Origin of the sequence: Streptomyces sp. NPDC058812 (assembly GCF_042744565.1) — a bacterium.
Lineage (GTDB): Bacteria > Actinomycetota > Actinomycetes > Streptomycetales > Streptomycetaceae > Streptomyces > Streptomyces thinghirensis.
The window spans coordinates 786,468-844,138 of sequence record NZ_JBHYOB010000001.1 but is presented as its reverse complement, the minus strand read 5'-3'; the positions used below and the strand labels follow the sequence as shown (position 1 = coordinate 844,138).

The following is a 57,671-nucleotide window of genomic DNA, read 5'->3' as shown; positions in this document are numbered from 1 at the left end:
GATCGAGTCCGCCGCACTCGAGCAGGGACTCGGCGACCAGAACCGCCATCTGCGTGTCGTCCGTGGCCTCGCCCGGGTCCCAGCCGCCGCCCCCGCACATCTCGCCGCCCTGCCCGGGGCGGGGGAAGCGGTCGGAGAAGGCGCCCTCCGGGCCGAACTCGAAGGGCGCGCCCAGGGCGTCACCGACGGCCGACCCGATGACGGTGCCCAAGGCGCGGTCGGAGGCCGGGGCGTGAGTCACCGGTCAGTCCCGCGCCGCCCCCGGATGCAGCCGTACCCAGCCCGCCCATGCCGACGTGATCATGTCCTCGACGTCGTACTTGGCCTTCCAGCCCAGTTCCGCGGCGGCGCGGTCGGCCGAGGCGACCACGCGGGCCGGGTCGCCGGGGCGGCGGGGAGTGACCGTCGGGGGGTGGTCGTGGCCGGTGAGGGAGTTGATGCGGTCGATCATCTCGCGGACGGACACGCCCTCGCCCCGGCCGATGTTGAGGGTGAGGGCGCTTCCGGGGGAGGCCCGGAGTGCGCGGGCCGCAGCGACGTGGGCCTCGGCCAGGTCGACGACGTGGATGTAGTCGCGGACGCAGGTGCCGTCCGGCGTCGCGTAGTCGTCGCCGAAGACGCGCGGGGCGGCGCCCTCCGTCAGCTTCTCGAAGACCATCGGGACGAGGTTGTAGACGCCGGTGTCGGCCAGCTCCGGGCTCGCCGCGCCCGCCACGTTGAAGTAGCGGAGGGAGGCCGTGGACAGGCCTGACGCCCGGCCGGTGGCGCGGACCAGCCACTCACCGGCCAGCTTGGTCTCGCCGTACGGCGACATGGGCAGGCACGGCGTCTCCTCCGTCACCAGGTCGACGTCGGGCATGCCGTACACGGCCGCGGAGGAGGAGAAGACGAAGGACGGGACACCGGCCGCGGTGACCGCATCCAGCAGGACGCGCAGGCCCTCGACGTTCTCCCGGTAGTAGTGCAGCGGCAGGTCGACCGACTCGCCGACCTGCTTCTTGGCGGCCAGGTGTACGACGCCGGTGACCGAGTGGTCGGCCAGGGCGCGCGCGACGCGTTCGCCGTCCAGGACCGAGCCCACGACCAGGGGGACGCCGTCGGGCACGCGCTCGGCGATTCCGCTGGACAGGTCGTCGTACACGACCGCCTGCTCGCCCGCCTCGGTCATCGCCCGTACGACGTGCGCCCCGATGTATCCGGCGCCGCCGGTGATCAGCCAGGTCATTGCGGCCGTCCCCTCGTCAGTGGTCCTCGGTGCTTGGTGGTCATGATCCGTCATCGCGGCGCCCGGTGGGCGCCGCACCCTTCAGGACGAGGCGGAGGCCGGCTCGGTGCCGTACGCGTCGATGGCCGCCGTGAGCCGGTCGAGACGGGCCCGCAGGTCCTGGACCTCGGCCAGGTCCAGGCCGGTCGCCGCGGCGATCCGGCGCGGCACCTCCACGGCCCGCTCGCGCAGCGCCACGCCCTCCCCGGTCAGCCGCACCTCCACCGACCGCTCGTCGCGCGCGCTGCGCTCCCGGTGGACCAGGCCGGCCGTCTCCAGCCGCTTGAGCAGGGGTGAGAGGGTGCCGGAGTCGAGGCGCAGGTGTTCGCCGAGCTTCTTGACCGGCAGCTCCCCGTGCTCCCACAGCACCAGCATCACCAGGTACTGCGGGTAGGTGAGCCCGAGGTCCTTGAGGACCACGCGGTAGACGCCGTTGAAGGCGCGCGAGGCGGCGTTCAGGGAGAAGCAGATCTGCTGGTCCAGGCGGAGCCAGTCCGTTGCGGGCGTGGTCATGTGATTCAGGGTAGCCGACAGCCCTTGTCCCCCATTTAGTTGTGCACAATTGAGTTGTGTGCTCTACTTATCGTCGTCAGGCGTCGCCACGACGCTTCTCCTCGCATCGAGAGGGACGGTTTCCCATGGACGCGCTCTACACCGCCGCCGCCACCGCCACCCACGGCCGCGACGGCCGCACCGTCAGCTCCGACGGCACGCTCGACCTCGCGCTCGGCGTCCCCGTCGAGATGGGCGGGAACGGGCAGGGCACCAACCCCGAGCAGCTGTTCGCCGCCGGGTACGCCGCCTGCTTCGGCAGCGCCCTCGGCCTCGTCGGCCGGCAGGCGAAGGTCGACGTCAGTGACGCCGCGGTGACCGCCGAGGTCGGCATCGGCAAGCAGGGCGAGGGCTTCGCGCTCGCCGTCACCCTCCGGGTCGAGCTGCCCGAGGGCGTGGACGCGGAGACCGGCCGCAAGCTGGTCGAGCAGGCCCACCAGGTCTGCCCCTACTCCAACGCGACCCGCGGCAACATCCCGGTCGACCTCGTCATCGAGTAGGCCAGGTGGTCAGCGGCCCGCCCCGACCCGCGCCAGCACCTCCCCGGTCCGCTCGCTCCACGCCACCACCACCGCCTCCTCGGGCACCGGCCGCCAGCGGGTCAGCAGCAGCCAGCGGACGTGGTAGCGGCGGACGACGGTGGCGCGCTCGGCGCGGGTCGAGCCGGGCGCGAGATACGCCTCGACGTCGGCCACCCGCCGCCCGCGTTCCCGCTCGTCCAGCGACGGGTCCGGCCAGGCGGGCGCCGCGAGGTTCGGCCCGTACCCGGCGATGGCGTGACCGGCGTAGTAGCCGTCGGTGATCACGACCTCGCCGGGGCCGATGTGCCGGGCCGCCCAGTCGTACGTCGGCCAGTTCGGCGGCTGATCGAAGCCGACCGGGTCGAGCGGGCGCGGCACCACCGCCCCGGCGTGGACCGCGAGGAACCCCAGCAGGGCCCCCGCCGTGGCGGTCCGGCCCAGCGCCCTGCGCCACCGCCCCCACGGCCGGGGCGCCGCCAGCTCCACCGCCAGGGCGAACTGCAACGGCACCAGCGTGAGTCCGAGGATCCGGCCGTAGGTGTAGTGGCCGCTGAACCAGCCGTACGCCACCACCGCGCAGTCCAGCGCGAACATCAGCACCAGCGGATCCCGCGCCGACCGGCGTCCGCGCAGCCAGAGCGCCGGGAGCCCGAGCAGCGCCAGCCAGAACTCCCCGGGCAGGTCCAGGTACAGGACCCGGTGCATCCCGTCCACGCTGTCGTCCCCGGCCAGCGCGAACACGTCGAAGTACGGCCACACCGCCGCCGACGCCACCGCGACGCCGCCCGTCAGCGCCCACCGTCCGGCGACCGCTGTGCGCCACCCGCGCTGCCATCCGGCCACCAGCGCCACCGCGCCGAGCGCCGCCGCCACCGCCGTGATCGGGTGGACGAGGAGGATCAGGCCGTAGAGCAGGCCGAGTCCCGCGTACCCGGGCAGGCCGCGCAGCCCGCTCGGACCCACGTACCGCACCCGGCGCGGGTCCCGGCCCCGCGCCCCGGTCAGCGCCCAGGCCCAGAAGGTGAGCCCGATCGCGAAGGCCGACGGATAGCCCAGGTTGCCCGTCATCGACATCAGCCCGAGATAGCCGCTCCACCAGGCGCGCTCGGTCCCCCACAGCAGCGTCATCGCGCCCAGCGCCAGCACCGGTGCCCACGGCCGCGGGGACAGCACCCGCACGAAGCGGCCGAGGCCCGTCAGCAGCACCAGGAGGTTCACCGGCCCGGCGAGCCGCACCACCTCCCAGCCGCCCAGCCCGGTCAGCCGGGCGAACAGGCCCTGCGCCAGCGCGTACGGCGAGTAGTACGCGCTGCCCGCACCCGGCAGGTCGGCCATCGGGTGGCGGGGGTGGAGGAGGTCGGCCTTCAGGCGCTCCACGACGGCCGCGTGCTGGCCGGCGTCACAGCACAGCGGCACCGCCCAGTACGCCAGCGTCATCAGGAGGAAGAAGAGGAAACCCGCACTCTGGTACGGGGTGGGACGCCAGACGCGGCCGCCGCGCAGCGCCGTCGCGCCGCGCACGGAACGCCGGACGAGGACGCCGGCGCTCACGGGACAGTCGAAGGGTGGGGCATTCGGGACATTTGGCGTATGTTCCCGATGAACCCGCCGGGGTCAACGGCATGACCTCACGTCACCCCATCGAGTGCGGGTCAGCTGGTCGCGCGCGCCCGGTCCGCGTGCCCCTGCGACGGCAGCGCCACCTGCCCCCGCGCCACCGGCTCCAGCAGCAGAGGCACCCCCACCACCGGCAGCAGCCACGCCAGCACGATCAGCCGCCCGCCCCAGATGTCGATGTCCGGATGCCCGGCCTGGGTGAGGATCCCGGTGAACGCCGCCGCGACCAGGAAACCGCCGACCGCGCCACCGCGCCGCAGCGCGCCCCACGCCCCGGCCGCCAGGGCCGCGACGAACAGCGGCTCCCACGCCTGCCGACGCAGCCACTCCACCCAGAAGTTGCCCTGCAACTGCCAGAACTCCGGCCATGGATCCGCCCGGTCGGGCCGGGCGAAGTGGCCGGTGAGCAGGTCCTGGAGGCTGTCGGACACCGACGGGTAGTGCAGCAGCCGGGCCAGGGCCATCGTCAGGACGGCGCCGGCGAGACCGACCGCCGCGAGCGCCAGCACGTCCCGGCCGGGCGGCCGGCCCCGCCGGTGCCGGCGCAGGGCGATCAGCGCGCCCGCCGCCGCCAGGCACACCCCGAGGAACAGCGCCTGCGAGTGCTTGACGGTGAACAGCGCGAGCAGCGCCACGGCGACCACGGCGAGCCCCGCCCGCCCGCGCCCCGCCCGCAGCACCAGCGCACAGCCCCACACCGCCGCGAGGGTCAGCGCCATCAGCAGCCCCTCGGTCATCGGGCGCATGGCCGTCGTCCCGCACGGCAGCACGTAGTACAGGCCCTGCCCGGCCAGCGCGAGCGGCACCGGCACGGACAGGGTGCGCAGGATAAGGAAGGCGAGGATGCCGCCCGCGCACGCGATGACGACGCTCGCCGCCCACAGCCCCCACGTCGCCCCGAAGGCCAGGACGAACGGCACCAGGAACACCGGGTAACCGGGCCGCGCCTCGAAGATCCGCATGAAGCGTTCCTCCATGTACGGCACGGTGTGCCCGCCGGTCTGCCCGGCCGCCAGCCGCGGCTCCACGTGCCGCCACTCCCGCTCCCGGCACTCGTCCATGACCCGGTCGGTGGGGTCGGGGCGGTGGAAGTGGACCACGTGCACGCTCTGGTTCCGCCGGGCCGTCGACGCCTGGCTCGTGCACACGTAGTCGATGGTGGCCGCCGCCACCCCGCGCTTGCTCCCGCCGCCGAGGCTCAGGGCGTACGACAGGTAGTTCTTGGTGTCGGGGGTGTCCCGGCCGGTGACGTTCGCGAGCTGGAGCAGGGCGAACACCGCGGCCAGCAGCAGCACCCAGGTGCGCGGCCTCACGACGAGGCCAGCAGGGAGCGGCCGGTGGACGGGACGGTCCGGGCACCGGGCACGCCGACGGGCTCCGGCATCGGCTCGCCCAGCATCAGCGTCCGGACGACCCGCTCGGCGGCCAGGCCGTCGTCGTACTCGCAGAACCGGACCCGGAACGCGGACCGCAGCCGCGCCGCCTCCTCGTCCCGCCACGCGCCCGACGCCAGCAGCCACGCCAGCTCCCGGTAGGAGCGCGACACATGGCCCGGTGCCTCGGCGGTGATGTCGAAGTAGGCGCCGCGGCTCGCCGTGTAGGCGCCCCAGTCGTCGGCGTGGATCACGATCGGCCGGTCCAGGAGCGCGTAGTCGAACATCAGGGCGGAGTAGTCGGTGATCAGCAGGTCGGAGGCGAGCATCAGGTCCTCCACGTGCGGCTCGTCCGTCGCGTCGATCAGGACGCCCCGCCGGTGCAGCTCCGAGAGGCCCATGCCGCGCGCCGGGCCGGTGGCGAGGGACGGGTGCAGCCGGACCACCAGGGTGTGGCCGTCGCCGAGGTCGGCGGCGAGCCGGGCCAGGTCGAACCGCTCCACGTGCCCGCCCCGCCGGTACTCGCGGCGGGTCGGCGCGTACAGCACGACGGTGTGCCCCTCGGGGACACCGAGCCGCTCGCGCACCCGCCGGCCGTCCTCCGGGCCGGCGCCCACCAGTACGTCGTTGCGCGGACTGCCGGTGCGCACGGACGTGAAGTGGCACGGGTACGCCCGCTCCCACACCCGCTCCGCGTACCGGCCCGCGACCAGGCTGTAGTCCCAGCGGTCGGCCCGGCGCAGCATCTGCGGCACGTCGACGCCGTGCCGGGCGCCGGGCCGGCCCAGCAGATCGGCGCCCATGTACTTGAGCGGGGTGCCCTGGTGGGTGTGGATGTGGACGCTGCCGGGGCGCTTGGCCACGGCGCCGGGCCAGTTGACGTTGTTGACGAAGAACGTGGCCCGCTCGGTCACCCGGCGGTAGGCGGCGCTGCCCAGGATCACGTGTTCCGTGTCCGGCGGCAGCGCGGCCGTGTCCGCCGCGTACTCCTCGTCGCGCACCACCCACACCCCGCGCAGGTGCGGGGCGATCTCGCGGGCCTTGCGGTAGACCGCCGCGGGGTCGCCCAGCACGCCCCGGTGGGAGAAGGCCGAGTACACGGCGAGGCCGGCGTCCAGCGGGCGGCGGCTGTTCACCGCGGTCCGCACCCGCCCCGCACGTCCGGCGACCACCCCGCGCGCCTGCCGTGCCCGCCGCTCCAGCTCCCGGCCGGCCCGCCCGGACTGCCGCCGCAGCAGGTAGGTGGCGTACCCGCCGTTCAGTACCCGCAACTCGGGCGGGATCTCGGCGCCCTCCGGCCGGTACGCGCGGAACATCTCGGCGGTGCGGCGGAAGAACTCGGCCTTGTCGGCGGGCGGCAGCCGGTCCGGCTTGGACAGGATGTCCAGGCAGTGCTCACCCATCTTGGCGTGCAGGAACGGCCGCCAGCGGGCCAGCTCCGGGCGGGCGTCGAGGAAGGCGAAGACCCGCTCGTACTGCGCGTGGACGTCGAAGTGCTTGCGGCTGGTGGTGGACAGGATGTTGCCCTGGCGGCGCTGCCGGTAGTTCAGGCAGATGCGGTCCAGCGTGGCGATGCGCCCGGCGGCGAGCATGACCGGGAAGGTCCAGGGCGTGTCCTCGTAGTAGCCCGGCGGGAAGGTGAAGCCCTCCCGCTCCACGAAGTCGCGCCGGTAGACCTTGTTCCAGACCACCATCAGCAGGTCGAGGATCCCGGGTTGCTCGGCGGCCGTGAAGGTGCCGTCGCCCGCCTCCGCCAGCACCTTGGCCAGGACGTTGCGCCGCGTGCCGCCCCACCAGTAGGTGCGCGCGTAGTCGAATACCAAGACGTCCGGGTCGTCCGTCTCCGCGAGCCGGTCGGCCATCGCGCGCAGGGCGCCCGGGGTGAGGGTGTCGTCGCTGTCGAGGAAGAACAGGTAGTCGCCGGTGGCGTGCGGCAGCCCGGCGTTGCGGGCCCGCCCGAGGCCCACGTTCTCCTCCAGGTGCAGCACCCGCACCCGCTCGTCGCGGGCGGCGTACTCGTCGAGGATCGCGCCGCAGCCGTCCGGCGAGCAGTCGTTCACGGCGATGACCTCGATGTCCCGGTAGGACTGGTCCAGGACGGAGTCGAGGCACTCGCGCAGGAAGCCCTGCACCTTGAAGCAGGGGATGATGACGCTGAAGCGGGGCACGGCGGGGTCAGCTCCTTACGAAGGTGGCGGCGGCGGGGGCCGGGACGCGCTCCGCGAGCGGGATCACGGGCGGCAGCGCCTCGGGCGGCTCGCCGAGCAGCACCCGGCGCACGACGCGCTCGGCGGCCCGGCCGTCGTCGAACTCGCAGAACCGCTCCCGGAAGGCCGCCCGCAGCGCCGCCGACTCCGGACCCGCGTACGAGCCGTCGCGGAACACGCGGGCCAGCTCCTCCGGCGTCCGCGTCACCGGCCCCGGCGGCGCCGCCATCAGGTCGAAGTAGACGCCGCGGGTCTCCCGGTAGACGTCCCAGTCGTCGGCGTACACGACGATCGGCCGGTCCAGGTTGGCGTAGTCGAACATGATCGACGAGTAATCGGTGACCAGCGCGTCGGCGGCCAGGCACACGTCCTCGGAGGAGCGGTGCGAGGTCACGTCGATGATCCGGCCGCTGCCCCGCCTGCCGCCCCGGTCGTAGAAGTAGTGGGCGCGCAGCAGCACCACCACGTCCTCGCCCGCCGCCTCGCAGAACGCCTCCAGGTCCGGGCCGCCCGCGCCGAAGCCGCTCTCGTAGTCCCGGTGCGTGGGCGCGTACAGGACGGCTGTCTTCCCCTCCGGGACGCCCAGTTCGCGCCGGACGCGGGCGACGTCGTCGGCGGTCGCCGTGCAGTAGACGTCGTTGCGCGGATAGCCGTACTCCAGGTGCTCGTAGGAACCCGGGAAGGCGCGCTCCCACATCTGGGTGGAGTGGCGGTTGGACGAGATGTTGTGGTCCCAGCGGTCCACGCGGCCCAGCAGCTTGGCGAAACTGCCGGTCGCCGCGGCCACCACCGGGTACGTCGACTGGTCGACGCCCATGGTCTTCAGCGGGGTGCCGTGCTGCGTCTGGAGGTGCACGCTGCCGGGGCGCTTGACGACGCCCTCGGCGAAGTTGGCGTTGTTGACCAGGTACTTGGCGCGGGCCAGCACCTCCCAGTAGCGCCGGCTGCCGATGACGGCGTGGTCGACGTCGCCCGGGATCGTGTGCGCCTGGTCGGGCTCGACCAGGAACACCGAGCGCAGGTGCGGGGCGAGTTCGCGGGCCTTGGCGTGGATGGCGGCCGGGTTGCAGGCGTAGCCGCGGCCCCAGTACGCGCAGTACACGACGAGGTCGGGATCCAGCGGGCGGCGCAGCGCGCGCCGGTAGCGCAGGCGGGTGCGCAGCCCGTGCGGGCGCGGCAGGCGCCGCAGGACGCCGGTCGCCAGCCGGTTGGCGGCGCGCAGGGCGCGGAAGCCCGCGTACGACCCGGACGCCAGCAGCCGGTGCTGCACGCCGAGCCGGCCGCCCGGGGGCCGGAAACCCGCGGGGCGGTGGCACCGGTAGAGGCGGCTCGCGCGACGGAAGAAGGCGCGGCGCTCCCGGCGGGTCAGGCGCCGCGGATGGGTCGCCGTCTTCAGGATCGCGGCGAAGAGCTGCTCGAACAGCGGCCCGCGCCGCTCGTCCGGCAGCCCCCGCTCGGCGGCGTGCGCGAGCGCCAGTTCGGCCTGGTCGAGGAGGGCCGCGTGGTGCTCACCGGGCAGGTTCAGCCGGTTGCCCTGCCGCCGCACCAGATGCCGTACGACGACGGAGCGCAGCACCGCCACGCGCTCGGCACGCGCCGCGACCAGGGCGCCGAAGCCGACGTCGGTGAAGTGCCCGTCGGGGAAGTCCAGTCGCCGCTCGGTGAGGAAGGTACGGCGGTACGCCGCGCTCCAGGCGGGCAGCCGCACGCCGGTGAGGTGCGGGGCGCGGTCGGGGGCGAAGGCGCCGTCCGGGGCCTTGGCCAGCAGTGGGGCGGCCGGGTTGGTCGGCTCGCCCTCCCACCAGGGCACCCGTTCGTGCTCGAAGTACAGGACATCGACGCAGGGGCCGCCGCCGGTGTCCGCCAGCCGCGCGTCCAGCACCGCCAGCGCGCCCGGCGCGAGGACGTCGTCGCCGTCGAGGAACAGCAGGTACGCGCCGGTCGCCGCCCGCATCCCGGCGTTGCGCGCTCCGGCCAGCCCGGCCGACGGCGGCGAGTGCACGGGCGCCACCCGGGAGTCCCGCTCGGCGCGCTCCACGGCGACGTCCGCCGCGACGAGGTCCGGGGCGTCGTGGACCGGGATCAGCTCGAAGTCGCCGAAGGACTGGGCGAGGACCGAGTCCAGCGACTGGGACAGCCGCCCCGCGACCCCATGGGACGGGACGATGATGCTGAAGCGGGGCATACTGCTCTTTCTCTCGTTCCACTGGTCCGGCGGGAGGCCCTCGTCCGACGGGAGCCCCCCGTCCGACGGAAGCCGCCCCCCGCCGCTCGTGCCGTCCGGCGGCCCGGTCGTCCCGGTCGTCCCGTCGGCCGCCAGGTGGGCGGCCGGGTCGGAGTGGGCCGCGACGAACTGCGGGGCATGCGAACTCCCAGTGGGCAAACGGCGATCAGAGGCTGTCGGTGACGGTGCGGGGGCCGGCGGGTTGCGGCACCGTGGCCAGCGGAGTGCGGGCCAGGGCCGCGGCGGCCGAGGGCGCGGGGTGCCGTTCGGTGAGCGGCACGACCCGCGGGAGGTCCCTCTCGCCCAGCACCACGCGGCGTACGACGCGTTCTGCGGCGCGGCCGTCGTCGTGCGGGCAGAAGCGCTCCCGGAAAGCGGCCCTGAGCTGGGCGGACCGTGAGCCGCGCCAGTGCCCGCCGGCGAAGATGTCGATCAGCTCGTCCTCGTCCCGGGCGATCGCGCCCGGCGGGAAGGCGCGCAGGTCGAAGTAGGTGCCGCGGGCCGCCTCGTAGGCCTCCGGCTCGTCGGCGTGGATCACGATCGGCCGGTCCAGACCCGCGTAGTCGAACATCAGTGCCGAGTAGTCGGTGACGAGGGCATCCGAGGCCAGGCACAGCGACTGGACGCTCGGGTGGTCGCTGACGTCGAGGATCCGGCCGCCGGGCTCGGCGAGCGGACCGCCGTGGCGGGGGTGCGCGCGGGCCAGCACCATGAAGCGGGGGCCGAGGCGGGTGAGGACGCGCTCCAGGTCCAGGGCGGCGCGCTGGGTGCGCCGGTAGTCGCGGTGGGTGGGCGCGTAGAGGATCGCGACCGTGCCCTCGGGGATGCCGAGCGTCTCGCGCAGCCGGGCCACGTCCGCGGGCGTCGCCCGCTGGAGGACGTCGGTGCGGGGCTGGCCGTACTCCAGCGTGGTGTAGCCGCCGGGGTGGACGCGTTCCCAGGTCAGGGTGGAGTGGCGGTTGGCGGAGACGACGTAGTCCCAGGAGTCGACGTCGCGCAGCAGCCGGGCGAAGTCGGTGCCGACCGCGGCGGCCGGGCGTTCCTGGAGGTCCAAGCCCATGTGCTTGAGGGGCGTCCCGGCCTGCGTCTGGATCAGGACCTGCCCTTTCCGCTTGACCAGGCCGGCGTCGAAGGCGGTGTTGTGCACCAGGTAGCGGGAGCGGGCCAGCGCCGTCCAGTAGGCGGCCGTGCCGGGCGTCAGGCGGCGCGTGCCGGTCGGGACGGTGTGGTGGTGCGCGGGGGCGGCGGCCCACGCCGTGCGGATGTGCGGCGCGAGGTCGCGGAACGCCTCCTCCAGCGCGCCCGGGTTGCAGCCGTGCCCCCGGTCCCCGTCGGCGGCGAAGACGGCACGGTCGGCGCGCAGCGGGAGGCGGCGCTGGACCCGGTAGTGCAGGCGCAGGGCGGCGGTCCGCGCGGTGCGCAGCAGCTTGGCGGTGCCCTTCACCGTCCGGCGGCGCAGGGCCGACGCCAGCCGCAGGGCCTCGTAGGTGCGGCGCAGGCCCAGCCGGAGCAGGGCGTGGCGCAGGCGCACCGGCAGCGGGGCGGGGGCGCCGGGGACCCGGTAGCGGCGGCAGTGGACGCGGGCCCGGCGCAGGAACTCGCCGCGCAGGGAGCGCGGGAGGCGGTCGGGGCGGGTGAACACCGTCGTCAGGTGGTCGGCCATGCGGCGGTAGAGCACCGGCCGCCAGCGGGCGGGCTCCGGGTGCGACTCCAGGAACGCGAAGACGCGGTCGTACTGCTCGAAGACGTCCAGGTGGCGCTCGCTCGGCGTGCCCAGGATGCTGCCCCGCCGGCGCTGCCGGTAGCGGACGCAGACCCGGTCCAGGGTGGCGATGGAGTCCGCCGTCATCAGGACCGGGTAGGTCCACGGCGTGTCCTCGTAGTAGCCGGGCGGGAAGGTGAAGCCCTCGCGCTCGGCGAACTCCCGCCGCACCGTCTTGTTCCAGGCCACCATCAGCAGCTTCAGCAGTCCCGGCCGGTCGGTGAGCCGGAACGGCGCCGGGCCCCGCTCGGTGAGGTGCCGGGCGGCCTGGTTGCGGACCGCCTCGCCCGACCAGTACGTGCGCGCGTAGTCGTAGACCAGGACGTCCGGCTCCCCGGTCTCCTTCACCCGGTCGGCGATGGCCCGCAGGGCGTCCGGCGCGAGGGTGTCGTCGCCGTCGAGGAAGACCAGGTAGTCGCCCCTCGCCCGCTCCATCCCGGCGTTGCGGGCGGGGCCGAGGCCCTGGTTCTCGGGCAGGTGCACGGCGCGTACGCGCGGGTCGCGGGCCGCGAACTCGTCGACGATCGCGCCGCAGGCGTCCGGCGAGCAGTCGTCGACCGCGATCAGTTCGAGGTCCGGATACGACTGGGACAGCACCGACTCCAGGCACTCGTGCAGATACGCCTGAACCTGGTATGCGGGGACGATGACACTGAACCGGGGCACGGGAACATCCATGGGTCGGCGCGGGCGTTCGGCCCGGGAACGGCCAATGGAGTGACTTGGTTACGGCCCCTGCGGCATTCGGGGGACCCCGTGCCCATGGGAAGCCCTCGAACGAAGGAGGGAGCGAGCCGGTGTTCGGCCCGCTCCCTCAAGAGTGCTGCTGTGGCGATTACTTGACGGCGCCCGCCATCACGCCGGAGACGAACTGCCGCTGGAACGCGAAGAACACGGCCAGCGGGATCACCATGGAGATAAACGCTCCCGGCGCCAGTACGTCGATGTTGTTGCCGAACTGCCGTACCTGCGTCTGTAGGGCGACCGTGATCGGCTGGCTCCCGGAGTCCGAGAAGATCAGCGCGACCAGCATGTCGTTCCACACCCACAGGAACTGGAAGATGCCCAGACTCGCGATCGCGGGCCCGCCCAGCGGCATCACGACCCGGAGGAACAGCCGCAGTTCACCCGCGCCGTCCAGCCGGGCCGCCTCCAGCAGCTCTCTCGGGATCTCCGCGAAGAAGTTCCGCAGCAGGAAGACGGCGAAGGGCAGGCCGAAGCCGACGTGGAACAGGATCACGCCGATGACCGACCCGAACAGGCCGATCTTCCCGAAGAGTTCGGCGATCGGGATCAGGGCGACCTGGACGGGGACGACGAGCAGCCCGACCACGGCAAGGAACCACCAGTCGCGGCCCGGGAAGTCCATCCACGCGAAGGCGTAGCCCGCCAGCGACCCGATGACCACGACCAGGACCGTCGCCGGGACCGTGATCATCACGGTGTTGAGGAGGGAGGAGGTGATGTCGCCGTTCTTCAGCAGCTCCTCGTAGCTCTGGAAGGTGAGCTGGGACGGCTTGGTGAAGACCTCCCACCAGCCGCTCGCCGCCATGTCCCGGGGCGTGCGCAGGGAGGACAGCAGCAGGCCGATCGTCGGGACCAGCCAGAACAGGCCCACGACGATCAGGAACACCCGGACCAGCCCGCCGCTGACCCCCTCGGCGAGCCGCGACCCCAGCGACTGCTTCGCCTTGACGGCCGTCCCGGGTGGCGTCGGCGCCGTCTTCGTGAGGGAGCCCGCGTCCGTGGTCATCGCCGCACCTCCCGCCGCAGCCGCCGTACGTTGAACCACATCACCGGGATGACCAGGAGCAGCAGGAACACCGCGATGGCGCTGGCGATGCCCGGCTGGTCCGAGGCGAAGCCCTTGCGGTACAGCTCCAGCGCGAGCACGTTCGCGTCGTCCTGGGAGGAGCCGGGGGCGATGATGAACACCAGGTCGAAGACCTTCAGGACGTTGATCATCAAGGTGACGGCCACGACCGCCAGGACCGGCGCCAGGAGCGGGACCGTGACCCGTCTGAAGACCTGCCACTCGTTGGCGCCGTCGACCCGGGCGGCTTCGAGCAGCTCGCGCGGGACTCCGGCCAGCCCCGCCGCGATCAGCACCATCGCGAAGCCCGCCCACATCCACACGTACGACCCGATGATGGCCGGCGTGACGAGCGAGGGGCCGAGCCAGTTCAGGCCGTTGTAGGGCTCCTTGAAGTTGTCGGCGGGGAGTCTGAGCCGCGCTCCGTCGGCCGCGGCGGGCAGTGTGAAGGTGCCGTCGCCGGACGCCGTGGCCGACGCGACGACCTCGCCGTCCTTGACGGCCTCGATCTTCATCCCGGCATAGCCCAGCTCGGTGGCGTCGACGCCGTTGAGTGTCCCGACGCCCTTGCCGCGGGTGAAGTCCTGCCAGGTGGTGCCGGTGATCTTCCCGTCCTCGGGCCGGGCGGGTACGGCCTTCTCCGCGCCGTCCGGCATCAGGTCGGGGGCGACACCGACGAGGGGAAGGACGACCGTCCGGCCCGCGCTCACCGGCTGCTTGGTGATGAACGCGCCGCCGCCGGCCGGCTCCAGCGGCGACTCACGGCCCGGGTGTGCCTTCGGGAACGCGGACGACTCGGCGAACGTGTCGTGCACCCCGACCCACACCGCGTTCGCGACGCCCTTGTCCGGGTCCTGGTCGTACACCAGGCGGAAGATGATGCCGGCCGCCAGCATCGAGATCGCCATCGGCATGAAGACGACCAGCTTGAACGCCGTGCCCCAGCGCACCCGTTCGGTCAGCACCGCGAAGATCAGCCCGAGCGCGGTGGCGACCGTCGGCGCGAACACCACCCAGATGATGTTGTTCTTCAGGGCGGTGCGGATGCCGTCGTCGGTGAACAGCGCCTGGTAGTTGTCGAATCCGGCGAAGCCGTCGCCGGACTGGTCGTAGAAGCTGCGGATCAGCGAGTACCCGATCGGGTAGACCACGAGCGCGCCGAGCAGCACCAGGGCGGGCAGCAGGAACAGGGCCGCCACGGCTTTGCGGGTGCCGGTCACGCTCTTGCGCGACTTGGGAGCGGCAGGGCCCGGTGAGGTCCCCGCCGCCGTGGCCGACGTCATCGCGTCAGCCTCCGTAGGCGGCGGCCGCGTCCGCCTCCAGCCGCTGCTGCGCGCCCTCGACGTCCTTCGGGTTCTTCAGGAAGTCCTGGAGGGCCTTCCACTCGCCCTTGCCGGGCGTGCCGCCGAAGGCCTGCGGGGCCTGGTCCGACATGTCGAAGCGGAAGTCGTCGCCGGCCGCGACCAGCGCCTCGGCGATCTTCCTCTGCACGTCGTTCGGGTACGCCGACGCGTCCACGTTCTTGTTCGGCGAGAGGTAGCCGCCGAGCTTCGCCTGGATCGTCGCCGCGTCCGGCGAGGCCAGCCAGGTGGCCAGTGCCTGCGCCGCCTTCGAGTCCTCCAGGACCACGGCCGCGTCGCCGCCGGAGACCACCGGTGCGGTGTCGCCGACGGCCGGGAACGGGAACACCTTCGCGTCCGTGCCGACCTTCGCGTCCGTCTCGGCGATGTTGACCTGCACGAAGTCGCCCTCGTAGACCATGCCCGCCTTGGGCTGGTCGCCGCCGGTGAAGGTCTGCGTCACCGAGGCCGGGAACTCGGTCTGCAGCGCGCCGGACGCGCCGCCCGCGACGTAGTCCTTCTTGCCCCAGATCTCGGCGAGGGTGGTCAGCGCCTCCTTGACGGACGGGTCCGTCCACTTGATCTCGTGCTTGGCCAGCTGGTCGTACTTCTCCGGGCCCGCCTGCGAGAGGTAGACGTTCTCGAACCAGTCGGTGAGGGTCCAGCCGTCCGCGCCGCCGACGGAGAACGGTGTGACGCCCGAGTCGTAGATCGTCTGGGCCGTGGTGAGCAACTCGTCCCAGGTCTTGGGCTCGGAGGCGCCCGCGTTCTCGAAGACCTGGGCGTTGTACCAGATCAGGGACTTGTTGGCGGCCTTGTAGTAGACGCCGTACTGCTTGCCGCCGACCTTGCCGATCTCCTGCCAGCCCGGCGAGTAGTTCTCCGACAGCTCCTTGGTGGCCTCCGCGCCCAGCGGCTTGGCCCAGCCCTTGTCGACGGCCTGCTTGATGGCGCCGGGCTGCGGGAGCATCGCCACGTCCGGCGGGGCGCCGCCCGCGATCTTCGAGCCGAGGAAGTTGATGATCGGGTCCTGGGCGGGCACGAAGGTCACCTTGGCGCCGGTGCGCTTCTCGAACTCGGCGAGGACCTTCTTGAAGTTCTCCTGCTCGGCACCGGTCCAGACGGCGGCTACCTCCAGGCTCTCGCCGTCCAACTTGGGGAGGGTGACGGTGGCGGCCGGCTTCTTGTCGCCGCCCCCCTGACCGCCGTTGTCGCCGCCGCCGTTGTCGTCGTCGCCACCGCACGCGGTGAGCGAGAACGCGAGCGCTCCCGCGGCGAAGGCGGCGGCGGCCCGAGTGGTCCTCTTGGCGGTCCTGCGTGATCGGATGGTGCTGCTCGTGCGCATCACTGCCCCGTTCTTCGTTCCTCGTCGAACGTTCGGCGCTGTCCCGTGCGCTCTGGTGTACGCCAGGGGGGTGAGGGCGGCAAGAGCGCGTCCGCTGTCAAGCGGGGGATCGTGACCGCGTCGTGACCAGGTGGGCACGCCGGGCGGGGCACGTCGAGGAGGCGGTGTTCCGCCCGGCGTCACAGCAGCGACGGCACCTCCGCCGCCGACACCTCGCGCGCGGTCCGCTCCAACGCGCTGGCCAGCAACGCCAGATCCGTCGGACCGTTGCCCAACTCGCGTACCGGGCGCCGGGTGGGCGGGTCGCCCATGCGGTGCCACTCCAGGGGGACCACGGTGGGCCGCAGGGTCGCCGTCCGCGGGATGCGCCCGGTGACCCGGCCGCCCTGGAACACCAGGGACCGCCCCTCCGCGGAGGCCAGCCGCCCACGCCCCGGCGCCGGTTCGTCCGGTCCCGGCACCGGCGCCTCCAGGGTGACCCGCAGCGCAGCCCGGCGGGCCGGCTCCGTCTGTTCCGTACGGCCCCCGGGGCCGGTGGCGGCCACCAGGTGCACCCCGAGCCGCTCGCCCTCCCGCGCGACGGCCTCCAGCGCGCGCATCACCGACCCCGCCGCGGGCCGCCCGGGTGAGCCGAGCGGGGGAGTGACGAGCGCGTCGAGGTCGTCCACGACCACGACCAGCCGGGGCAGTGGTGGCACGGCCCCCGCCCGGCGCCGGGCTCCACCGGGACGCAGCCGCAGGGTGGAGCTGGGCGGGGAGTCGATGTCCCCGGCACCCGATATCGACCCGGGGCCGGCCGCGCCCGCCGCCGTGCGCTGGGTGACCATCCGGCCCGACACCTCCCGCCCGGTGTGCCACTCGGCGAAGTCCGACCGTCCGAGCAGCTCGGCGCGCCGCTTCAGCTCGGCGCTCAGGGACTGGGCGAACTCCCGCATGCGGACGGGGTCGTTGGCGGTGAGGTGGGTGGTGACGTGCGGTACGTCCGTACAGACACGCAGTCCTTCGCCGTGCCCGCCGCCCGAGCTGACGCTGTCCCGGCCGTCGATCAGGACGATCCCGAGGCGGTCGGGGCGTTCGGCGGAGGCGAGCGAGGCGACCAGTGCCCGCAGCAACTCGGTGCGTCCACTGCCGGGCGGGCCCTCGATCAGCAGGTGCGGTCCCTCGGCCGCGAGGTCGACGGTGACCGGGCCGCGCGGCCCGGCGCCCAGTACGGCCTGCGCTCGTCCGCCGAGGGCCTCCGTGTCGTCGGCCGCGGCCGCCCACCGGGCCATCAGGGAGGCGGGGGTGGCCCGGGCGAGGCCCAGCTCGTCGAGGAGCCGGGCCGCCTGGGGCAGCGGCGCGGACACGCGCGCCTGGCGTTCGCCGGTCGCGCCGTCGGTGCGCAGCGGTGCCAGCGCGCGCGCGAACCGCTCGGCCCAGGCGAGGGAGACGGCGTCGACCGTGCCGAGGGTGCCGTGCCCGACCGGGCCGGCGGGGGCGGCCGGAGCGCCCTGGGCGCCCGGGGAGGTGCCCGCGCGCGCGATGCGCAGCAGTCGCAGTGCCGTCGCCACGTCGCCGCTGAGCAACGCCACGGCACCGCACTGCCGGAACACCGGCGACACCGCGCAGGCCGCCTCGTAGGTCTCCGTCACCGGGGAGGTCGGGGAGGCCGCGGCCGTCTCGGCGAGGCACACGACGTGGATGCCGGCCCGCGGGCCCTCCAGGGCCAGCCGCGCCACGGCCTCGCGCACGTCGGCGCCGCCGGGGTCCCCGTCCACGACGACCACGGTGTACGGCCCGGCGAAGCCGCCGGACGGGTCGGTCCCGTCATCGGGCCGCGCCCAGGACGGCTGCCGGGCGCCGCCCGCGGCCGCTGTCGGGCGGGAGGCGGGGGGATTGACTGCGGGGTCGGCCCGGTGTGCGGCCTGTGTGGGGGTCGTCGCCGGGGTGGTGCCTGGGGCGGCTGTCCGCCCGGCTGCGGGGGCGGGGGCGGTTGTGGGGTCGGCCCGGTGTGCGGCCTGTGTGGGGGTCGCTGCCGGGGTGGTGCCTGGGGCTGCTGTCCGCCCGGCTGCGGGGGCGGATGCGAAACCGGTCCCGTGTGCGGCCTGCGTGGGAGCCGCCGGCTGGGCCGGGATCGTGCCGGCGGGGGTCGTCGGCCGTGCTCCGGTCCGGGTGTCCGTCAGATGGTCCTCCAGGCGGCGGAGGAGTTCGTGAGCGCGGGCCGTGGCCTGTTCGCGGTCGTAGGCGAGCAGCAGGCGGCAGTCCTGGCCGTGTCCCGGGCGCAGCTGCGGCAGCCAGCCCAGCCAGGACCACTCGGCGGCCCGCTCGTCGAGCGCACGGGAGCGGTCCGCGCTGATCAGGACGATCTCCAGGACGTCGGGGGAGTGCAGCGCGGCGAGCTGGGCCAGCACCGCGCGGGCCAGCCCGGCGAGCCGCGCGCGCGGGCCCGCCAGCCCGAGCGCCCCGACCTCGCGCAGCCCGGCGGTCACCGGGACCGCGGGCAGCGGCGCGTCGCCGCCGGGCGCCACCCGGTCGGCCGTGCCGAGCCGCACGGTGAGCGCCTCCGGGTGGCCCGGGCCGCGCTCCCACAGCCGCGGCCCCGGTCCGAGCGCCGTCAGCAGCAACGAGGCGGGGTCCGGCCAGGTCTCCGGCGCGCGGGAGGTGCCCGCGGGGGCCGTCGGCGCCGGTCCGGCGGGCTCCTCGTCGTACGCGTACGTGCCGGACCCGGTGGTGTCCTGGGTGGAGCCGCGCCCGCCGGCCAGCCGCCGCGCCCACGCGCCGAGCCCGCCGCGCCTGCGCACGCCCTGGGGCACGTCGGTGCCCCGCAGGGGCGTTCCCTTGCGTCCGGTGCCGGCGTCCGGGCCGGGGGCGCCCGCGGGGCCGGAGGCCTCGCCGAAGGGGGCGGTTCCGGCGGCGTCCGCGCCGAGGACGTCCGCGCCGGGGGCGGCTGCTTCGTAGCCGTCCGTTCCGTACGCGCCCGCTCCGTACGCGCCGCCGTGCGTGTCGCCTCCGGCGGGGGCCGGGCGGGGCGTGCCCGCCGTGGGGCCGGTGCCGTGGCTCTCGATGCGGGGCGCGCCGCCCTGACCGGGCACCTGGGGCGGCTCGGCCGGCGCCGCGCCGGTGCCGTGGTCCGCCGTGCCGTAGGCGTGGTGCGTCCGCGCGGCGGGGCCGCCCCACTCGTCGGTCCCGGCTCCGCGGGCCGGGCCGTCCGGCCCGCCGGCCCTGTTCGCGAAGCCGTCCGGCGTGCCTGCCGTGTGCGGGAAAACGTCCGTCCCGCCCGCCGTGCGTGGGCGCGTGCCCGCCCTCCCGGTCGTGCGTGCGGGGCCGTCCGTCGCACCGCTCGGGAGCGGGGAATCGACCGTGCCGCCCGCCGTACGCGCGGAACCGTCCGCCGTGCCCGCGCCCCCCACGGGCGCGTGTCCCTGTGCCCCGTCGGCCACGCGCGCGTGGACCACCTCGTCGCCGTCGCCCGTCCCGGCGGCGGACGGGAGTGCCCGTGCACCGGACAGCCGTACGTGCCCCTCGCCGTCCGGGGTCGTCGCCACCCGCGCCTGCGCCCCCTCGCGGACCGGCACGAGCCGCAGGGCCGACTCGCCGATCCGCAGCAGCGCCCCCGGCACGAAGCGGACCGGGCGGGTGCCCACGCGGGTGCCGTCCAGAGTGGTGCCGTTGGTGGAGCCGAGGTCGGCGACCGAGACGTGGCCGTCGGAGGCGACGGTCACGGCGCAGTGCATCCGGGAGACGTCCGGGTCGTCGAGCGCGACGTCGGCGTCGGCGGAGCGGCCGAGCTGGATCTGGCCGCCGTGCAGCAGGTGGACGCCCCCGGCGTCGGGGCCGGCGACCACGTGGAGCTGGGCCGGGGCGTCGGCCGGCTCGGCGTGCGGGTCGGGCTCGCCCGGGGCGCCCAGGCAGAGCACGGCGCCGTCGGTCAGCGGGGGCTCGCCCAGGGTGCTGCGCTGGGCGTCGAGCCGCTGCGCGCCGGCGTAGAGCACCACCTGGCCGGTGCCCGGGCCCTCACCACCGGGGAGCGCCGCGGCCAGTGCGGAGGCGACCGCGGCCAGGGCCGTGCCGGCCGGTGCGGTGACCAGCACGTCGCAGCTCGCGGCGCGGCCCCCCACCGAAGCATGCGGGCCCAGCGGGTCTACGACGGTCAGCCGGATCTGCATCGCCGTCAGCGGTCCCTTCGCGCGGGCGCCCGCGCGCCGGGGACAGAAGCCGTCTACCACGGTCCCCCACCGCGGACTTCCCCCACCGCCACACGAGCACGTCGGCCAGTACTGCACGCATCCTCGCACCTGCCACTGACAACGCGCCCGCCACCCGCCGTCAAATGATCTTGATTGGTCGCCTCTGCCCGCAAAAGTGCCTGACAGGTGGTGCCCCGATGATCGAACGGCGTCCGCTTGAGATCGGTCACGTCCGGGCCCGGCAACCAAGGGACCGGGTCGAGCGTCTTTCCCTCGAACCTGCACCTGAACGGGTACGGACACGGAACGTAAGACGTACCTGCGGACCAATGGGAACCCCACAGAACGACGACAACCCGGTGCCGGGACCACGGCACTACAGTGGGTCGGAACAGCCAGCAAGCAACAGGGAGCGCATGACGTGCGGCCGGTAGGCAGCAAGTACCTCCTCGAGGAGCCCCTCGGCCGCGGCGCGACGGGCACCGTCTGGCGGGCCCGCCAGCGGGAGACCGCGGGTGCCGAGGCGGCCGTGGCCGGACAGCCCGGCGAGACCGTCGCGATCAAGGTCCTCAAGGAGGAGCTCGCGAGCGATCCCGACATCGTGATGCGCTTCCTGCGGGAGCGCTCCGTCCTGCTCCGGCTGACCCACCCCAACATCGTCCGCGTCCGCGACCTGGTCGTCGAGGGCGAGCTGCTGGCGCTCGTCATGGACCTCGTCGACGGTCCCGACCTGCACCGCTACCTGCGCGAGAACGGGCCGTTCACCCCGGTCGCCGCGGCGCTGCTCACCGCCCAGATCGCCGACGCCCTCGCCGCCAGCCACACCGACGGCGTCGTCCACCGCGACCTGAAGCCGGCCAACGTCCTGCTGAAGCAGACCGGTGGCGAGATGCACCCGATGCTCACCGACTTCGGCATCGCCCGCCTCGCCGACTCGCCCGGCCTCACCCGCACCCATGAGTTCGTCGGCACGCCCGCGTACGTGGCGCCGGAGTCCGCCGAGGGCCGCCCGCAGACCTCCGCCGTCGACGTGTACGGCGCCGGCATCCTGCTGTACGAGCTGGTCACCGGCCGGCCCCCGTTCGGCGGGGGCTCCGCCCTGGAGGTCCTGCACCAGCACCTGAGCGCCGAACCCCGCCGCCCCTCCACCGTCCCCGACCCGCTGTGGACGGTCATCGAGCGCTGCCTGCGCAAGAACCCCGACGAGCGCCCCAGCGCCGAGAACCTCGCCCGCGGCCTGCGCGTCGTCGCCGAGGGCATCGGCGTGCACTCGAGCAGCGCGCAGATCGGCGCCGCCGAGAACGTCGGCGTGCTCCTCGCACCCGACCCGGCCCCCGCGCAGGTACCGGGCGCCCCCGGCGCCGCGGACCCGACCCAGGTCCTGCCCCAGAACCCGAACGGCGCCTACGACCCGAACGGCGCGACCAGCGTCCTGCCGCACACCGGCAACGCCTCGGGCGCCGCCGACCCCACCGCCGTACTCCCGAACCGCGGCGCGGCCGACCCGACCGCCGTCATGCCACCGGTGCCGCCGGGACAGCCGGGCGGGCCGGGGCAGGGCCAGGACGGGCAGCCCGGCGGACCCGACGACCCGCACCCCTGGCAGAACCAGCTGCGCGCCGCACGCGACCGCAACGAGCAGACGCAGGTCCAGTACCTCGACCCGAACGAGGACCCGCTGCGCCGCCGCCCCCAGCGGCAGGTCTCCCGCCCGCAGCAGCCGCCACGCCAGGCCCCGCAGGGCCCGCCTCCCCAGCAGCCCGGCTACGGCTATCCGCAGCAGCAACAGCCGCAGCGGTACGCCACCCAGCAGCCCCAGCAGCCGCCCCGGCCCCAGCCGCAGCGGTACGCCCCGCCGCACACGCCCGAGCCCCAGCCGCCCCGGCGTGAGCCCAGGCCGCCGCGGCAGCGCAGCGCCAACCCGATGCGGATCCCCGGGCTGGGCTGCCTCAAGGGATGCCTGTTCACGCTCGTCATCCTGTTCGTGGCCGGCTGGCTCATCTGGGAGCTGAGCCCCCTGCAGGACTGGATCGGCACGGGCAAGGGCTACTGGGAGCAGCTCAGTGACTGGTTCACCACCGTGACGGACTGGATCGGCGACCTGGGCGGCGGCTCGGGCGGCGGGACTTCGACCGGTAACTGAGCCGCCGGCGGACCGCGTTCTCGCCGAATCCGACGACGAGTCTGGAGATTTGTCGACACCCGGCGGGTGATTTCCGCCTCCGCTGTGAAGGTTGGCTCCCCGGACGCGTACTTTTAGCGCAACACGCGTCGGTAGGAGCAGCCTTGGCACGGAAGATCGGCAGCCGGTACACCGCCCACCAGGTCCTCGGTCGGGGCAGTGCCGGCACGGTGTGGCTGGGCGAGGGTCCCGAGGGACCCGTCGCGATCAAGCTGCTGCGCGAGGACCTGGCGTCCGACCAGGAGCTCGTCTCGCGCTTCGTGCAGGAGCGCACCGCCCTGCTCGGCCTGGAGCACCCCCACGTCGTCTCCGTGCGCGACCTGGTGGTCGACGGCAACGACCTCGCCCTGGTCATGGACCTGGTCCGCGGCACGGATCTGCGCACCCGCCTCGACCGGGAGCGGCGCCTGGCGCCCGAGGCCGCGGTGGCCGTCGTCGCCGACGTCGCCGACGGCCTGGCCGCCGCGCACGCCGCCGGGGTCGTGCACCGCGACGTCAAGCCCGAGAACGTGCTGCTCGACATGCAGGGCCCGCTCGGCCCCGGCGGCTCGCACCCGGCCCTCCTGACGGACTTCGGGGTGGCCAAGCTCATCGACACCCCGCGGCGCACCCGCGCCACGAAGATCATCGGCACGCCGGACTACCTGGCGCCGGAGATCGTCGAGGGCCTGCCCCCGCGCGCGGCGGTGGACATCTACGCGCTGGCCACGGTCCTGTACGAGCTGCTCGCGGGCTTCACGCCGTTCGGCGGCGGCCACCCCGGCGCGGTGCTGCGCCGCCATGTGACCGAGCGGGTCGTCCCCCTCCCCGGCATCCCGGACGAGCTGTGGCAGCTGCTCGTGCAGTGCATGGCCAAGGCGCCGGCCTCCCGGCTGCGCGCCTCCGAGCTGGGCGCCCGGCTGCGCGAGCTGCTGCCGATGCTGGCCGGGATGGGCCCGCTGGACGTGGACGAGCCCGACGCGGAGCAGGAGGAGGACGCGCCCGAGGAGCCGCCGGCGCCGGCCGCGCCCGCGGGGGAGCCGGTGCGGCGCCGGGGAGCGGTGCCCCTGGTGCCGGGGGCGAAGCCGGCCGACTCCAACCGCGACACGCACACCTCCATGCGCGTACCGGCCCCCGACGAGCTGGCCGGCGGCGCCCGCGGCACCGCCCGGGCCCCGCGCGCGTCCGGCGCCCCGCGCCCCGGTTCGGCCCGCAACCGCGCCACCGCGCGGCGCCGCCGGCTGGCGCTGGGCGCGGGCGGGGTCGCCCTGGTGGCGGCGATCGGTGTCGGTACGTGGCTGGCCACGGGCGGTGACGAGGGTGGCGCGGGGCCCCAGGACACGCGGAACTCGGCGCCGGCCTCTCCATGAGGCTCTCCGCCGGGCCGGGAGCGCCGTGGCCACCGTCACCCGTTACGGTCCGGCGAATACCGGTGGACGGAGCCGTTACGCTGGATGCGTGGCAGTCGTCGATGTATCCGAAGAGCTGAAGTCCCTCTCCTCGACCATGGAGTCGATCGAGGCCGTCCTGGACCTCGACAGGATGAGGGCAGACATCGCCGTGCTCGAGGAGCAGGCGGCCGCGCCGTCCCTCTGGGACGACCCGGAAGCGGCGCAGAAGATCACCAGCAAGCTCTCCCACCTCCAGGCCGAGGTGCGGAAGGCCGAGGCCCTGCGCGGCCGGATCGACGATCTCGGCGTGCTCTTCGAGATGGCCGAGGAGGAGGATGACCCGGACACCCGTGCCGAGGCCGAGTCCGAGCTCACGGCCGTCAAGAAGGCGCTGGACGAGATGGAGGTCCGCACGCTGCTCTCGGGTGAGTACGACGCCCGTGAGGCGCTCGTCAACATCCGCGCCGAGGCCGGTGGCGTGGACGCCGCCGACTTCGCCGAGAAGCTTCAGCGCATGTACCTGCGCTGGGCCGAGCAGCGCGGCTACAAGACCGAGATCTACGAGACGTCCTACGCGGAGGAGGCCGGCATCAAGTCGACCACCTTCGCCGTGCAGTCGCCGTACGCCTACGGCACCCTCTCCGTCGAGCAGGGCACGCACCGCCTGGTGCGCATCTCGCCCTTCGACAACCAGGGGCGCCGCCAGACCTCCTTCGCCGGTGTCGAGATCCTCCCCGTGGTCGAGCAGACCGACCACATCGAGATCGACGAGTCCGAGCTGCGGGTGGACGTGTACCGCTCGTCCGGTCCCGGCGGCCAGGGCGTGAACACCACCGACTCCGCGGTGCGGCTCACCCACCTCCCCACCGGCATCGTGGTCTCCTGCCAGAACGAGCGCTCCCAGATCCAGAACAAGGCCACCGCCATGAACGTCCTCCAGGCCAAGCTCCTGGAGCGGCGCCGCCAGGAGGAGCAGGCCAAGATGGACGCCCTCAAGGGCGACGGCGGCAACTCCTGGGGCAACCAGATGCGTTCGTACGTGCTGCACCCGTACCAGATGGTCAAGGACCTGCGCACCGAGCACGAAGTGGGCAACCCCGAGGCCGTGTTCAACGGCGAGATCGACGGCTTCCTGGAGGCCGGAATTCGCTGGCGCAAGCAGCAGGAGAAGTAGCGCGAAGCGGAGACGCCGCTTTGTCGACAAGGCAACTGCCGCCCTTCGGGCGGCGGTTGCCTTTTGTCTGGCCCCTTGTTCGCCGGTGATGTCTGGGTTTTACATCACACTCACACCCTTTGCTTCCGGCATACGTCCCTTACCTGGACATCGCGTACGCAACGGCCTTGACGTTGCTTTGAACATTCGTAAGGGTGAGGCGCGGCATGCGTATTTCTGGGGCGCATGTGAACCGGGGGACTTCAGCGCGCAGCTACCTCCCGTTGATCACGGCCCCCGAGTGCGGCCTCACTGACTAATCGGCTACTGGGGGTAGCAACTACATGACGAAGAAGACGCGCATCCGTGTCGCGCGCATAGCGGCCGGCGCAGTGATCGCGGCCGGCGCCTCCCTGACCGCCGCGGGCGCCGCTTCGGCGCTCGACATCGGCGTGAGCGCGGGTGTCGGCGACACCAACGTCGACCTCGGCGTGAGCGTCAACGGTGACGACGAGGAGCCGACGAACCCGCCCACCGACATCCCGACGGACCCGAACCCGACGGATCCCACGGACCCGACCGATCCGACGGACCCGACGGACCCCACCGAGCCCACGGACCCGACGGAGCCCACGGACCCGACGGACCCGACCGATCCGACGGACCCCACCGAGCCCACGGACCCGACGGACCCGACCGAGCCCACGGACCCGACGGAGCCCACGGACCCGACGGACCCGACCGAGCCCACGGACCCCACCGAGCCCACGAACCCGGGTAATGGCGGCGACAACGGTGGCAACGGCGACAACGGTGGCAACGGTGGCAACAACACCGACCCCGACGGCGGCAGCAACGACAACGTCGCCCAGGACGAGGGTTCCTCGGCCCTGACCGACACCGGCGAAGAGGCCCAGGCCTCCGACACCGCCGCCCAGGGCAGCGGTGACGAGCTGGCCGAGACCGGCGCCGCGGAGACCACGTTCCTGCTGGTCGGCGCCGCCACGATGATCGCCGGTGGCATCGGCTTCCGCCTGCTGCCGCGCATGATGAACGGCCGCGGCGCGGCTGCCTGACGGTAGCCGTACGCGTACGCACCGCGTACGCGCCCCGCACGCACACGAAGGGGCCCGGAGCGCACATCGCGCTCCGGGCCCCTTCCGTGACCGTGTGCGGGGGCCCGCAGGGCCCTCCGCGGGGGTGTCAGGCGGTCTGGTGGGCCAGCAGGGCCACCGCCGCGACCAGCACCGCCAGCAGTGCGATCAGCGTCATCGGATTCAGTCCGGCGAAGAAGTTCCCCTGCTGCATCCGCTCGCGGTTCGCCCGGCACACCGGGCACCTGCCCTCACTCACGGGCGCCGCGCAGTTCGCGCACACCAACCGGTCGTACGTCATGCGCTCACCCTCCTTGCCGCCGGCTCCGTCAGGACAACGCCCGCACCGACGCGAACGTTCCCCCTTCCACTGTGCCAGGTTCCGAGGGGCCCCGCGCGCCCTCGCTCCAGGGACAAAACGCGCAACTGATGCGCAACCCCGACCGGTGACTGCGGTCGGCTCCCCGGTTCGCGTATGGTCACGCACATCTACCCCCGGCGACCCGTGGTGCATCCGTGATCCGATTCGACAACGTCTCCAAGGTCTACCCCAAACAGAACCACCCAGCCCTCAGGGATGTCTCCCTGGAGGTCGAGAAGGGTGAGTTCGTCTTCCTCGTGGGGTCCTCCGGCTCCGGAAAGTCCACCTTCCTGCGGCTGGTCCTCCGCGAGGAGCGGTGCAGCCACGGGCAGGTGCACGTTCTGGGCAAGGACCTCGCCCGCCTGTCCAACTGGAAGGTGCCGCAGATGCGGCGCCAGCTGGGGACGGTGTTCCAGGACTTCCGCCTGCTGCCGAACAAGACGGTCGGCGAGAACGTCGCCTTCGCCCAGGAGGTCATCGGCAAGTCCCGCGGCGAGATCCGCAAGTCCGTGCCGCAGGTGCTCGACCTCGTCGGGCTCGGTGGCAAGGAGGACCGCAGGCCCGGTGAGCTGTCCGGCGGTGAGCAGCAGCGCGTCGCCATCGCGCGCGCCTTCGTCAACCGGCCCAAGCTGCTGATCGCCGACGAGCCCACCGGCAACCTCGACCCGCAGACCTCCGTCGGCATCATGAAGCTGCTCGACCGCATCAACCGGACGGGCACCACCGTGATCATGGCCACCCACGACCAGAACATCGTGGACCAGATGCGCAAGCGCGTCATCGAGCTGGAGAAGGGCCGCCTCGTCCGCGACCAGGCGCGCGGCGTCTACGGCTACCAGCACTGACGAGGAACGGAAAGGCTTAACGAGACGCCATGCGCGCCCAGTTCGTGCTCTCGGAGATCGGTGTCGGTCTTCGCCGCAATCTGACGATGACCTTCGCCGTCATCGTCTCCGTCGCCCTGTCCCTGGCCCTGTTCGGCGGTTCGCTGCTGATGAGCGACCAGGTCAACACCATGAAGGGCTACTGGTACGACAAGGTCAACGTCACCGTCTACCTCTGCAACAAGAGCGACGCGAAGTCCGATCCCGCCTGTGCCAAGGGCGCGGTGACCGAGGACCAGAAGAAGCAGATCCTCGCCGACCTCGAAGAGCTGTCGGTCGTGGACAAGGTGACGTACGAGTCACAGGACGAGGCGTACAAGCACTACAAGGACCAGTTCGGCGACTCGCCGCTGGCCAGTTCGCTCACGCCGGACCAGATGCAGGAGTCGTACCGGATCAAGCTGAAGGACCCGGAGAAGTACCAGGTCATCGCGACCGCCTTCGACGGCCGGGACGGCGTGCAGTCCGTCGCGGACCAGCGCGCGACCCTGGACAACCTCTTCGAGCTCCTCAACGGCATGAACTGGGCGGCGCGCGCGGTGATGGCGCTCATGCTGGTCGTCGCGCTCATGCTGATCGTCAACACGGTGCGCGTCTCGGCGTTCAGCCGGCGGCGCGAGACCGGCATCATGCGGCTGGTCGGCGCCTCGGGCTTCTACATCCAGGCGCCGTTCATCATGGAGGCGGCGGTCGCCGGCCTCATCGGCGGCGCGGTCGCCTGCGGCTTCCTGGTGACCGCGCGGTACTTCATCATCGACCACGGGCTCGCCCTGGCCGACAAGCTGGCCCTGATCGACTTCATCGGCTGGGACGCCCTGCTGACGAAGCTTCCGCTCATCCTGGCCACCAGTCTGCTGATGCCCGCGTTGGCCGCGTTCTTCGCGCTGCGCAAGTACCTGAAGGTGTGACACATACCAAGAGGGCCGAACGGTCAAGCGACCGTGCGGCCCTCTTGCGTTGTCCTAGACTCACCGGCATGTCAGGTCGTGACCCGTTCTGTCAGCCCCGTCGCGTACGCCATGGGGCCGCCCTGACCTTGGTGTTCGCGAGCGTGCTCGTCGCCGGCGCGGCCACCGGCTCGTTCCCCGAGGCCGACCGGAAGCCCGCGCCCGACACGGCGCGTTCGGCCGCCCCGACCGGCCAGCAGGGTCAGCACGGTCAACACGCCGACGTCGCGCGGGCGGCGGCCGAGGCGATGGCCGACGGCAAGTCCCCCGTGGAGGCCGCCGAGCGCGCCGTCAGCCGCAGCGGGGACCGCTGGGGCGCCGTCTACTCCCGGGGTGAGTACGAGGAGTTGGAGGACGCCCTCGACGGCCGGTACACCGGCGTCGGACTCTCCGCGCGCCGCGAGCGCGACGGCCGCATCGAGGTCACCAAGGTGCGCTCCGGCTCGCCCGCCGCCGGCGCCGGGATCCGCGAGGGCGACCGGCTGCGCAGCGTCGACGGCGAGCGGGTCGACGGGCGCCCCGTCACGGAGGTCGTCTCGATACTGCGCGGCGACGCCGAGCGGGAGCCCGCCGGGACCGCCGTCCGGCTCGGCCTGGAACGCGGCACGCGCGCGTGGACCGAGACCGTACGCCGGGCCAGGCTCTCCACCGACCCCGTGACCGTGCGCACGCTCGCCGGCGGCGTCACGGTCGTCAAGGTCCTCTCCTTCAGCAAGGGCGTAGGAGAACAGGTGCGCGGCGCCGTGGAGCGGCTGCCGTCCGGCGCCGGAGTCGTCCTCGACCTGCGCGGCAACTCCGGCGGCCTGGTCGCCGAGGCCGTCACCGCCGCCTCCGCCTTCCTCGACGGCGGCCTGGTCGCCACGTACGACGTCGAAGGTGACCAGCGGGCCCTGCACGCCGAGCCCGGCGGCGACACCACCAGACCCCTGGTCGCGTTCGTCGACGGCGGCACCATGAGCGCGGCCGAACTCCTCACCGGAGCCCTCCAGGACCGCGGACGGGCGGTCGTCCTGGGCTCGCGCACCTTCGGCAAGGGCTCGGTGCAGATGCCGAGCCGGCTGCCCGGCGGCTCGGTGGCCGAGCTGACCGTCGGGCACTACCGCACTCCCTCGGGCCGCGGCGTCGACGGCACGGGCCTCACGCCCGACCTGGAGGTCGACCCGACGGACCCGGCCGCCATGGAACGGGCGCGGACGGTGCTGAGCGGACTGGGACCGGCCGCGTAATCGGCTTTCCGCGGACCCCCTCCGTAGTGCGAAAATGGGCGGCACTATGGCTAAGGAAAAAGGGCGCAAGCTGATCGCGCAGAACAAGAAGGCGCGGCACGACTACCAGATCCTCGACACCTACGAGGCCGGCCTGGTCCTGTCCGGTACCGAGGTGAAGTCGCTGCGCCAGGGACGGGCATCGCTGGCCGACGGCTTCGTGCAGCTGGACGGACACGAGGCGTGGCTGCACAACGTGCACGTGCCCGAGTACAGCCAGGGCACCTGGACCAACCACAGCGCCCGCCGCAAGCGGAAGCTGCTGCTGCACCGCGTGGAGATCGACAAGCTGGAGGCGAAGTCCCAGGAGACCGGTCACACGATCGTTCCCCTGGCGCTGTACTTCAAGGACGGCCGGGCCAAGGTCGAGATCGCGCTGGCGCGCGGCAAGAAGGAGTACGACAAGCGCCAGACCCTCCGGGAGAAGCAGGACCGCCGCGAGGCGGAGCGGACGATCTCGGCGATCCGGCGCAAGCAGCGGGCCTGACCCCCCGGGGAATAGGCTGGCACCCGCGTGCGTTGGTCACGTACGATGGCAACTGCACCCCACAGCGGGTGCGCGCCCTCTTCGGAGGGGATTGAAAAATCAACATGGGGATGATCGGTTTCGACAGCGGATGTCGAAGCAGGGGAAGCGTGTCGAGGAAGCGGCCATGATCTCGTAAACCACAGGCCGAAAAAAATAATCGCCAACACCAAGCGCGATTCCTCCCAGCAGGCCTTCGCCCTCGCTGCCTGATCTCAGGTAGCGAAGCGAGCCTCCTACTACGGGAGTGTCAGCCCGGGGCTGTTCCCGACCCGGATCCTGGCATCAGCTAGGGGACTAAACCTTGATCCCGGTCACGGGGTGAAGAGGGAAACCAAACAGTGACTGAGCCCGTCGGAGACTTGTCCGCGTGATCTCCGGGGCTGAGAAAATCGAAGCGGACTGCACACGGAGAAGCCCTGGTTCCGCACCGTTGGACGCGGGTTCGATTCCCGCCATCTCCACAGTTCCCATGTGGGCGAAGGCCCCGCCGCTCCAGCGCGGCGGGGCCTTCGTCATGCCAGCGCCCGCCCGGCCGGGCCCGCCGAGCCCCGAGCCGGTGCCAAGGCCAGCAGCAGGGCCACCGCGGCCGCCGCGACCGGTACGCCGTAGGCGGCCGTGGGGGAGGCGTGCTCCACCGTCCAGCCGCCCGCCGCGCTGCCGCAGGCGATGCCGCCGAGCAGGCCGGTCACCGCGAGGGTCATGCCCTCGTTCAGGCGGCCCTCCGGGGTGCGGTGCTGGACCAGCGTCATGGTGGTGACCATCGTCGGGGCGGTGGCCATCCCGGCGACCAGCAGCGTGAGCGCCAGCAGCGGCAGTGAGCCGGTGAGGGACGCCGCGAGCAGCGGCAGCGTCAGCAGGGCCGTCATCGCCGCGACGCACCACGGAAGGCGGTGCTCGGCGGGGCCGGCCGGCTTCGTCGCGCCGTACAGCAGGCCCGCCGCGCAGGAACCGGCCGCCTGCAGCGCGAGGACCACCCCGGCCGCCGCACGGTGTCCCTGTGCGTCCGCGAACGCGATCGTGACGACCTCCATGGCCCCGAACACCCCGCCCATCGCCAGGCAGACCATCAGCAGCGGCGGGATTCCCGGGACGCGGAAGGGGGCCTTCGCCGTCGATCGCGGCCGGGCCGGCGGTTCGGTCGAGCGCTGGGCGGTGAACAGCAGCATGCCGCTGACCAGCAGCACCACGCCGGCCAGCGTGCCGGCTTCCGGGAACAGCGCCGTGCACAGGAACGCGGCGAGGACCGGCCCGAGCATGAAGCACAGCTCGTCCGCGGCCTGCTCGAAGGAGTTCGCGGTGTGCAGGGCGTCGGCGGCGCCCTTCCTGCCTCTCAGCAGGTGGGCCCAGCGGGCGCGGGCCATGCCGCCGGTGTTGGGCGTCGTGGCGGTGGCGGCGTACGCGGCGAACAACGTCCAGGCGGGCGCGCCGTACCGGACGCACAGCAGCAGGGCGAGCGAGCCCAGGGCGGCGATCAGGGTGGCGGGCAGCGCCACCCGGGCCTGGCCGTGCCGGTCCACCAGGCGCGCCGTCCACGGGGCGACCAGCGCCGTCGCCGCGAGTCCCGTCGCGGTCACGGCGCCGGCGAGGGCGTACGAACCACGGGTGCCGGCGATCATCACAACCGCGCTCACGCTGAACATGCCCATGGGCAGCCGCGCCATGAGATTTCCGATCGTGAACGCTCGGGCGCCGGGTATGGCGAGGAGGCGCCGGTAGGGGCCGGGCGGCCGGCGCCGGGTGCGCGGGCCGAAGTCGGCGGCGACCAGGGTGTCGGCGGTGACGGCGAGGAAGGCGGTCCGGGAGGACGGGCGTTCGTAGGTCGGTTGCGGCATGCGCTTACCGTCGCCCGAGGGTGACCAAGGGGTCCAACACCTTCTCCGGACCCATTCACGCACTCCCGTTGTAAATTCGCCTGATGTCCGCACCCGCACACCTCGACCCCCGCCTCCTGCGCGCCTTCGTCACCGTCGCCGAGGACCTGCACTTCACCCGGGCCGCCGCCCGCCTGTACGTCGCCCAGCAGGCGCTCAGCAGGGACGTACGGCGCCTGGAGCGGGAGTTGGGCACCGAGCTGTTCGTCCGCACCACCCGGCAGGTGACCCCGACGGCCGACGGCGAGCGGCTGTTGCCGTACGCCCGCCGCGTCCTCCAGGCGCAGGACGACCTCCTGGCCGCCTTCGGACAGGCCCGCCCGCTGCTGGTCGACCTCAACTCCCCGGGACTGGTCACCGGCCGCCTGGTCCTGGAGCGCGCCCGCGGGCTCGCGCCCGGGGAGGAGTTGATGGCGCGTTACGAGAGCGGGCTGACCCACGCCGCCGCCGAACTGCTCGCGGGCCGCCTCGACGTCTCCTTCGGCCGGTTCGCGGGCCTCGCCCCGGCGCTGCGGGCCGGGCTCGGCCACCAACCCGTCCGCTACGAGCCCATGGCGGTCGTCCTGCCCGAGGACCACCCGCTGGCCGGACTGCCCCGGGTGCCGCTCGCCGCACTCGCCGGCGAGACCGTGTACGCCGGGGCCGGAAACCCGCGGACATCGGAGTGGACCGACCTCGCGCACCGCCTGTTCGAGGGGCGCGGCATCGCGGTGGCGGCACCCGCTCCGCTGGCCGTCGGGGAGGAGGAGTTCCAGCGGATCATGGACAAGACGCGCAATCCGATCCTCGCCGTGGTGAGCTTTCCGGCCATGGCGTCGACCGTGGTGCGCCCGCTCGTCGATCCCGTGCCGCTGTCGCCGGTGTCACTGGTCTGGCGAAAGGGGCTGGCGCACCCGGCGTTCGACGCGCTGCGCCGGGCGGCTGCCCAGGTCGCGGCCGAGGAGGGCTGGCTCCGCAGGCCCGCCGGAGGATGGATTCCCGCCGTCGACGCCGCTGTGATGTCCGTCCACAACTGACACGCGGGAGCCACACATCCTCCGCGTGCGCTACATTCTTGGCCTGAGCACGGTGTGGTACAGGGGGCGCTCGAACCTGGTGGGGGCCGGTTCGGCCGACGGGTGCTCGGAGTCGTACGCGCACCCGGAACTGTCCCTCGGGGGGAAGTGCGTGCGCGTGAAGAAATGGCAGAAAGACGCCCAACCGGAGTGGCCCCAGGCCGCGTCCGGGATGCGTGATCTCCCGGAGGCGAGACAGGATGCTGACGCCACCGAGGTGTTCCCGGCGACCCGGGCCTTCCCGGTGACCGGGGAGTTCCCGACGGCCGGAACGCCGTCCGCCCGGTCCGCCCAGTCCGACGGGACCACCGCATCCCCCGGGTCCGGCGCGGGGTGGTTCGGGGACTTTGGCGCTGCGGGCGCCGGTACCGACGAGACGGAGGTCCTCGGTTCCCGAATAGGGAGGGACCGGAGGGACCGAATAGGCGGAAGTCCGGTGGGAAGCCCAGCGGCCGGGAGTCCGGCGGGTCCAGACCGCACGGACCGGGGCCGGGTCCGTGATCCGTTCGGTCAGGGGCGGATAACCTGGGGCGGGACCAGCCAGACCGGGGCGAACCGTGACGAGGGGGCCCCGACCTCGGCCGGTACGACCCCGGCGGGCACGGCCCCGGCGGGCACGACCCCGGCGGGCACGGCCCCGGCCGGTCAGGGCCCCAAGGGCACCGCGCCGACCGGCATCGGCCAGAACGGCACCGGCCAGAACGGCACCGGCCCGGACGCCGACAGGACGGACATCCTCCCCTCGGCCGCCCCGACCCGCGCCTTCCCCGCCCCCGTACCCGCACCCACGACCGCGCCCGGCCCCGCCACCGCCGCCCTCCGCGACCCCTGGCAGGACACCCCGGACGTCGGCGATCACACCCACGACCCGCACGAGGTGACGGTCCAGCTCGACGCCGTCCAGCTCGGCGACGGCGTTCTTCGCCGCGTCGACAGCGGGCACCGCAAGAGCGGCCCGGAACGCGAGTCCGACGGACCGGTCTTCGTCGACGCGTCCGGACGCCGCAGCCGCCTGTACCGCCGTCTCGGCATCGCCGTCGGCGTCGCCTGCGCGGTCTACGCCGTCGTCATCGTCTCCACGCTGCTGTCCGGCAACTCCAACGCGCCCTGGCTGCCCGTGGAGGGCCAGCAGGAGGGCAAGCCGGCCGGCCAGGTCGACACCACCCCGCTGCCCTCGCAGTCCGCGCGGCCCTCGGGCACCGGCAGCGCCGCTCCGCAGACCAGCCCCTCCGCCGGCACCGGCGTGACCACGGCGCCGGGCGCCGACGCCCCCGCGCCCGGTACGTCGGGTACCGCGCGGCAGCCCGGCACCAGCGCCGACCCCGAGCCCTCGGAGACCGGGGCCGGTACGCAGCCGGGCGGCGGCGGCGCGACCGACCCGGACCCGACGCAGTCGACGCAGGTTCCGCCGCCCGCCACCACGGACCCGTCGACCCCGGCGGGCGGCGGCGACCCCACGGTCGATCCGACCGCGCCCACGGTCGACCCCACAACGGGCACCGACCCGGGCGGCGGCGACACGACCGCCAACGGCGCGAGCGATCCCCTCTCCGCCGCCGGGCCCGCCGACCAGCCCGTCGCCGCCGGCCCGGACAACACCCCCACGTCCCCTTCCCTGTCCCCGGAGAACACCCTCTGATGGCATCCCGCACCCGCCGTCACGGGGCCGCGCGCAGCGCCCGTGACGGCGCCCGGCGCCGCCGCCTGCCCCTGCGTCTGCTGCTTCCGCTGCTCGTCCTCGCCGCCCTGTCGGCGATGCTCATGCTGCGCGGGTACGTGCACAGCGAGATCCTCGCCGACCACCGGGTCCAGCCGCCCGCCGCCACCGACCAGGTGCCGGAGAAGATCCTGGAGGGCGGCCCGGTCATCGACGCCCGCGGCGGCCGCACCGAGAGCCTGAGCGTGCCCGACCACCGCCTGGTCCTCACGTTCGACGACGGCCCGGACCCGACCTGGACGCCGCGGGTGCTGGACGTGCTGAAGAAGCACGACGCGCACGCGGTCTTCTTCGTCACCGGCACCATGGCCTCCCGCTACCCCGACCTCGTCGAGCGCATGGTCGACGAGGGCCACGAGGTGGGCCTGCACACCTTCAACCACCCCGACCTCTCCTTCCAGTCCAAGAAGCGCATCGACTGGGAGCTGTCGCAGAACCAGCTGGCGATCACCGGCGCGGCGGGCATCCGCACCTCGCTCTTCCGCCCGCCGTACTCCTCCTTCTCCGACGCCATGGACAACAAGTCCTGGCCGGTCACCGAGTACATCGGCAGCCGCGGCTACATCACCGTCGTCAACAACACCGACAGCGAGGACTGGCAGCGGCCCGGCGTCGACGAGATCATCCGCCGCGCCACGCCCAAGGACGGCGAGGGCGCCATCGTCCTGATGCACGACTCGGGCGGTGACCGCAGCCAGACGGTCGCGGCGCTGGACAGGTTCCTGCCCGACCTGCAGAAGAAGGGCTACGAGTTCGACAACCTCACCGAGGCCCTCGACGCGCCCAGCGCGATGAGTCCGGTGACCGGCGCCGAACTGTGGAAGGGCAAGGCCTGGGTCTTCCTCGTCCAGGCCTCGGAGAAGATCACCGACGGCCTGGTGGTGGGCCTGGCGATCATCGGGACCCTGGTCATCAGCCGCTTCGTGCTGATGCTGCTCCTCTCCGGCGTCCACGCCCGCCGGGTCCGCCGCAAGGGCTTCCGCTGGGGCCCGCCGGTGACCGAACCGGTGACGGTGCTGGTGCCGGCGTACAACGAGGCCAAGTGCATCGAGAACACCGTCCTCTCCCTGATGGCCAGTGACCACCCCGTCGAGGTCATCGTCATCGACGACGGCTCCAGCGACGGCACGGCCCGGATCGTCGAGGCGATGGGCCTGCCGGGCGTCCGGGTGATCCGCCAGCTCAACGCGGGCAAGCCGGCGGCGCTCAACCGCGGTCTGGCGAACGCCAGTCACGACATCGTCGTCATGATGGACGGCGACACGGTCTTCGAACCGTCCACCGTCCGCGAACTCGTCCAGCCCTTCGGCGACCCGAAGGTGGGCGCCGTGGCCGGCAACGCGAAGGTCGGCAACAAGGACAGCCTCATCGGCGCCTGGCAGCACATCGAGTACGTGATGGGCTTCAACCTGGACCGCCGGATGTACGACGTCCTCGGCTGCATGCCGACCATCCCCGGCGCGGTGGGCGCCTTCCGGCGCTCGGCGCTGGCACCGATCGGCGGCATGAGCGACGACACCCTCGCCGAGGACACCGACGTCACCATGGCGCTGCACCGCGCCGGCTGGCGCGTGGTCTACGCCGAGAACGCCCGCGCCTGGACCGAGGCCCCCGAGACCGTCCAGCAGCTGTGGTCCCAGCGCTACCGCTGGTCGTACGGCACCATGCAGGCCATCTGGAAGCACCGCCGCGCGGTGATCGAGAAGGGCCCCTCGGGCCGCTTCGGCCGCGTGGGCCTGCCCTTCGTCTCCCTGTTCATGGTCCTGGCCCCCCTCCTGGCCCCGCTGATCGACGTCTTCCTGCTCTACGGCATCGTCTTCGGCCCGACCCAGAAGACGATCGTGGCGTGGCTGGGCGTCCTGGCCATCCAGGCGGTCTGCGCGGCGTACGCCTTCCGTCTCGACCGCGAACGCATGACCCACCTGATCTCGCTGCCGCTGCAGCAGATCCTCTACCGCCAGCTCATGTACGTAGTGCTGCTCCAGTCCTGGATCACCGCGCTCACCGGCGGCCGCCTGCGCTGGCAGAAGCTCCGGCGCACCGGCGTGGTCGGGGCGCCCGGCGGCTCGGTGCCGCGCCAGGGTTCGCGGGGCAGCGATGATCGGAGGCCCGTGGCATGACCCACGGATACACGACCGGTACGGGTACGAACCCGGAGCCGGCCGGCCCGTACGGGGCCGCGGGGATGCCGTACGCCGTCCCGCAGCAGCGCACGACGGAGCCCGCACCCGGGCCCGCTCCCGCCCCGGCCGCCGGGAAACCGGGCCGCGACCGGTACCTGGACCTGCTGCGCTCCATCGCCCTGGTCCGCGTCGTGGTGTACCACCTGTTCGGCTGGGCCTGGCTGTCGGTGGTGTTCCCGTCGATGGGCGTGATGTTCGCGCTGGCGGGTTCGCTGATGGCGCGCTCGCTGAAGCGCCCGGCGATGGGCGTGATCCGCGGCCGCGTGCGCCGCCTCCTGCCGCCGATGTGGGCGTTCGCCGCGGTCGTGCTCGCGATGATGTTCGTGAACGGCTGGAACCCGACGGACGACCCGGACCGCGGGGGCACCTGGGGCCTGATCGAGCTGTTCAACTACATCGTGCCGATCGGCGCACCCCCCTATCCCTGGCACATCGGCTCCAAGTCCGGCCTGCTGGAAGACACCTGGGCGGTGCAGGCCGCGGGGCCGCTGTGGTATCTGCGCGCCTACCTGTGGTTCGTCATCGCCTCCCCGCTGCTGCTCTGGCTGTTCCGCAAGGCTCCCTGGCCGACGCTGCTCGCGCCGCTCGGCCTCACGGCGATCGTCGGCACGGGCGTGGTGACCATTCCCGGCGAGACGGGCAACGCCGTCACCGACTTCGCCGTCTACGGCGGCTGCTGGGTCCTGGGCTTCGCCCACCACGAGGGCCTGCTGAAGCAGATCCCGCGGTACGTCTCCGTCTCCTGCGCGTCCCTGATCATGGCCTTCGGCCTGTGGTGGGCCTCGAACCACCTGGGCCCCGACGGCTGGGACCTCAACGACATCCCGCTGGCCCAGGCCACCTGGTCGTTCGGGTTCGTCGTGATCCTGCTCCAGTACTCCCCGTCGTGGCGGGAACTCCCGGGGCGGCTGGCCAAGTGGGACAAGCTGGTGACCCTCTCCAACAACCGCGCGGTCACCATCTACCTGTGGCACAACCTGCTGATCATGGCGACCGTCCCGATCATCGACCTGGCCTACCAACTGCCCTTCATGCAGAGCGAGCGCGCGGTGGCCGCCCTCGACGGCGCGTACACGATCTGGATGTTCGCCCTCGTCTGGCCGCTCATCGGGCTGATGGTCCTCGCCGTGGGCTGGGTCGAGGACCTGGCGGCGAAGCGCAAGCCGCGGCTCTGGCCGAACGGCACGAAGCGCGCCGCCGGGAGCCGGCCCAGGGCGCGGGCGGCCCACCGGGGCTGACGCCGGGCGGGCCCGGGTACCGTGCCGACGCGTCCCGTGCGAGACTGCCCCGGTTGCGGAAGTGAACAGGGCGGCGCGAGCCGGTCAGGGGGACAAGCGGGATGAGTAAGCGCCAGACGCAGAAGATGCTCCGGCTGATGGCGAGCGGAGAACCGGTCGAGCTCACCAGTCCGATGGCGTCCGTGAAGAAGCTCGCCAAGCTCGCCTTCGTCGCCCAACAGTTCGGGTACGAGTACGCCGACGTACGGCAGGGCGGCGGGAGCAACAGCTCTCTCAGGATGCTGCTGGTCCCCGACCCCAGCCCGCAGGCGCGGAGCCGGGCCGCGCAGAACTGGGCGCAGTACCCGAACGCCGGCGACGGGGTGTCGGTGCCCCCGCTCGTGCCGGACGCCTTCGAACTCCTCAAGGCGCGGCTCAACTTCGACCTCACCGGCAAGAGCGCCGAGAAGCGGATGGGCTACGGCGCGCTCGGCGTCACCGTGGGCTGCGTGGTCCTCGCCTACCGCTTCGGCGGTGAGTCCGGCGACTTCGTCGTGGCCGCGATCGTCTGGCTGTGCGTCCTGGCGCTCCTGGGCGTCGGCCTCCTCGTCACCCGCAAGCGCAACGCCAAGTTCGCGGCGCGGCTGCAGGCCGCCGGGTTCGTGCCGGTGGCCGACGAGACGGGGCGGGTGCGGTACCTGGCGCCCGGGGCGCAGCTGCCGGGGCACGGGAATCCGTTCGGCGGCGTCGGCGGGCCCGTGGCCGGCGGCGCGCCGTACGGCTATCCGCAGGCACCCGCCGCTCCCGCCGCTCCCGCCGCACCCGCGGCGCCCGGTGGCTACGGACAGCCCGCGCCCGGCCCGTACGCCCCGCAGCAGCCGCCGTATCCGGCCCAGGCCGCTCAGCCCCCCTACGGGCAGCCGCAGCCGCAGCCGTACGCGCCGCCGCAGGCACAGCAGCCGTACCCGCCCCAGCCCTACCCCCAGCAGCAGCCTCCTCACTGGCAGCCCCAGCCCCCGCAGGGCTGACGGCGGACCCGCGGCGACCTCTCAACCCGCCCCGGCGCCGGGTGAGAGCAACGTTCCCTTCCGGTCATCCACAGCCCCACCGGCCCGAAACGCGTCCTCCCTACCTTCGGTGCAACCGAGATGTGGAGCACCGTGGAGGCGTCATGAGAGTCCCTGGAGGCCGCTGGATCCAGCACTGGGATCCGGAGGACGAGACCTTCTGGAAGGAGACGGGGGAGCGGGTCGCGCGGCGGAACCTGTTCTTCTCCGTCCTCTCCGAGCACATCGGGTTCTCGGTCTGGACGCTGTGGTCCGTGCTGGTGCTCTTCATGGGGCCCGAGTACGGGCTGACACCGGCCGACAAGTTCCTGCTGACGTCCGTGGTGACGCTCGTCGGGGCCGTCGTGCGGGTGCCCTACACCTTCGCGGTCGCGATCTTCGGCGGGCGGAACTGGACGATCGTCTCCGCCGGACTGCTGCTGGTGCCGACCGTGGCCGCGTTCACGGTCATGGAGCCGGGGACGTCCTTCTCGACCTTCCTCCTCGTCGGGCTGCTGGCCGGCATCGGCGGCGGCAACTTCGCCTCCTCCATGACCAACATCAACGCCTTCTTCCCGCTCAGGAAGAAGGGCTGGGCGCTCGGCCTCAACGCCGGGGGCGGGAACATCGGCGTGCCGGTCATCCAGCTGGCCGCGCTCGCGATCATCGGGGCGAGCGGCGGGCCGCGGGTGCTGCTCGGCATCTACATCCCGCTGATCCTGGTGGCCGCCGTCCTCGCGGCCTGCTTCATGGACAACCTCGCCTCCGTGAAGAACGACACCGGGGCCGCCAAGGACGCCGCCCGGGAAGCCCACACCTGGATCATGGCCGTGCTGTACATCGGCACGTTCGGGTCGTTCATCGGCTACAGCTTCGCCTTCGGGCAGGTGCTGCAGACCCAGTTCGGGCGGAGTCCGCTGCAGGCGGCGTACCTCACCTTCATCGGTCCGCTGCTCGGCTCGCTGATCCGGCCGCTGGGGGGCAGGCTCGCCGACCGGTACGGCGGCGCGCGGATCACGCTGTGGAACTTCGTCGCCATGGCCGCCGCCACCGCCGTACTCGTCGCGGCCAGCATGGCGAAGTCGCTCGCGCTGTTCGTCGCCGTGTTCGTGGTGCTGTTCGTGCTCAGCGGGCTCGGCAACGGCTCGACGTTCAAGATGATCCCCGGCATCTTCCAGAACAAGGCGCTCGCCGAGGGACTGAGGGGGGAGGAGGCCGTGGCGTACGGGCGGCGGCTCTCCGGTGCCTCCATGGGGCTGATCGGCGCGGTGGGCGCGCTCGGCGGCGTCGCCATCAACCTCGCCTTCCGGCAGTCCTTCCTCTCCCTCGGCTCGGGCACCGGCGCGTTCGTGGCCTTCCTCGCCTTCTACGCCGTCTGCTTCGCCGTCACGTGGGCGGTATACCTTCGCCGCCCCGCCGCAGGACCGCCGGACGGCCCGGCGGGTCCGGCGGAGGCGAAGGACCGGCTCAGCTACGCCCAGGTATGACGTAACACTGGTGACATGAAGCCGAACCGAGCCCGTCACGCACCGTTGGCAGGCTCGGTCGGCACGTGAGTATGCACGTGGGTGTGAACGATCGGAGCGCGGCGAGCCATGGACGACGAACAGCAGCGGCCTGACCACGGTCCCCTGGCCGGATTCACCGTGGGCGTGACCGCCGCCCGCCGGGCCGACGAACTGGGCGCGCTGCTCCAGCGGCGCGGTGCCGCCGTCCTGCACGCCCCGGCGCTCAGGATCGTGCCGCTCGCCGACGACAGCGAGCTGCTGGCCGCGACCAAGCAGCTCATCGACCAGGCGCCGGACGTCGTCGTGGCCACCACCGCCATCGGGTTCCGGGGGTGGGTCGAGGCCGCCGACGGCTGGGGGCTGGGCGACGCCCTGCTGGAGCGGCTGCGCGCGGTGGAGCTGCTCGCGCGCGGGCCAAAGGTCAAGGGCGCGGTCCGGGCCGCCGGGCTGACGGAGGAGTGGTCGCCGGCCTCCGAGTCCATGGCCGAGGTACTCGACCGGCTGCTGGAGGAGGGCGTCGACGGCCGCCGGATCGCCGTACAGCTGCACGGTGAGCCGCTGCCGGGGTTCGTGGAGGCGCTGCGGGCGGGCGGTGCGGAGGTCGTCGGGGTACCCGTCTACCGGTGGCTCCCGCCGGAGGACCTCGGGCCCGTGGACCGTCTGCTGGACGCCACCGTCTCGCACGGGGTGGACGCGGTGACGTTCACCAGCGCGCCCGCCGCCGCGTCCCTCCTCACCCGCGCCGAGGAGCGCGGCATGCTGCCCGAGCTGCTCGCCGCCCTCGGACACGACGTGCTGCCCGCCTGCGTCGGACCGGTCACCGCGGTGCCGCTCCAGGCGCACGGCGTCGACACGTCCCAGCCCGAACGCTTCCGGCTGGGCCCCCTCGTACAACTGCTCTGCCAGGAGCTGCCGGCCCGCGCCCGTGCCCTGCCCGTCGCCGGGCACCGACTGGAGATCCGCGGGCACGCGGTGCTGGTCGACGGGGAACTCAGGACCGTGCCGCCCGCCGGCATGTCCCTGCTGCGGGCGCTGTCCCGGCAGCCGGGCTGGGTCGTGCCCCGGGCCGAACTGCTGCGGGCGCTGCCGGGCACCGGCCGCGACGAACACGCCGTCGAGACGGCGATGGCCCGCCTGCGTACGTCCCTCGGCGCCCCCAAGCTGATCCAGACGGTGGTGAAACGCGGCTACCGCCTGGCCCTGGACCCGGCGACGGACGCCAAGTACACGGACGGGTGAGGCGGTACGAGGGGTTCCGGGCACGGGAGCGGGCAGGCACTGTAGGAGGAGCGGTCCACCTGCTCCCCTTCTCGGCCCGCCCCACCGGGCAACCCCTAGGCGGTGACAGGAACATGGCACTGGGTACGGCCACCGACCCGTACGAGCTGCGCTTCGACACCGGGCGGATCTGCCTGGACCTCATCGCCACCACCCATCCCATGGAACGGCTCGACCGCGTCGAGGCGCTGCGTGCCTGGATCACCGGCTCCGGGCTCGTCCCGCCCGGCACCCCACTGGCCCACGCCGACGCGGTCTGGCTGACCGGCTTCCGTGAACTGCGCGGCCAGACCACCCGCCTGGTCCGCTCCAGGGCCGCGCCCGGCACCCACCCGTACGACCTCGCGCTGGCCCGCGTCAACGACCTCGCCGTCGCCGCGCCCCCGGCCCCGCGCGCGGTCCACGGCGAGGACGGCGCGCTGGTCAGGGAGTTGACCGGGCCGCCCGAGTGCGCGGCGCTGCTCGGCGCCCTCGCCCGGGACGCCGTGGAACTGCTCACCGACCCCGTCGCGCGGGCGAGTCTGCGGCAGTGCGAGGGCGACAACTGCCCGATCGTGTACGTGGACACCTCCCGTGGACGCCGCCGGCGCTGGTGCTCCAGTGAGATCTGCGGCAACCGCGAGCGCGTCGCCCGACACCGCCGCCGCGCCGCCCTCGCCCGATAGGTACGGCGGTAAGTACGGCTACGCCCCGTTCGTCGCACCACCTCCGAGAAACTGTCATCTCGCTTTGAACACGCCGCACTTCGCGTCCGTACCGAATGGGCGAGCGACCGACTGGGGGAACCCCCGGACATCGGAGGTGGGCGTGCGCAAGGATTCCGTCGTGGCCAATGAACGTGGTGCGAGGGCCCGACATCGCATGTCCCAGGCGCCCTCGGAACCCGACGAGGAGCTGATGCGCGCGCTGTACCGGGAGCACGCCGGCCCCTTGCTGGCCTACGTGCTGCGGCTGGTCGCGGGCGACCGGCAGCGCGCCGAGGACGTCGTCCAGGAGACGCTCATCCGTGCCTGGAAGAACGCCGGTCAGCTCAACCGTGCGACCGGATCGGTACGCCCCTGGCTGGTGACGGTCGCCCGGCGCATCGTCATCGACGGCCACCGCAGCCGGCAGGCCCGGCCGCAGGAGGTCGATCCGTCGCCGCTGGAGGTCATCCCCGCGGAGGACGAGATCGACAAGGCGCTGTGGCTGATGACGCTGTCGGACGCGCTCGACGACCTGACCCCGGCTCACCGGGAGGTCCTCGTCGAGACGTACTTCAAGGGGCGTACCGTCAATGAGGCGGCGCAGACACTGGGCATACCCAGCGGCACCGTTCGCTCCCGGGTGTTCTACGCCCTGCGTTCGATGAAGCTGGCTCTGGAGGAGCGGGGGGTGACGGCGTGATGAGCGGGTACGGGGGAGTTCAGGGATTCGGCGAGGGATTCGGCCCGGGTGACACGGGTAATCCTGTCCCCATGCAGGGATCACCGGCGCCGAACGAGCACGAGACCGTCGGCGCCTACGCCCTCGGCATCCTCGACGACGCGGAGGCGACCGCCTTCGAGGCGCACCTCGCCACCTGCGAATGGTGCGCCCAGCAGCTCGACGAGCTGGCCGGGATGGAGCCCATGATGGCCGCGCTCGCGGACCTGCCGGGTACCGGCACGCCCGCGATCGCCGAGTCGCTGACGGCCAGGCCGAGCCCGCGGCTGGCGGAGAAGCTGGTCGACGAGGTCGCCGAGCGCCGAGCGAGCAAACGCCGCCGCAACTTCTACCTGGTGGGCACCGCCGCCGCGCTGATCATCGGCGGCCCGTTCGCCGCCGTGGCGACGACGGGCGGCGGCGGTGACGACGGCGGCGGGGGCGGCGGGAAGAAGACCGAGGCCACCCGGCAGGCCGCGAGCCCCGCCGAGTCCGCCTTCGCCGCCATGCCCGACCGGGTCACGGCGACCGACCCGACCACCGAGGTCAGCGCGACCGTGGCCCTGCAGAAGAAGGCCTGGGGCACCGACGCGGTCCTGGAACTGAAGAACCTCAAGGGCCCCGAGAAGTGCTCCCTGATCGCCGTCGGCAAGAACGGCGAACGCGAGACGGTCACCTCCTGGTCGGTCCCGGACTGGGGGTACGGCATCCCGGACGCCACCACCGACAAGGGCAAGAAGCCGCTCTACGTGCAGGGCGGCGCCGCCTTCGAGCCCAACCAGATCGACCGCTTCGAGGTCATGACCTTCGACGGCGAGCGGCTGGTGGAGGTGGACGCGTAGGCCCGTCACCGGACGGGCCGTGGCTTCCGGGTCCCCCTTCGCGTACCTTTGACGGCTGCCCAGCACGTCAGAAGGGGGCCCGGTGGCCGCACAGGCGCAACAGGACTCAGCGGTCGACTCGGTTCACGACTCCGTACGGGAGGACTCCGTACGGGAGGACTCCGTACGGGACCGAGAGATCAGCGTGGAACAGGCACACCTGGACCGGGTGTACCGCCGCCTCGAGGAGAAGATCCACGAGGCCGAGTTCCTCATGCACGACGCCGCGCAGCGCGGCCACGTCGGCACGCCCGGCGCGCTGGCCGAGCGCGACGCGCAGGTCTTCCGGGCCGGCATCCACCTCAGCCGCCTGAACAACGAGTTCGAGGACTTCCTCTTCGGCCGTATCGACCTGCTCCTCGGCAAGGACGGCAAGAAGGGCCCGGACGGCGCGTACACGGCCGTCGAGCCCGCCGAGGGCGCTCTGCGGCCCGACAACACCGCCGACATCGCCGAGACCCTGCACATCGGCCGCATCGGCGTCCTGGACGAGGACTACGCCCCGCTGGTCATCGACTGGCGGGCGCCCGCCGCGGCCCCCTTCTACCGGTCCACGCCGGTCGATCCGGGACGGGTCGTGCGCCGCCGCGTGATCCGCTCCAAGGGACGGCGCGTCCTCGGCGTCGAGGACGACCTCATGCGGCCCGAGATCAGGGCCCGCCTGGACGGCGACGAGCTGGCCGTGGTCGGCGACGGCGCCCTGATGGCCGCCCTCGGACAGGCCCGCACGCACTCCATGCGGGACATCGTGGCCTCCATCCAGGCCGAGCAGGACCTGGTGATCCGCGCCCCCGCCGCCTCCGTGACGTACGTCGAGGGCGGCCCCGGCACCGGCAAGACCGCCGTCGCCCTGCACCGGGCGGCGTACCTGCTCTACCAGGACCGGCGCCGGTACGCGGGCGGCATCCTCATCGTCTCGCCGACCCCGCTCCTCGTGGCGTACACCGAGGGCGTGCTGCCCTCCCTCGGCGAGGAGGGGCAGGTCGCCATCCGCGCGATCGGCTCGCTGACCGAAGGCGCCGAGGCCACGCTGTACGACTCCCCGGCCACCGCCCGCGCCAAGGGCTCCTCCCGGATGCTCAGGGTGCTGCGCAGGGCCGCGCGCGGAGCGCTGGAGCCGAGCGACTCCCCGACCCTGCTGCGGGTCGTCGCCTTCGGCCGGCGGCTGGAACTGGAGGCGGAGGAGCTGGCCGGCATCCGCCGCACCGTGCTCGGCGGCACCGCGCCCGTCAACCTGCTGCGTCCCCGCGCCCGCCGGCTGCTCCTGGACGCCCTGTGGGCCAAGTCGGGCGCCGGTACCCGGCACAGCGACCCCGAGCTGGCCGCCGAGCTGCGTTCCTCCTTCGACGAGGACGTCAGCTCCGAGGACTCCTTCACCGCCTTCCTCGACGCCTGGTGGCCGGAGCTGACCCCGGGCGCCGTGCTGGCGGCCATGGCGGACGAGCGGCGCCTCGGCCGCTGGGCCCGGCGCGTGCTCAACCCGGGCGAGGTGCGCAAGGTGGCCCGTTCGCTGCGGCGCGAGGGCCACTCCGTGCACGACATCGCGCTGCTCGACGAGCTCCAGGCGATCGTCGGCACCCCGGCCCGCCCCCGCAAGCGGCGCGAGCTGGACCCGCTGGACCAGCTCACCGGCCTGGACGAGCTGATGCCGCAGCGCGAGGAGACCCAGTGGGAACGCGCCGAGCGCCTCGCGCAGGAGCGCACCGAGTACGCGCACGTCATCGTCGACGAGGCCCAGGACCTCACCCCCATGCAGTGGCGGATGGTGGGCCGTCGCGGCCGGCACGCCACGTGGACGGTCGTCGGCGACCCGGCCCAGTCCTCCTGGTCCGACCCCGACGAGGCGGCCGCGGCCCGCGACGAGGCCCTGGGCTCCCGCCCGCGCCGCCGCTTCGAGCTGACCGTCAACTACCGCAACCCGGCGGAGATCGCCGAGCTGGCGGCCAAGGTGCTCGCCCTCGCCATGCCGGGCTCCGAGTCCCCGACGGCGGTGCGCTCGACGGGCGTGGAACCGCGTTTCGCGGTGGTGGAGGACACCCTCGCCGAGTCGGTCCGGGCGGAGGCGGCCCGGCTGCTGGACCTCGTCGACGGCACGGTCGGCGTCGTGGTCGCGATGAACCGCCGCGAGGAGGCCCGGCGCTGGCTGGCCGGGCTCGGCGACCGCGTGGTGGCCCTCGGCAGCCTGGAGGCCAAGGGTCTGGAGTACGACGCCACGGTCGTCGTCTCGCCGGCCGAGATCGCCGACGAGTCGCCCGCCGGGCTGCGCGTGCTGTACGTCGCCCTGACCCGGGCCACCCAGCAGCTGACGGTCGTCTCCTGCGAGCGGGACGAGCCGGACGCCGCGGGGGTGCCGGACCTGCTGCGCGACTGAGGCAAGGGGGCACCGGGAGATGCGAGAGGCCCGCGCCGTTCCCACGGCGCGGGCCTCTCGTCCTCTTCGTTTAAGTGGCACCGACCCGCCATGCTCGCCTCGCGGCAAGTGGTCGCTCTGAGCGACGAAGGTTGGGCCCGGGGGCTTGGATCGAGCCGGTGCCACGTCCAAGGTAACAAACGATCCCCGCAAGACAATTCCCGTCCCGCGGGTTCTTTCCCGGGACGGCGCCCCTCTTCCGTCGACCCGCAACTTCTCGTATGGTGGAAGTAGTTTTCCGAAAGTGCTCAGGATCCGGTGGAGACGGTGCGCGAACACAAAGTTCGCAATCCGGGGTGGCTACCACGTACTCAGTGGTAGGTGCGACGATCGGACGGCACAACGCAGTTACACGGTGAAAGCAGAGGAAGTCGGCCATGGCAACGGCGCCCAGCGTCTCCTACTCGATGACGGTCCGACTGGAGGTGCCCGCGGGCGGGACAGCGGTCTCGCAGCTCACCACCGCGGTGGAGTCCGCCGGCGGCTCCGTCACCGGCCTCGACGTCACGGCCTCCGGCCACGACAAGCTCCGTATCGACGTCACCATCGCCGCGGGCTCGACCTCCCACGCCGACGAGATCGTGGAGCAGCTGCGCGGCATCGAGGGCGTCAGCCTGGGCAAGGTCTCCGACCGTACCTTCCTGATGCACCTCGGTGGCAAGATCGAGATGGCGTCGAAGCACCCCATCCGCAACCGTGACGACCTGTCCATGATCTACACGCCGGGTGTGGCCCGCGTCTGCATGGCGATCGCCGAGAACCCCGAGGACGCCCGCCGCCTGACCATCAAGCGCAACTCCGTTGCGGTCGTGACGGACGGCTCCGCGGTGCTGGGCCTCGGCAACATCGGCCCGAAGGCCGCCCTGCCGGTCATGGAGGGCAAGGCGGCCCTGTTCAAGCGCTTCGCCGGCATCGACGCCTGGCCGATCTGCCTCGACACCCAGGACACCGACGCGATCGTCGAGATCGTCAAGGCCATCGCCCCGGGCTTCGCCGGCATCAACCTGGAGGACATCTCCGCCCCCCGCTGCTTCGAGATCGAGGCCCGGCTGCGCGAGGCCCTCGACATCCCCGTCTTCCACGACGACCAGCACGGCACCGCGATCGTCGTCCTCGCCGCCCTGACCAACGCCCTGCGCGTCGTCGACAAGCCCATCGAGAACGTACGGGTCGTCATGTCCGGCGCCGGCGCGGCGGGTACGGCCATCCTCAAGCTGCTGACCGCCGCGGGTGTGAAGAACGCGGTCGTCGCCGACATCCACGGCGTCGTGCACGCGGGCCGCGCGGACCTGGTCGACGCCGCGCCCGAGTCGGCGCTGCGCTGGATCGCCGACAACACCAACCCCGAGGGCCTCACCGGCACCCTGAAGGAGGCCGTGCACGGCGCCGACGTCTTCATCGGCGTCTCGGCCCCGAACGTCCTGGACGGCGCGGACGTGGCCGCCATGGCCGACGGTGCGATCGTGTTCGCGCTCGCGAACCCCGACCCCGAGGTCGACCCGGCGATCGCCCGCCAGACCGCGGCGGTCGTCGCCACCGGCCGCTCCGACTTCCCGAACCAGATCAACAACGTGCTGGTCTTCCCGGGCGTGTTCCGGGGCCTGCTGGACGCGCAGTCCCGCACGGTCAACACCGAGATGATGCTGGCCGCCGCGCACGCCCTCGCGGACGTGGTGACCGAGGACGAGATCAACCCGAACTACATCATCCCCAGCGTCTTCAACGACAAGGTCGCCGGTGCCGTCGCGGGCGCCGTGCGGGAGGCGGCGAAGGCCGCCGGAGTGGTGGCGTAGCACCCGGACGGAGTGTGTGCGGCCTGTGCCGTGGTGGTGAGGATCACCACGGCGGGCCGCCCTACCGGCGCGTCGCGGGATGTCGGGCCTGGGATCGCCCTCTAGGGTTGCGCAAGGCTCAGGCCCTCTTCTCGTGTGACTCCCAAGGGTGTTCTCACGACTCCTGGGGGTGCCGGATTGGCTTTACCGCCGCAGGTGGAGGCAGGATGCCTCCCTGGGCGCGAGGGTCTGACGACCGACCCGGGTCCGGGGAGTGTCCGAGGACCCTGGCAGCATCGGCATCGCTGTGCCCAACATGCGGCTCCGCCGCGTGGCACGCCTCAACGGCAAGAAGAACACGGGAGTAACAACATGAACCGCAGTGAGCTGGTGGCCGCGCTGGCCGACCGCGCCGAGGTGACCCGCAAGGACGCCGACGCCGTGCTGGCCGCGTTCGCCGAGGTTGTCGGCGACATCGTCTCCAAGGGCGACGAGAAGGTCACCATCCCCGGCTTCCTGACCTTCGAGCGCACCCACCGTGCCGCTCGCACCGCCCGCAACCCGCAGACCGGCGAGCCGATCCAGATCCCGGCCGGCTACAGCGTCAAGGTCTCCGCGGGCTCGAAGCTCAAGGAAGCCGCCAAGGGCAAGTGACCCTGCCGTACGTTCGTCCCAGGACGGCGTACACGGCGTAGTGACGTAGAAGGGGCGGCCACCTTCCCAGGTGGCCGCCCCTTCGTCGTACCTACGATCAGCCGAGCGCCTTGCCCGGCAGTTCCACCTTCGCGCCCAGTTCCACGAGCTTCTCCATGAAGTTCTCGTAGCCCCGGTTGATCAGGTCGATGCCGTGGACCCGGGAGGTGCCCTGGGCCGCGAGGGCGGCGATGAGGTAGGAGAAGCCGCCGCGCAGGTCGGGGATGACCAGGTCGGCGCCCTCCAGCTTGGTCGGTCCGGAGACGACGGCCGAGTGCAGGAAGTTGCGCTGGCCGAAGCGGCAGTGGGAGCCGCCGAGGCACTCGCGGTAGAGCTGGATGTGGGCGCCCATCTGGTTGAGCGCGGAGGTGAAGCCGAGCCGGGACTCGTAGACCGTCTCGTGGACGATGGACAGACCCGTGGCCTGCGTCAGGGCGACCACCAGAGGCTGCTGCCAGTCCGTCTGGAAGCCGGGGTGCACGTCCGTCTCCAGGGCGATGGACTTCAGCTGCCCGCCCGGGTGCCAGAAGCGGATGCCCTCGTCGTCGATCTCGAAGGCGCCGCCCACCTTCCGGTAGGTGTTCAGGAACGTCATCATCGAGCGCTGCTGGGCGCCGCGGACGTAGACGTTCCCCTCGGTCGCCAGCGCCGCAGAGGCCCAGGAGGCGGCTTCCAGGCGGTCCGAGAGGGCGCGGTGGGTGTAGCCGCCCAGCTCGTCCACACCGGTGATGCGGATCGTGCGGTCGGTGTCCATCGCGATGATCGCGCCCATTTTCTGCAGTACGCAGATCAGGTCCTCGATCTCCGGCTCCACGGCGGCGTTGGACAGCTCCGTGACGCCCTCGGCCAGCACGGCCGTCAGCAGCACCTGCTCGGTCGCGCCGACGGACGGGTACGGCAGGTTGATCTTCGTACCGCGCAGCCGCTGCGGGGCCTCCAGGTACTGGCCGTCCGCCCGCTTCTCGATCTTCGCGCCGAACTGCCGCAGCACCTCGAAGTGGAAGTCGATGGGCCGGCCGCCGATGTCGCAGCCGCCCAGACCCGGGATGAAGGCGTGCCCGAGTCGGTGCAGCAGCGGGCCGCAGAACAGGATCGGGATGCGCGACGAGCCCGCGTGGGCGTCGATGTCGGCGACGTTCGCGCTCTCCACGTGGGAGGGGTCGAGCACCAGCTCGCCGGGCTCCTCTCCCGGACGGACGGTCACCCCGTGCAGTTGCAGCAGTCCGCGTACGACCCGCACGTCGCGGATGTCCGGCACATTGCGCAGCCGGCTCGGCGCACTGCCCAGCAGGGCGGCCACCATGGCCTTCGGTACGAGGTTCTTCGCACCGCGGACCCGGAGCTCGCCCTCCAGCGGGGTTCCGCCGTGGACAAGCAGTACGTCATCAGCGCCGTTGACGGTCATGAATCTCGCGTTCCGTGGGGGTTGGGCAGGGGCCAGAAGGGAAAGGGTAATCGCCTTGTACCCCCCTTCAGTAAGCCTGTGCACGGTCCGGCAACGTCATGGGTTTGTCACAACACGAACCGTTCACCGGTGGGCACGGGCGGTCACGGCGGCGGCGCGCGCACGGCGCACGCGTTCACCCCCGTGCCCCCGATTGCCTCCCCACGGGAGGGGAACATGCGGGATCATGTCAGGCATGACCGAGGTGTCCTCGCTCACGGGGCGGCTGCTCGTGGCAACGCCCGCCCTGGCGGACCCGAACTTCGAGCGTGCGGTGGTGCTCCTCCTCGACCACGACGAGGAGGGCTCCCTCGGTGTTGTCCTCAACCGTCCCACGCCGGTCGACGTGGGCGACATCCTGGAGGACTGGGCGGACCTGACCGGCGAACCCGGCGTCGTCTTCCAGGGCGGCCCGGTATCGCTCGACTCGGCCCTGGGCGTGGCCGTCGTCCCCGGCGGGGCGTCCGGGGAGAGGGCGCCGCTGGGCTGGCGCCGGGTGCACGGCGCGATCGGGCTGGTGGACCTGGAGGCGCCGCCGGAGCTGCTGGCCCCCGCCGTGGGCGCCCTGCGGATCTTCGCCGGGTACGCGGGCTGGGGCCCCGGACAGCTGGAGGACGAGCTGACGGAGGGCGCCTGGTACGTGGTGGAGTCCGAGCCCGGCGACGTGTCCTGCCCGGTGCCCGAGAGACTCTGGCGCGAGGTGCTGCGCCGCCAGCGGGGCGACCTGGCGATGGTGGCGACGTATCCGGACGACCCCTCGCTCAACTGATCTCCCGGCCGAAGCGTGTGAGCTCCAATACCCCGGCTTTAAGTACCCTGGCATGCATGAGCACTCTCGAGCCCGAGCGCGGGACTGGTACGGGGACCCTCGTTGAACCGACACCGCAGACCTCCCACGGTGACGGTGACCACGAGCGCTTCGCCCATTACGTCCAGAAGGACAAGATCATGGCGAGCGCCCTCGACGGCACCCCCGTCGTGGCGCTGTGCGGCAAGGTCTGGGTACCGGGCCGCGACCCGAAGAAGTACCCGGTCTGCCCCATGTGCAAGGAGATCTACGAGTCCATGAGCGGCGGCGGAGACGAGGGCAAGGGCGGCAAGGGCGGCGACAAGAAGTAGCAGCCTTCCCGGCCGAGTTCTTCGAAGGCCCCCGGAGTGTGCCCGCGCGCACTCCGGGGGCCTTCGTGTTGTCACGAAGTGGTTGAGACCTCTTGTGGACACGTTCATGTACTCCATAACCTCCTGGGTGTTGTGCAGAGCGAAACCGTCATTGCATATGTTGCAACGCACGCCCGGAGGCACACTCCATGAAGCTCGCCCCCCGCCTGGCCGTATCGCTGGCCGCCGCCGTCGTCACCGCGACCGCCTGCGCCCCCCAGACGTCCGACAACTCCTCCTCCGGCAAGGACGAGAAGAGCGGCACGCTACGGGTCTGGCTCTTCCAGGAGGTCAACACCAAGCCGAAGGAAAAAGTCGTCGACGCGGTCCTCGCCGACTTCGAGAAGGCGCACAAGGGCACGAAGGTCGACGTCGAGTACATCCCCGTCGAGACCCGCGCCCAGCGCATCAAGGCCGCCTTCAACGACCCCGCCAGCGCCCCCGACGTCATCGAGTACGGCAACACCGACACCGCCGGCTACGTCAAGGACGGCGGGCTGATGGACGTCACCGAGGACTTCGGGGCCTGGGACGAGGCCAAGGACGCCGACCCCACCGCCCGGCAGTCCGTCACCGTGGACGGCAAGGTCTACGGCGCCCCCTACTTCGTCGGCGTCCGCGCCCTGTACTACCGCACCGACGTCTTCGACGAACTCGGCCTCCAGGCCCCGAAGTCGCTGGACGAACTGGCGTCCACCGCGAAGAAGATCCGCGACGCGAAGCCCGACCTGTACGGCATCGCGGTCGGCGGGGCCTACACCTACGGCGCGATGCCCTTCATCTGGGCGGACGGCGGCGAACTCGCCACCGGCAAGGGCGGCTCGTACGCCTCGGCGATCGACAGCGCCGCCGCCCGGAAGGGCATCAAGGCGTACACGTCCCTCTTCGGCGACGACAACTGCCCCGCCGCGAAGTGCGCCGGCATGGGCGGCAACGACACCGTCACCGCGTTCGCCTCCGGCAAGGCGGCCATGGCGATCGGCGGCGACTTCAGCCGCCAGGCCGTGGATGCCGGGAAGGTGAAGGGCGAGTACGCGGTCGTGCCGCTGCCGGGCGTGAAGCCCGGCTCGATCGCCCCGGCCTTCGCGGGCGGCAACAACATCGGCGTCCTGAAGAGCACTTCGCACCGCACCCTCGCCGTCGACCTGATGAAGCGGCTCGCGTCGAAGCAGGCGCAGGGCGAGATGTTCGACGCGATGGGCTTCCTGCCGACCTTCACGGACGTACGGCAGCGGGTCGCGGCCGAGGAGCCGTTCGTGAAGCCGTTCGTCGACACCCTCGCCGCGGGCACGAAGTTCGTGCCGGCCTCGCCCGCGTGGGCGACGATCGACTCGTCGCAGGTGCTGCCGACGATGTTCCAGGAGGTGGTCAGCGGCAAGGAGGACGTGGGCGCTGCCGCTGGGGACGCGGCTCGGAAGATGGACGACGCGTTCGGCTCCGCCGGATGACGGTTTCGCCCAGTAGCTCGGGGGGCACGGTTCGCGGGCGGGTGCAGGTCCGTGGTGGCTTGTCGCGCCCACGCGGCGGAAGTAGCCGCAAGTCCGACACAGCCCCGCGCCCCTTCGGGCGCTCCTCCAGTGTCCCTTGGTTGTATCTCGCGCCCGCTCTTGTTGTCCTCGGTGGGTTGCTGGTCTACCCCGTCTACCAGCTCGGGCTGATCTCCTTTCTGGAGTACACGCAGGCGCAGGTCTCCGGCGGAGAACCGACCACCTTCCGCGGATTCGGCAACTACGCGGAACTCTTCGCGGACGCGCGGTTCTGGCAGGTGCTGCTCGCCACCGTCGTGTTCGCGGCGGCCTGTGTGGTGTCGACGCTGGCCGTCGGGTGTGCGCTCGCCGTGCTGCTCACTCGGGTGCGTGCCCTGCCCCGGCTCGCGCTGATGCTGGCCGCCCTCGGAGCCTGGGCGACCCCGGCGGTCACCGGGTCGACGGTGTGGCTGCTGCTGTTCGACCCGGACTTCGGGCCCGTCAACCGGATGCTGGGCCTCGGCGACCACTCCTGGACGTACGGGCGCTTCAGCGCCTTCGCCCTCGTCCTGCTCGAAGTGGTCTGGTGCTCCTTCCCGTTCGTCATGGTCACCGTCTACGCCGGGATCCGCGCCGTGCCGGCCGAGGTGCTGGAGGCCGCCGCCCTGGACGGCGCCTCGCAGTGGCGCATCTGGCGGTCGGTGCTCGCTCCGATGCTCCGGCCGATCCTGGTGGTCGTCACCATCCAGTCGGTCATCTGGGACTTCAAGGTCTTCACCCAGATCTACGTCATGACCAACGGAGGCGGCATCGCCGGCCAGAACCTCGTCCTCAACGTCTACGCCTACCAGAAGGCGTTCGCGTCCTCGCAGTACAGCCTCGGCTCGGCGATCGGCGTCGTGATGCTGCTGATCCTGCTCGCCGTGACGCTGGTCTACCTGCGGCTGCTGCGCCGCCAAGGGGAGGAGCTGTGAATCTTCCGCGCGCGCGTGTGCGCCGTCCGTGGCGGCTGGCGGCCGAGGCCTCGGCGCTGCTGATCTCGGTCGTGGTGGCCTTCCCGCTGTACTGGATGGTGCTGAGCGCCTTCAAACCGGCCGGGGAGATCGAGTCGGACGAGCCGCGTCCGTGGACCCTGGCGCCATCGCTCGATTCCTTCCGGCGGGTCTTCGGGCAGCAGGAATTCGGTCGTTACTTTCTCAACAGTCTGCTCGTGGCGGGCACCGTCGTGATCGCCTCGGCGCTGATCGCGTTCCTCGCGGCGACCGCGGTGACGCGTTTCCGGTTCCGTTTCCGGACCACCCTGCTGATCATGTTCCTGGTGGCCCAGATGGTGCCCGTGGAGGCGCTCACCATCCCGCTGTTCTTCCTCATGCGGGACTTCGGCCAGTTGAACACGCTGGGTTCGCTGATCCTGCCCCACATCGCCTTCTCGCTGCCGTTCGCGATCTGGATGCTGCGAGGGTTTGTGAAAGCCGTGCCGGAAGCCCTGGAGGAGGCCGCCTACATCGACGGGGCGAGCCGGGCGCGATTCCTGTGGCAGATCCTTTTCCCGCTGGTCTTCCCGGGGCTGGTGGCCACCAGCGTCTTCTCCTTCATCTCGACCTGGAACGACTTCCTGTTCGCCAAGTCGTTCATCATCAGCGACACCTCCCAGTCGACGCTGCCGATGGCGCTGCTGGTCTTCTACAAACCGGACGACCCCGACTGGGGCGGTGTGATGGCCGCTTCCACGGTGATGACGATTCCGGTGCTGGTCTTCTTCGTACTCGTGCAACGACGACTCGTCTCCGGCCTCGGCGGAGCGGTAAAGGACTGACTTGAATCCTCCCCTCCCTGAAGGGGGAGGGGATTTCTGGCTCAGGCCGCCTCCTGGAGCAGCGCTCCAGGAGGTCTTCCGCCGTCGGCACCAGCCGGGTCGAGACCAGCCCGGAGGAGCATGACGCGTGCGGAGTTCTTGTCTCTGGGGGAGACGGTCCCGCAGGCGGTGCAGGTGTAGGTACGTTCCGAGAGGGGGAGTGCGTGCTTGGTTCTCGTTCCGCACTGGGCGCAGTCCTTGGTGGTGTGCGCGGGGTGTACGAGGCGGACGTCCCGCCCGTGTTTGCGGCCCATCTCGGTCAGGGCGGCCTTGGTGGCGCCGATGGCGGCGTCAGCGGCCTTGCGGGCCATGGTGGACTTGGCCAGGAACTTCGGACGGAAGTCCGCGACCGCGATCGTGTCGTGGTCGCGGACGATCTTCTTGGCCCACTTGCGGCCGGTGTCCGCACGCTGCCTCGCAACCTGCTTGTGGGCTTTCGCCCGCAGTTTCCGCGCCTCGCGGTAGCCCTTCGTCCCGGGTTGGCCCTTTTTCGGCTTGCGGCGGGCCGTCATCCGGTCGTACCGGGCCAGCTTCGCCCGAGCCTCCCCGCCATGCCCGGGGTGCGGCAGGTCGTGCGCGTCGGACGTGGTGGTCGCGGTCTCACTCACGCCCCAGTCGACACCGAGGACGCGGCCGGTCTTCGGCAGGGGCTGGAGTTGGGCGGGTACGACGAACGAGCAGTACCAGTGCCCGAGACTGTCCTGGTACACGCGGACCGAGGATGGCTCACCCGGCAGTTCCCGCGACCACACCACCGTCAGGACGATGCGTCCCGCCAGGTGCAGCCGGCCGTCCTCCAGCCGGAACCCGCGCCGGGTGTAGTCGAGAGTCGGCAGTGCTTCACGCGTGGTCTTCCACTTCGGCATCCCGGCCTGGCGCGCCATCGGCAGGCGCTCTGTGATGTCCTTGTGTGCCTTGGCGCGGGAGCGGCCGAAGTCGCGGATGACCTGCTGCTGGGGAACCGACGAGCCCTCACGCGGCCATGGCGTGCGGGCGCGGGCCTCGGTGCGCATCCTGTCGAGCTGCGCCGGGCCGCACGTGGTCTTCTCGCCGGTGGACGTGTTGTGCAGGTGCGCGGCCCTGGACTTGGCGACGCACTCGTTCCACACCCAGCGGTACCGGTCCCACTCCGCCGTCAGAGTGGTGCGGGCGGCGGACGACACACGCAACCGGTACGTGTACCGGGCACGTCCGGCCCCCGCACCCGCCCCCACCAGTGCCATCTCGCCCCCTCTCGTCCGCCACTCCGACCAGCGATCACAGGCACACGCGTTCGCATCACCCCAGCAAAAGCGCAGCGGTACGGGCGCTCCGCGCCCGAACCGGATACGGCGACGCTCCGCGCCGCGACACCCGGATGCGATTCCCTCCCCCGGCGCGGGCGCTGGGGTCTCCTCGCAAGGAACAGGTGACTGACGTGACAGACGTAATTCCCCAGCCGCAGCAAGTGACGTGCCACGAGCGCGACTTCTTCGGTCTCGGCCCGGACACCAAGGTGGTGGCGGACGACGGTACGGAGCACACCGAGCGCTGGCTGCGCGCCACGCTGGGCGCCGCGACCGGCCTGCCGCTCGCGCCCGGGTCGGGGGGCGACGGCGTCGTCCGCCTGTCCCTCGACGGTGAGCTGGGCGCCGAGGGATACCGCCTCGTCGTCGAACCGACGGGCGTGCACCTGACGGGCGGTGGTCCGGACGGCCTCTTCTGGGGCGCTCAGACGCTCCGGCAACTGCTCGGCCCGGACGCCTTCCGGCGCGCACCGCTCCCTGGACGCCGGTGGCGGCTGCCCCTGGTCCGGATCGAGGACGCCCCCCGCTTCCCCTGGCGCGGCCTCATGCTGGACGTCGCCCGGCACTTCATGCCCAAGGAAGGCGTCCTGCGTTACCTGGACCTGATGGCCGCGCACAAACTCAACGTCCTGCACTTCCATCTGACGGACGACCAGGGCTGGCGCGTGGAGATCAAACGCCATCCGAAGCTCACCGAGACCGGCTCCTGGCGGGCGCGCACCAAATACGGCCACCGTGCCTCACCGCTCTGGGAGGACAAACCCCACGGCGGTTTCTACACCCAGGACGACATCCGGGAGATCGTCGCCTACGCCGCCGAGCGGCACATCACCGTCGTCCCCGAAATCGACGTACCCGGACACTCGCAGGCCGCCATCGCCGCGTATCCGGAACTCGGCAACACGGACGTGATCGACACCACCGCCCTCTCCGTCTGGGACACCTGGGGGGTCTCCCCGAACGTACTCGCCCCCACCGAGAACACACTGCGCTTCTACGAGGGCGTGTTCGAGGAACTCCTGGAGCTTTTCCCCTCGGAGTTCATCCACATCGGCGGCGACGAATGCCCCAAGGACCAGTGGCGGCACTCGGCCACCGCACAGGCGCGCATCGAGGAACTCGCCCTCGCCGACGAGGACGAACTCCAGGCCTGGTTCATCCAGCACTTCGACACCTGGCTCGCCGAACGCGGACGCCGGCTCATCGGCTGGGACGAGATCCTTGAGGGCGGACTGGCCAAGGGCGCGGCCGTGTCCTCCTGGCGCGGGTACGCCGGCGGGGTCGCCGCCGCGCGCGCGGGACACGACGTCGTCATGTGCCCCGAGCAGCAGGTGTACCTGGACCACCGGCAGCACGCGGGCGAGGACGAACCCGTGCCTGTCGGCTTCGTGCGCACCCTGGAGGACGTCTACCGGTTCGAGCCGGTTCCGGCGGAGCTGACGCCGGACGAGTCCGGAC

At 72.4% G+C, this 57,671-nt stretch carries 44 protein-coding genes and 1 other RNA gene (2 of these 45 cut by a window edge); 29 read left to right on the top strand and 16 right to left on the bottom strand.

Going from position 1 to position 57,671, the window contains the following annotated elements:
• From ACFW48_RS03875 to ACFW48_RS03865, 3 genes are all read right to left on the bottom strand, one after another.
• A protein-coding gene (locus ACFW48_RS03875; protein ID WP_386310174.1) for an ADP-ribosylglycohydrolase family protein crosses the window boundary here: on the bottom strand, positions 1-241 show its 5' portion. 698 nt of this gene lie to the left of the window's left edge; 241 of the gene's 939 nt are visible here — the first part of the coding sequence; its start codon is at positions 239-241; its stop codon lies beyond the left edge, outside the window.
• 3 nt (positions 242-244) lie between these two features.
• Positions 245-1,225, bottom strand: a complete 981-nt coding sequence (gene galE, locus ACFW48_RS03870; protein ID WP_386310172.1) for a UDP-glucose 4-epimerase GalE — start codon at positions 1,223-1,225, stop codon at positions 245-247.
• 81 nt (positions 1,226-1,306) lie between these two features.
• Complete coding sequence (locus tag ACFW48_RS03865) at positions 1,307-1,777, bottom strand: MarR family winged helix-turn-helix transcriptional regulator (RefSeq protein WP_386310169.1); 471 nt, start codon at positions 1,775-1,777, stop codon at positions 1,307-1,309.
• 125 nt (positions 1,778-1,902) lie between these two features.
• On the opposite strand from ACFW48_RS03865, the gene ACFW48_RS03860 reads away from it, so the two are divergent.
• Positions 1,903-2,316, top strand: coding sequence for an organic hydroperoxide resistance protein (locus ACFW48_RS03860; RefSeq protein ID WP_121747267.1), 414 nt, complete (start codon positions 1,903-1,905; stop codon positions 2,314-2,316).
• A 9-nt stretch (positions 2,317-2,325) separates the two neighbouring features.
• Here ACFW48_RS03860 and ACFW48_RS03855 read toward each other — a convergent pair whose 3' ends face one another.
• From ACFW48_RS03855 to ACFW48_RS03815, 9 genes are all read right to left on the bottom strand, one after another.
• A complete protein-coding gene (locus ACFW48_RS03855; RefSeq protein WP_386310167.1) occupies positions 2,326-3,888 on the bottom strand; it encodes a hypothetical protein in 1,563 nt (520 codons plus the stop codon).
• Positions 3,889-3,989: 101 nt separating this feature from the next.
• Positions 3,990-5,267 (bottom strand): hypothetical protein, encoded by a 1,278-nt coding sequence (locus ACFW48_RS03850; protein ID WP_386310164.1) that lies wholly within the window; start codon positions 5,265-5,267, stop codon positions 3,990-3,992.
• Positions 5,264-7,495, bottom strand: a complete 2,232-nt coding sequence (locus tag ACFW48_RS03845) for a CDP-glycerol glycerophosphotransferase family protein (RefSeq protein ID WP_386310163.1) — start codon at positions 7,493-7,495, stop codon at positions 5,264-5,266. Before ACFW48_RS03845 ends, ACFW48_RS03850 begins: the two co-directional genes overlap by 4 nt.
• Before the next feature lie 7 nt (positions 7,496-7,502).
• On the bottom strand, positions 7,503-9,719 hold the full coding sequence (locus tag ACFW48_RS03840) for a CDP-glycerol glycerophosphotransferase family protein (RefSeq protein ID WP_386310160.1): 2,217 nt from the start codon (positions 9,717-9,719) through the stop codon (positions 7,503-7,505).
• A 205-nt stretch (positions 9,720-9,924) separates the two neighbouring features.
• Positions 9,925-12,186, bottom strand: a complete 2,262-nt coding sequence (locus ACFW48_RS03835) for a CDP-glycerol glycerophosphotransferase family protein (RefSeq protein ID WP_386310158.1) — start codon at positions 12,184-12,186, stop codon at positions 9,925-9,927.
• A gap of 169 nt (positions 12,187-12,355) precedes the next feature.
• Positions 12,356-13,273, bottom strand: coding sequence for a carbohydrate ABC transporter permease (locus ACFW48_RS03830; protein WP_386310156.1), 918 nt, complete (start codon positions 13,271-13,273; stop codon positions 12,356-12,358).
• Positions 13,270-14,616, bottom strand: coding sequence for a carbohydrate ABC transporter permease (locus ACFW48_RS03825; protein ID WP_386310154.1), 1,347 nt, complete (start codon positions 14,614-14,616; stop codon positions 13,270-13,272). Before ACFW48_RS03825 ends, ACFW48_RS03830 begins: the two co-directional genes overlap by 4 nt.
• 4 nt (positions 14,617-14,620) lie before the next feature.
• Positions 14,621-16,018 (bottom strand): ABC transporter substrate-binding protein, encoded by a 1,398-nt coding sequence (locus tag ACFW48_RS03820; protein ID WP_386310153.1) that lies wholly within the window; start codon positions 16,016-16,018, stop codon positions 14,621-14,623.
• A 179-nt stretch (positions 16,019-16,197) separates the two neighbouring features.
• The gene (locus tag ACFW48_RS03815; RefSeq protein ID WP_386310262.1) at positions 16,198-20,163 is read right to left on the bottom strand and encodes an FHA domain-containing protein; all 3,966 of its coding nucleotides are present in this window, start codon (positions 20,161-20,163) and stop codon (positions 16,198-16,200) included.
• 442 nt (positions 20,164-20,605) lie between these two features.
• Here ACFW48_RS03815 and ACFW48_RS03810 point away from each other — a divergent pair, with 442 nt between their 5' ends.
• The 4 genes from ACFW48_RS03810 (at position 20,606) to ACFW48_RS03795 (ending at position 25,965) form a co-directional block, all read left to right on the top strand.
• A complete protein-coding gene (locus tag ACFW48_RS03810) occupies positions 20,606-22,327 on the top strand; it encodes a serine/threonine-protein kinase (protein ID WP_386310150.1) in 1,722 nt (573 codons plus the stop codon).
• Positions 22,328-22,470: 143 nt separating this feature from the next.
• Positions 22,471-23,715: a serine/threonine-protein kinase gene (locus ACFW48_RS03805; RefSeq protein ID WP_386310148.1), complete on the top strand. Its 1,245-nt coding sequence runs from the start codon at positions 22,471-22,473 to the stop codon at positions 23,713-23,715.
• A gap of 88 nt (positions 23,716-23,803) precedes the next feature.
• Complete coding sequence (prfB, locus tag ACFW48_RS03800) at positions 23,804-24,910, top strand: peptide chain release factor 2 (RefSeq protein ID WP_386310146.1); 1,107 nt, start codon at positions 23,804-23,806, stop codon at positions 24,908-24,910.
• A 323-nt stretch (positions 24,911-25,233) separates the two neighbouring features.
• Entirely contained in the window at positions 25,234-25,965 is a 732-nt protein-coding gene (locus tag ACFW48_RS03795; protein ID WP_386310144.1) for a hypothetical protein, read from the top strand.
• 127 nt (positions 25,966-26,092) lie between these two features.
• Here ACFW48_RS03795 and ACFW48_RS03790 read toward each other — a convergent pair whose 3' ends face one another.
• Positions 26,093-26,284 carry a hypothetical protein gene (locus ACFW48_RS03790; RefSeq protein ID WP_386310142.1) on the bottom strand — a complete coding sequence of 64 codons (192 nt, stop codon included), beginning with the start codon at positions 26,282-26,284 and terminating at the stop codon, positions 26,093-26,095.
• 215 nt (positions 26,285-26,499) lie between these two features.
• Between ACFW48_RS03790 and ftsE the strand changes: the two genes are divergently transcribed.
• The 5 genes from ftsE to ssrA all read left to right on the top strand — a co-directional run bounded on the left by ftsE (position 26,500) and on the right by ssrA (position 30,433).
• The gene (gene ftsE, locus ACFW48_RS03785; RefSeq protein ID WP_053131878.1) at positions 26,500-27,189 is read left to right on the top strand and encodes a cell division ATP-binding protein FtsE; all 690 of its coding nucleotides are present in this window, start codon (positions 26,500-26,502) and stop codon (positions 27,187-27,189) included.
• Positions 27,190-27,218: 29 nt separating this feature from the next.
• Complete coding sequence (gene ftsX / locus ACFW48_RS03780) at positions 27,219-28,136, top strand: permease-like cell division protein FtsX (RefSeq protein ID WP_121747257.1); 918 nt, start codon at positions 27,219-27,221, stop codon at positions 28,134-28,136.
• Positions 28,137-28,204: 68 nt separating this feature from the next.
• Entirely contained in the window at positions 28,205-29,401 is a 1,197-nt protein-coding gene (locus tag ACFW48_RS03775) for a S41 family peptidase (protein WP_386310140.1), read from the top strand.
• A gap of 46 nt (positions 29,402-29,447) precedes the next feature.
• On the top strand, positions 29,448-29,927 hold the full coding sequence (smpB, locus tag ACFW48_RS03770; protein WP_073723717.1) for an SsrA-binding protein SmpB: 480 nt from the start codon (positions 29,448-29,450) through the stop codon (positions 29,925-29,927).
• A gap of 106 nt (positions 29,928-30,033) precedes the next feature.
• Positions 30,034-30,433, top strand: a transfer-messenger RNA (tmRNA) gene (ssrA, locus tag ACFW48_RS03765).
• Positions 30,434-30,481: 48 nt separating this feature from the next.
• On the opposite strand, the gene ACFW48_RS03760 is transcribed toward ssrA, so the two are convergent.
• Entirely contained in the window at positions 30,482-31,801 is a 1,320-nt protein-coding gene (locus ACFW48_RS03760) for an MFS transporter (protein ID WP_386310138.1), read from the bottom strand.
• Between the two features lie 83 nt (positions 31,802-31,884).
• On the opposite strand from ACFW48_RS03760, the gene ACFW48_RS03755 reads away from it, so the two are divergent.
• From ACFW48_RS03755 to ACFW48_RS03695, 13 genes are all read left to right on the top strand, one after another.
• The gene (locus ACFW48_RS03755; protein WP_386310136.1) at positions 31,885-32,856 is read left to right on the top strand and encodes a LysR family transcriptional regulator; all 972 of its coding nucleotides are present in this window, start codon (positions 31,885-31,887) and stop codon (positions 32,854-32,856) included.
• 475 nt (positions 32,857-33,331) lie between these two features.
• Positions 33,332-34,534 (top strand): hypothetical protein, encoded by a 1,203-nt coding sequence (locus ACFW48_RS03750; RefSeq protein WP_386310134.1) that lies wholly within the window; start codon positions 33,332-33,334, stop codon positions 34,532-34,534.
• Positions 34,534-36,732 carry a polysaccharide deacetylase family protein gene (locus ACFW48_RS03745; RefSeq protein WP_386310131.1) on the top strand — a complete coding sequence of 733 codons (2,199 nt, stop codon included), beginning with the start codon at positions 34,534-34,536 and terminating at the stop codon, positions 36,730-36,732. The genes ACFW48_RS03750 and ACFW48_RS03745 overlap by 1 nt, the downstream gene beginning before the upstream one ends.
• On the top strand, positions 36,729-38,033 hold the full coding sequence (locus ACFW48_RS03740; RefSeq protein ID WP_386310128.1) for an acyltransferase: 1,305 nt from the start codon (positions 36,729-36,731) through the stop codon (positions 38,031-38,033). Before ACFW48_RS03745 ends, ACFW48_RS03740 begins: the two co-directional genes overlap by 4 nt.
• Before the next feature lie 101 nt (positions 38,034-38,134).
• Positions 38,135-39,040, top strand: a complete 906-nt coding sequence (locus tag ACFW48_RS03735; RefSeq protein WP_386310127.1) for a hypothetical protein — start codon at positions 38,135-38,137, stop codon at positions 39,038-39,040.
• 143 nt (positions 39,041-39,183) lie between these two features.
• The gene (locus tag ACFW48_RS03730; protein WP_386310124.1) at positions 39,184-40,545 is read left to right on the top strand and encodes a nitrate/nitrite transporter; all 1,362 of its coding nucleotides are present in this window, start codon (positions 39,184-39,186) and stop codon (positions 40,543-40,545) included.
• Positions 40,546-40,653: 108 nt separating this feature from the next.
• Positions 40,654-41,805, top strand: coding sequence for a uroporphyrinogen-III synthase (locus tag ACFW48_RS03725; protein WP_386310122.1), 1,152 nt, complete (start codon positions 40,654-40,656; stop codon positions 41,803-41,805).
• A 113-nt stretch (positions 41,806-41,918) separates the two neighbouring features.
• Entirely contained in the window at positions 41,919-42,509 is a 591-nt protein-coding gene (locus tag ACFW48_RS03720; protein WP_386310120.1) for a CGNR zinc finger domain-containing protein, read from the top strand.
• 196 nt (positions 42,510-42,705) lie between these two features.
• A complete protein-coding gene (locus tag ACFW48_RS03715; RefSeq protein WP_247696390.1) occupies positions 42,706-43,230 on the top strand; it encodes a sigma-70 family RNA polymerase sigma factor in 525 nt (174 codons plus the stop codon).
• A 71-nt stretch (positions 43,231-43,301) separates the two neighbouring features.
• On the top strand, positions 43,302-44,090 hold the full coding sequence (locus tag ACFW48_RS03710) for a zf-HC2 domain-containing protein (protein ID WP_386310117.1): 789 nt from the start codon (positions 43,302-43,304) through the stop codon (positions 44,088-44,090).
• A gap of 82 nt (positions 44,091-44,172) precedes the next feature.
• Positions 44,173-46,500: a HelD family protein gene (locus tag ACFW48_RS03705; RefSeq protein WP_386310115.1), complete on the top strand. Its 2,328-nt coding sequence runs from the start codon at positions 44,173-44,175 to the stop codon at positions 46,498-46,500.
• A 416-nt stretch (positions 46,501-46,916) separates the two neighbouring features.
• Complete coding sequence (locus ACFW48_RS03700) at positions 46,917-48,332, top strand: NAD-dependent malic enzyme (protein ID WP_386310113.1); 1,416 nt, start codon at positions 46,917-46,919, stop codon at positions 48,330-48,332.
• 351 nt (positions 48,333-48,683) lie between these two features.
• Positions 48,684-48,965 carry an HU family DNA-binding protein gene (locus tag ACFW48_RS03695; protein WP_003950507.1) on the top strand — a complete coding sequence of 94 codons (282 nt, stop codon included), beginning with the start codon at positions 48,684-48,686 and terminating at the stop codon, positions 48,963-48,965.
• A gap of 97 nt (positions 48,966-49,062) precedes the next feature.
• Here the strand turns inward: ACFW48_RS03695 and murA are convergent, their stop codons facing one another.
• Positions 49,063-50,409 carry a UDP-N-acetylglucosamine 1-carboxyvinyltransferase gene (gene murA, locus ACFW48_RS03690; RefSeq protein ID WP_121747244.1) on the bottom strand — a complete coding sequence of 449 codons (1,347 nt, stop codon included), beginning with the start codon at positions 50,407-50,409 and terminating at the stop codon, positions 49,063-49,065.
• Positions 50,410-50,644: 235 nt separating this feature from the next.
• Between murA and ACFW48_RS03685 the strand changes: the two genes are divergently transcribed.
• From ACFW48_RS03685 to ACFW48_RS03665, 5 genes are all read left to right on the top strand, one after another.
• Positions 50,645-51,217, top strand: coding sequence for a YqgE/AlgH family protein (locus tag ACFW48_RS03685; RefSeq protein WP_386310111.1), 573 nt, complete (start codon positions 50,645-50,647; stop codon positions 51,215-51,217).
• Positions 51,218-51,273: 56 nt separating this feature from the next.
• Positions 51,274-51,567 carry a DUF3039 domain-containing protein gene (locus ACFW48_RS03680; RefSeq protein ID WP_055417189.1) on the top strand — a complete coding sequence of 98 codons (294 nt, stop codon included), beginning with the start codon at positions 51,274-51,276 and terminating at the stop codon, positions 51,565-51,567.
• A gap of 188 nt (positions 51,568-51,755) precedes the next feature.
• On the top strand, positions 51,756-53,054 hold the full coding sequence (locus ACFW48_RS03675) for an extracellular solute-binding protein (protein ID WP_386310109.1): 1,299 nt from the start codon (positions 51,756-51,758) through the stop codon (positions 53,052-53,054).
• On the top strand, positions 53,051-54,046 hold the full coding sequence (locus ACFW48_RS03670) for a carbohydrate ABC transporter permease (RefSeq protein ID WP_386310107.1): 996 nt from the start codon (positions 53,051-53,053) through the stop codon (positions 54,044-54,046). The genes ACFW48_RS03675 and ACFW48_RS03670 overlap by 4 nt, the downstream gene beginning before the upstream one ends.
• A complete protein-coding gene (locus ACFW48_RS03665; RefSeq protein WP_386310105.1) occupies positions 54,043-54,888 on the top strand; it encodes a carbohydrate ABC transporter permease in 846 nt (281 codons plus the stop codon). The genes ACFW48_RS03670 and ACFW48_RS03665 overlap by 4 nt, the downstream gene beginning before the upstream one ends.
• Before the next feature lie 41 nt (positions 54,889-54,929).
• Here the strand turns inward: ACFW48_RS03665 and ACFW48_RS03660 are convergent, their stop codons facing one another.
• The gene (locus tag ACFW48_RS03660; RefSeq protein WP_386310103.1) at positions 54,930-56,150 is read right to left on the bottom strand and encodes an RNA-guided endonuclease InsQ/TnpB family protein; all 1,221 of its coding nucleotides are present in this window, start codon (positions 56,148-56,150) and stop codon (positions 54,930-54,932) included.
• A gap of 134 nt (positions 56,151-56,284) precedes the next feature.
• On the opposite strand from ACFW48_RS03660, the gene ACFW48_RS03655 reads away from it, so the two are divergent.
• A protein-coding gene (locus tag ACFW48_RS03655; protein WP_386310102.1) for a beta-N-acetylhexosaminidase crosses the window boundary here: on the top strand, positions 56,285-57,671 show its 5' portion. 287 nt of this gene lie beyond the right edge of the window; the window shows 1,387 of its 1,674 coding nt (coding positions 1-1,387); the start codon lies at positions 56,285-56,287; the stop codon falls past the right edge of the window.

Coding starts and splice junctions, on each gene's coding strand:
- galE (WP_386310172.1), bottom strand. CDS start 1,225: ATGACCTGGCTGATCACCGGCGGCGCCGGATACATCGGGGCGCACGTC.
- ACFW48_RS03865 (WP_386310169.1), bottom strand. CDS start 1,777: ATGACCACGCCCGCAACGGACTGGCTCCGCCTGGACCAGCAGATCTGC.
- ACFW48_RS03860 (WP_121747267.1), top strand. CDS start 1,903: ATGGACGCGCTCTACACCGCCGCCGCCACCGCCACCCACGGCCGCGAC.
- ACFW48_RS03840 (WP_386310160.1), bottom strand. CDS start 9,719: ATGCCCCGCTTCAGCATCATCGTCCCGTCCCATGGGGTCGCGGGGCGG.
- ACFW48_RS03830 (WP_386310156.1), bottom strand. CDS start 13,273: ATGACCACGGACGCGGGCTCCCTCACGAAGACGGCGCCGACGCCACCC.
- ACFW48_RS03825 (WP_386310154.1), bottom strand. CDS start 14,616: ATGACGTCGGCCACGGCGGCGGGGACCTCACCGGGCCCTGCCGCTCCC.
- ACFW48_RS03820 (WP_386310153.1), bottom strand. CDS start 16,018: ATGCGCACGAGCAGCACCATCCGATCACGCAGGACCGCCAAGAGGACC.
- ACFW48_RS03815 (WP_386310262.1), bottom strand. CDS start 20,163: ATGCAGATCCGGCTGACCGTCGTAGACCCGCTGGGCCCGCATGCTTCG.
- ACFW48_RS03795 (WP_386310144.1), top strand. CDS start 25,234: ATGACGAAGAAGACGCGCATCCGTGTCGCGCGCATAGCGGCCGGCGCA.
- ACFW48_RS03790 (WP_386310142.1), bottom strand. CDS start 26,284: ATGACGTACGACCGGTTGGTGTGCGCGAACTGCGCGGCGCCCGTGAGT.
- ftsX (WP_121747257.1), top strand. CDS start 27,219: ATGCGCGCCCAGTTCGTGCTCTCGGAGATCGGTGTCGGTCTTCGCCGC.
- ACFW48_RS03775 (WP_386310140.1), top strand. CDS start 28,205: ATGTCAGGTCGTGACCCGTTCTGTCAGCCCCGTCGCGTACGCCATGGG.
- smpB (WP_073723717.1), top strand. CDS start 29,448: ATGGCTAAGGAAAAAGGGCGCAAGCTGATCGCGCAGAACAAGAAGGCG.
- ACFW48_RS03760 (WP_386310138.1), bottom strand. CDS start 31,801: ATGCCGCAACCGACCTACGAACGCCCGTCCTCCCGGACCGCCTTCCTC.
- ACFW48_RS03755 (WP_386310136.1), top strand. CDS start 31,885: ATGTCCGCACCCGCACACCTCGACCCCCGCCTCCTGCGCGCCTTCGTC.
- ACFW48_RS03745 (WP_386310131.1), top strand. CDS start 34,534: ATGGCATCCCGCACCCGCCGTCACGGGGCCGCGCGCAGCGCCCGTGAC.
- ACFW48_RS03740 (WP_386310128.1), top strand. CDS start 36,729: ATGACCCACGGATACACGACCGGTACGGGTACGAACCCGGAGCCGGCC.
- ACFW48_RS03735 (WP_386310127.1), top strand. CDS start 38,135: ATGAGTAAGCGCCAGACGCAGAAGATGCTCCGGCTGATGGCGAGCGGA.
- ACFW48_RS03730 (WP_386310124.1), top strand. CDS start 39,184: ATGAGAGTCCCTGGAGGCCGCTGGATCCAGCACTGGGATCCGGAGGAC.
- ACFW48_RS03725 (WP_386310122.1), top strand. CDS start 40,654: ATGGACGACGAACAGCAGCGGCCTGACCACGGTCCCCTGGCCGGATTC.
- ACFW48_RS03720 (WP_386310120.1), top strand. CDS start 41,919: ATGGCACTGGGTACGGCCACCGACCCGTACGAGCTGCGCTTCGACACC.
- ACFW48_RS03715 (WP_247696390.1), top strand. CDS start 42,706: ATGTCCCAGGCGCCCTCGGAACCCGACGAGGAGCTGATGCGCGCGCTG.
- ACFW48_RS03710 (WP_386310117.1), top strand. CDS start 43,302: ATGCAGGGATCACCGGCGCCGAACGAGCACGAGACCGTCGGCGCCTAC.
- ACFW48_RS03700 (WP_386310113.1), top strand. CDS start 46,917: ATGGCAACGGCGCCCAGCGTCTCCTACTCGATGACGGTCCGACTGGAG.
- ACFW48_RS03695 (WP_003950507.1), top strand. CDS start 48,684: ATGAACCGCAGTGAGCTGGTGGCCGCGCTGGCCGACCGCGCCGAGGTG.
- murA (WP_121747244.1), bottom strand. CDS start 50,409: ATGACCGTCAACGGCGCTGATGACGTACTGCTTGTCCACGGCGGAACC.
- ACFW48_RS03685 (WP_386310111.1), top strand. CDS start 50,645: ATGACCGAGGTGTCCTCGCTCACGGGGCGGCTGCTCGTGGCAACGCCC.
- ACFW48_RS03680 (WP_055417189.1), top strand. CDS start 51,274: ATGAGCACTCTCGAGCCCGAGCGCGGGACTGGTACGGGGACCCTCGTT.
- ACFW48_RS03675 (WP_386310109.1), top strand. CDS start 51,756: ATGAAGCTCGCCCCCCGCCTGGCCGTATCGCTGGCCGCCGCCGTCGTC.
- ACFW48_RS03670 (WP_386310107.1), top strand. CDS start 53,051: ATGACGGTTTCGCCCAGTAGCTCGGGGGGCACGGTTCGCGGGCGGGTG.
- ACFW48_RS03660 (WP_386310103.1), bottom strand. CDS start 56,150: ATGGCACTGGTGGGGGCGGGTGCGGGGGCCGGACGTGCCCGGTACACG.